The following is a 56,916-nucleotide window of genomic DNA, read 5'->3' as shown; positions in this document are numbered from 1 at the left end:
CGGCGGAAGCGGCGGAGCTCCGGCGAACACCGATTCGACGTTCAGCGCCTCCCCGACGCGCCGGGGCAGTTCCGCCCCGCGTACGAAGAAGTGGGCCCCGGGCAGGGTCCACAGCCGGAACCCCGCCGTCGTGCAGTGCTCCCAGGCGGCGACCTCGGCCGGGGAGACCAGCTGGTCGTCGGCTCCGGCGAAGGCCGCCACGGGGCAGGGCAGCGCAACCATCGGGGCGGACCGCAGACTGCGGGCGAGGCGCAGGTCGGCCCGCAGTGTGTCCAGGGTCAGGGCGAGCCAGCCGGGGCGCTCGAGCAGCTGCGCGGGCAAGCTGTCCTCGTCCCCGAGTCCCTTGAGGAGTTCCTCGTCCGGGGCGTCCGGGAGCAGGGCGCCGGGACCGTCGAGGACGGCGGACGGGAGCTGGGGCGCGGGGCTGGCGCCCGCCATCACCATCAGGGGAGGCCGGCGGCCGGTGCGCACGAGGTGCTCCGCGAACCGGTAGGCGACCATCGCGCCGAGGCTGTGCCCGTAGAAGGCGTAGGGTTCGGGCCCGTCGAGGAGTTCCCCGAGGTCGTCGGTCAGTTCCCGGACCAGCTGGTCGCCGTCGGTGATCCGGGCTTCCCGCAGCCGGGATTCCCGGCCGGGCAGCCGTACGGGCAGTACGCTCACGCCCGGTCCGACGGAGCGCCGCCATCCGGCGAAGCTCATGGCACCCGCACCCGCGTGGTGGAAGCAGAACAGCCGGATTCCGGCCGGACCGGCCGGCGGACGTACCGCGAGATAACGATGCACCCGGACTCCCCTTCCGTAGATGACCCCCGTGGTCAGGTGCGGGATCAGAGAGTCACCGCCCCACCTCGCCCGGGGCTCAACTTCAGCTGGAGCGCGGGTCGGCGAGCACCGGCAGCAGGGGTAGCACGCCACTGGATCCGCTGCGGGCGTCGAAGCCCGGGTCGTACAGCGCGGCGCTGACCGTGTAGGACTCCACCGTCTGCCAGCTGTGGAAGGACCATTCCCATCCGGTGCCCGGTGTGCCGTCGGGCCGGAGCATCCGTACGCGCTGATCACGCGGCCCGAAGCCGAATTCGGTGAACCGGAAGCGCAGCCCCTGGCCGATGGCCTTGCTGTAGGCCTCCTTCAGCGTCCACAGGCGCACCAGTTCCCGGTTGCGCTGGTCTTCGGGCACCTGCTCCAGGGCCTCCAGTTCGTACGGGGTGCACACCTGGCGCTCGGTGCCGAGGCCGAGCATCCGGCGGTCCTCGGACTCGGTGTCCACTCCGATCCGGCCGAACCGGCTCAGGCCCACCACCAGCAGTCCTTCGGTGTGGCTGAGGCTGATGTCCAGCTGGTCGATGCCGCGCAGGTGCGGGCGTCCGCCGATCTTGTAGGCGAGTTCGAGCTCGCTCGGCTTCGTGCCCAGCACCGCGCTCGCCGCGGACTTCAGCAGCAGCCGGGAGGCCACGAACCGGGAGCGGTTCTGCGCGTGGGTCATCTGCCGCATCCGCCGGTGGTCGGGGCCGAGGTCGGCGGCCAGGGCCGGGGAGTCGAGGTCGGCCGGCAGCCAGTCGTCCACGGCGGCGTACACGACGCAGGTGCCGCGCTCGGCCATCTCCCGGCGCACCGGCTGCCAGGAGTCCGCCGGTCCCCCGTGCCGCAGCGGGCGCATGACCGGGTTCACCTCGCCTCCCATCACGTCGCCGCGAGTCCGGCGAGGCGCTCCACGCGTCCGGCGAGCCGGCCGACGGTCGTGGCGCCGGACAGCACGTCGGACAGGGGCACGTCCCGCAGGGCGGGATAGCGCAGCTCCAGCCGGCACTTGAGTTCGATCACCATCACCGAATCCAGGCCCAGGTCGTCCTGGAGGTGCGGGTCGAGGACGGCCGGCCGCGCGGACGACGCTTGTCCCAGCACCCGTTCGATCTCTTCCCACACCGCTTGCTCCACTGCGGGATTGCTCATGTCGTCTCTCCGGAAGGTAGGGAGCAGGTCCGTTCAGCCGCCGATGGCGGTCGAGTAGAGGTCGTAGCTGCGGGCGTCGTCGAAGCGGTGCAGCACCTCGGCGAGCATCCGCTCCTCGCCGAGCGGCAGGATCCTGGCCGCGGCCTTGTCCAGCCGGCCGGCGATCCGGGTCAGCGCCATCGCCGCCCAGGCGGGGTCGGCGAGGAAACCGGAGCTGTCCCGGTGGTGGCGCCACACCCCGAGACAGGCGGCGCCCGCGACGATCAGCGCGTACCGGTCGGCCATGGCGTACGCCCGGGGGCTCACCGGGCGGCCCCTGGGGTGCGCGGCCAGCTCCGCGCAGGCCGCCAGGAGCGTGCGCAGCTGCTCGGTGAGCACGGCGGTGGCCGCCCCGAGTGCCTCGCCGAGCTCTCCGTCCACCGAGGCCGCGTACCGGGCGGACCAGCCGAGGGAGGCGAGCAGGGCGTCGCCCTCGGCGGCGGGTACGGGTCCCTCCTGGCGGTATCCGGGCAGGTCGGCGTCGAACGGCCGGAACAGCGCGGCGGGCGCCTCCTCGCCCGCGGCCGGGTCGAACTCCGCGAGCCGCAGCAGGTGGGCGACGATGACCGCCCGGCTGGAGGCGGTGCCCGCGCTGCCGAGGCCGATCATCGGCAGGTCCCGGGCCGTCTTCTGGAAGGTGCCGTAACTGCCGCTCTTCGCGTAGGACTCGGCGCCGAGCACGATGGAGAGGTCGTAGACGGCCTCGTTGAGCACGGTCGGCAGCAGGTACTTGGCGACGGCGCCGAGCAGCCGGCACTCGGCCGGCAGCAGGTGCACGGACCGGGTGGTGACGAGCGAGACGCAGTCGCTGATCAGCAGGTCGGTGAAGGCGTCGACCAGGGCGGTGCGGGTCCGGGCGGTGTGCAGGGAGGCGCGGCTGCGGGAGCGGTGCGAGCGCGCGAAGGCGGTCGTCGTGCGCAGTGCGGTGTCCGCGCAGCCCAGGGACATGGACAGCCCGGTGCTGCGGGTCAGCGGGAAGGCGCGTTCGGCGAGCTGTGCGCCGGAGCCCGGCCTGCCGATCAGCCGGCCGGGGTCCAGGCGGTGCCCGTCGAATTCGAGGCCCTGGACGACGCAGCCGCGGATGCCGACCGTCCTGCGGCGCGGCAGCAGCGCCAGGTTCACGCCGTCGGGGCTGTCGGGGCCCGGCACGAGGAAGGCGCTGAGTTCTCCCTGCGCCGCGCCCAGGGTGTGGGCGAAGAGCACGAGCGACTGGGCCGACGCCGCGCTGTTGAGGGCCTCCTTGCGGCCGGACAGCAGGTATCCCCCGCCGTCCGGCCGGGCGGTGAGCCGGTTGGCCAGGAAGTCGTTGCCCTGCGGCGGCTCGGGGTAGGCGCAGGCCATCCGGCCTCCGGCCAGCAGCAGTTCGGCGGTGTCCCGCCGCTGTTCCTGCGTGCCGTCGGCCCATACGACCACCGAGGCCATGTAGGACGTCAGCCCGTAGCCCAGGCCCAGGGCCGCGTCGCGCCGGAAGACCGCGCGCAGCACCCGGGACAGGACGTCCAGCCGGTCGAGCCGGCCCCCGAGCTCCTGCGGTACGAACTCCGCGTTGAGCCCGAACCGGTCGAGGAGCCGTTCCGCGGCCGGCAGCAGCCGGGCGCGGTCGTCGGCGGCGAGGAACTGCTCCGCTCCCAGGGGGTTGCCCGGATCCTCAAGATCCCCGAATGCGTGCTCGAGTTGCGCGATGCGTTCCTGAACGGCGGCCTCCGAGGAGTACGCCCTGTTCGCCACCGTCGTCATGGCTTCTCTCCGTCCTCACGTGCGGCCCACGGGACTGTGCTTAACCGGTGCGGCTCAAGAGACCCTCAAGGTCTCCCGGTCAGGCTGAAAGCCGTCGCCCGCACCGGTCGGCGCCGGCTCGGTCAAAGGGCTGGGCACCGCCGTCCTGCCGTGGAGGTACGGAAGGCGGTACTGATCGGCCGGCAGCCAGAGGGACCCGTAGGCCACCAGGCTGTTCCACACGGGCAGCAGCAGTCGCCGGACCACGATGTGGGCGAAGGTGTGAGCGGGGGTTCTCGAAGCGGACATCGTCGTGCCCTTCCTTTGCGAGCGGAAGCACCACGGTGGTCCGCACGGCTCGGCAGGGCCTCAAGCAATTCTCGTGTGCGCCCGCGCTCGAGCGTCACTCAAGCGGCCTGTGCTGACATGCACTGAGGTTCCGCACACAGGAGCAGGAGGGGACCGGCCGATGTCAGAGCGAGAGCGCGGCCGACAGGTGACGGTGGTCGAACGGCTGACCACGAGCCTCGATCCCGCCTCGTTCGAACGCGAGCTCGTCGCCTACGCCCGCCGGCGGGAGTCCGCCAAGGGCCTGGAGGCGCTGGTGACGGCCGCCTGCGCGGACCGCCCCGGCAGCTACGTGCACCTCGACCGGTGGAGCTCGCTGGACCGCCTCGTCCAGGCCGGGCACGAGGTCGGCGAGTCGATGGCGTTCTTACGGGGCCTCGGCCCCGAGACGGCCACCTCGTCGGAACTGATGGTCACCGTCGGGCGGATGACCGTACGGGGCAAGTTCGCGGACGCGGCGCACGTCGTGCTCGTCCACGCCGTCCTCGACGGCGAGCCGGAGCGCTTCGAGCTCGACTTCGGGTCCCTGGTGGGGCAGTGCGTGCCGGACGCCGGTTTCGGCGGGAGCGACCTGCTCCGCTCGGCCGTCGACCCCCGCCTCTACACGGGCCTGCTGTGGTGGCTGGACGCCGGCGCCTGTGCGCGCGTGCGCGGCGGCGTGGGCTATCCGGACCGGCTGGCGAAACTGTCGGCCTCGGCGCGGGTCCGCGAAGAGACGATCCGGCCGCTGCGGGTGGCCTGAGCACAACCGTCCCCGGCGCCGCGGTCCAGCCGCGCCCCGCCCCCGCTCTTTGCGGGCTCATCCCGGGCTCATCCCGGGCTCTTCCCGCACTCCGGCCGCACTCCGGCCGCGCTCTTGCGGCGCTCCTGCGGCCCTCCTGCCCCGCACCCGCCGCCGTACGAGTCCCCTGCGAGCACGGCAGCGCAGCATCGGAGCATGGATGACTCGACCGATGCGCAGGTCCGTTTCACCGTCCTGCGTGGGCAGCCCGATGCCGAGGAACTGGCGGCGCTGACGGCCGTCCTGTGCGCCTGCCTCGCGGCACCGGCCGAGGACGGGGCCGAGGAGGACGGGACCTCGTCGGCTCCCGCGCCCTGGGGCGGCCGGCGCCGCCCGCGGCCCCGGGTCGGCTGGACGAGTCACACCTGACCCCACGGCCCACCGGGCGACCGGATCACCGGCCAGCGGGTCCCAGCGACGGTCGAGCGTCCTCAGCGAGGGTCGAGTGTCCTTCGAGAGGGCGCACCTACGTTCCTGCTCCGGGCGGGAGCGAGGCACCCACGGCAAAGCGTGCCCGCTGCGCCCACAAGACATTGCCAGGGGGACCCGGAAGTGACCAGCGACTACCGCAGTTTTACCGAACTGATGATCGACAGAGCCCGGCTGACACCCGATCGTGAGGCGCTCCTGCTGCTGCCGGACAGCGACGAATCCGGCCGTCCCGCATCGGTGTCCTACCGCGCGCTCGACGCTTCGGCGCGCGAGCTCGCCGGCTGGCTCCAGGTGCGCGGCAGCGCCGGCGAGCGGGTGATGCTGCTGCACGACTCCCGCCACCAGTTCGCCGTGTCCTTCCTGGCCTGCCTGTACGCGGGCGCGATCGCCGTGCCGGTCCCGCCGTCCGGCGGCCGCAGCCACCACGAGGAGCGGGTCGCCGGAATCCTGAAGGAGTCGGGACCCTGCGCCGTCCTGACCGACGCCGCGCTCGCCCCCGCCATCTCCCGGATACTGGCCGGCCGGGGCCACGGGCAGATCCCGTGCCTGGCCGCCGACGCCGTGCCGCAGCACGCCGAGTGGAAGCTCCCGGAGCTGGACCGGGACAGCGTCGCCTACCTCCAGTACACCTCCGGGTCCACCGGCAGCCCGCGCGGGGTCGTCGTCACCCACGGCAACCTGCTCGCCAACCAGGAGGCGCTGGGCCGGATGCTCGGCGCCGGGCCGGGTGCCCGGATCGGCGGCTGGCTGCCGCTGCACCACGACATGGGCCTGGTCGGCCAGTTGCTGCACCCGCTGTGGCTGGGCGGCACCTCGGTGATGATCACCCCCGAGGCCTTCGTGAAGCGCCCCGTGCGCTGGCTGGAGGCCATCAGCCGGTACGGGATCGAGGTCAGCGGCGCACCCGACTTCGCGTACGGCCTGTGCGTGCGGCGGATCACCGACGAACAGCTCGAAGGCATCGACCTGTCCGGCTGGCGGATCGCCGTCTCGGGCGGGGAACCGGTCCTCGCGCAGACCCGCCGGGCCTTCACCGCCCGGTTCGCCGCCGCGGGCCTGCGCCCCGAGGCCATGAGATCCGCGTACGGCCTGGCCGAGGCGACCCTGCTGGTGGCCGGCGGACCCGCCGACGGCGAGCCCGTGACGGTGGACGCCGACGCGCTGGAGCAGCGCCGGATGAAGGCCCCGCGCCCCGGCAAGCCGGTCCGCACCCTGATGTCCAGCGGTACGCCCGACAGCGCGACCGAGGTGCTGATCGTGGACCCGGAGACGCTCGAACTGCTCCCGGACGGCGAGGTCGGCGAGATCTGGGTGTCCGGTCCGGCCGTCGGGCAGGGCTACTGGCGCGACCGCACGGCGACCACCGAGCGGTTCGGCGTCGCCGTGGACGGCATGGGCGGTCAGCTGCGGACGGGGGACCTCGGCGTCCTGCACGAGGGCGACCTCTACGTGACCGGCAGGCTGAAGGACATGATCGTGGTCGCCGGCCGCAACCTGTACCCCCAGGACCTCGAACACACCGTCCAGCGGATCAGCGCCCTGTTCGGCACGGGAACGGCCTTCTCCGTACCCGGCGAGCGCGAACGCGAACGCGTCGTACTGGTGCAGGAGCTGCGCACGCACAAGCGCTACGCGCTGGACCTCGAGGCGGTCGCCGAAGGCATACGGCGCTGCCTCGCCGAGGAGTACGACATCGCGGTGGGCGGGGTGCTGCTGGTACGGCCCGGCACGGTCCGGCGCACCACCAGCGGGAAGGTGGAGCGGACCGCGATGCGCCGGCTGTTCCTCACCGGCGGGATCAGACCCCTGTACCAGCACCTCGACAACGAACTGAGAGCACCGGCCGGGCCTTCGCGTTGAGCTGGTCAAGGGACACCGATCCGAGAGGGAGCTTGACTTGAACGCGGATGCACCGGGCGGTCCCGACGAGCGGGTTTTCGCGGCCTGGCTCGCCGAAACGATCGGCGGATACGTACGACGGGAGGTGCCCCAGGACGAACCGCTGACCGACTGGGGCCTCGACTCGATCGGCCTGCTCGGTCTGTACGGGGACATCGAGGAACGGTTCGGACCGCTGCTGGACCCCGCCGACATCTGGGCGTACCCCACGATCCGCGATCTGGCGCGCTTCCTGGCCATGCGGGAGGGCATGGGCCGGCGCGGCGGCCGGGTGCGCGCCGCGTTCGTCTTCACCGGGCAGGGCTCCCAGCATCCCCGGATGACGGCCAAGCTGTACGAGGAGCTCTCGGGCTACCGCCACCACCTCAGGGCCGCCGACGCCGCGATCCGCCCGTACCTCGGGATGTCCGTGACGGAGCTGATCCTCACCGGGGACCCCCGGGTGCACCAGACGGCGCTGACCCAGCCGGCCCTGTTCGCCGTCGGGTACGCGCTGGCGATGACCCTGCTGGAGGAGCAGGAGGTGCGTCCGGTCGCCGTGCTCGGGCACGGCATCGGGGAGATCGCGGCCGCCGTCGTGGGCGGGGCGCTGCCCCTGGAGGACGCGGCCCGGCTGGTCTGCTTCCGCGGGATGTACATGCAGTACCTGCCCACGGGCGGCGGGATGATGGCGACCTGCGCGGACCCGTTCGAGGCCGCGGAGGCCACGGCGTGCGAGCCGGGCGTGACGATCGGGGCGTTCAACGCGGCCCGCGCCACGGTCCTGTCGGGTGAGATGGAGGGGCTGGAACGGGTCCGGGAGCGGCTGGCGTCGATCGGCATCTCGAGCGCCTTCCTCCAGGTGACGCACGCCTTCCACTCTCCCCTGATGGAACCGGTCACCCCGCGCTTCGAGGCGGCGGCCCGCCATCTGGCGGGGTCGAAGCCCAAGGTCCCGTACTACTCGACGGTGTACGGGCGGCGGATCGAGGAGCCGCTGGACGCCGCGTATTGGACGGCCCAGATCACCTCGCCGGTGCGGTTCGCCGACGCGGCCCGGCAGATGCTCGCCCAGCAGAGCCCCAGCCATGTGGTGGAGATCGGCCCGAAGGCGGTGCTGTTGCCCTTCATCCGGCGGATGGCCGGCTCCCGGGGGCCCACGTGTCTGGCGCTGTGCCGCGGTCCCCAGACCAATGCGGTGGACATGGCCGGGGTCCTCTCCGCTCTCAACGCGGGACCGCTGGCCCTGGGATGAGCACCCGGGGCACCTCGGTCACCCCGCCCACCCAATTCACCCCGGTCGCCCAGTTCACCCCGATCACACCGCCCGCGCCGCCCGCGCCCGGACCGCTACGGGATCCATCCGGCCTCCTCCGCGATCCGGATGGCATCGATCCGGTTGCGGGCGTTGAGCTTGTCCACGATGGCCGTCAGGTAGTTCCGTACCGTGCCCTCGGTCAGGAACAGCTCCTCGGCGATCTCGCCGGCGTCCGCGCCGCGGGCGGCGAGCCGGAGCACCTGCGTCTCGCGGGGGGAGATCGGGTTGTCCAGTGCCTCCCAGGCGCTGAGCGCGAGATCGGGATCGATCACCCGCTGCCCGTTGGCCACGGCCCGTACGGCCTGGGCGAGCCGGGCCGGCGGAGAGTCCTTCAGCAGGAACCCCGAAACGCGGGCGGCCATCGCCCGGCGCAGGGTGCCGGGTCTCCCGAGGCTGGTGAGGATCAGCGTGCGACAGCCCGGCAGGCGTTCGTGCAGTTCGGCGGCGGCCGTCAGCCCGTCCGTGCCCGGCAGATCGATGTCGATGATCGCGACATCGGGCCGCTTTTCGAGTGCGGCGGGCACGATGAGATCACCCCGGTCGACGGATGCGACCACAGAGAAGTCGGGTTCCAGTTCGAGCAGGGCGATGAGAGCGCCGCGGACCATGTGGACATCTTCGGCGAGAAGAATATTCAGCGACAGCATTCGTTGTTCCTCCGTTCCCCATCTGCCGGTTCAGGCAGCCGGATTTCCCGACACCCGAACATCCGCCGTTATCCCGGCGCCCCTGTACCGCTGCGGTTCGACGAGCTCCGCCGGCTCGGGCGCGGCCGGCCTGAGCGGCGCCCTCGCCGTCAGGCGGAAGCGTCCCTTCGATTCGACGCCGGCGCTCAGCACCCCGCCGATCGCCGTGAGCCTGGCGTCGAGGTTCCCCAGCCCGCTGCCGCGATCGGCGGAGTCCGAGAGGCCTATGGCGTCCACCCCGTCGTTCTCCAGCACCAGTTCCACCGTCTCCCCCTCGACCGTCGCCCGGATGAGGCAGGACTGCACCTTGCTGTGCCGGAGGATGTTGGTCACGCCCTCGCGCAGGGCGGTCGCCAGCACGGTGTCCACGAGCGGGTGCAGCCGCCCGCAGTCGATGTCCACCTCTGCCCGGACGTCGGCCGCGGCCATGACGCTGACCACCGACTGCGCCTCGGATGCCAGGGACATGTCACGGTATCCACTGGCCACCATCCGTACGTCGGCCAGCGCCTGGCGCGACACCCCGAGGACGGAGGCGACCTCGTCGCGGGCCCGCTCGGGGTTGTTGACGACGAGCCGGGTGATCAGCTCGCACTTCAGGGAGATGGCCGAGAGGCTGTAGCCGAGGAGGTCGTGCAGGTCCCTGGCGAACCTCAGCCGCTCCTGGTTGACGGCCATCCTGGCCATCTCCGCGCGGGCCTCGTGGACTTCGTGGACCAGATCGGTCAGCCGGGTCAGTCCGTAGATGACCAGGCCGGTCAGGGCGGTGGAGATGCCCACGTAGGCCACGTCGAGCACGGTGCCGCCCTTGCCCACCGCCCACCACACCACGACGAGCGAGACGACCCCGAAGGCGGGCCAGGCGATCCGGGGCGGCGCGAGCAGCAGGACCGAGGCGCACAGCGGTCCCGCCACGCTGCCCCACGCCAGGTCCAGCCAGACCACGGGCAGGAAGGTGAGGACGAACTGCACCGCCAGGGCGGCGCATTTGCGGCCGGCGGACCACCGGCGGGCCCGGGCCGAGGTGAGGACCAGCTGCACGGCATAAAGGACCAGGACGGCCGCTTCACAGACGATGAGCTCGCGCGTCCGGCCGCGGAGCGCATATTCCGCATTGAGCGCGGTGATGATTCCGTATCCGGACAGGACCACGACCACGATGCCCTGCGCGAGACGCGGCGCCAAGACGTCGGAAAGGCGACCGCGTTTGTCCGGACTTAAACTTTCCGCTTGCTCCGTCCCTTGAGCTAGGTCGTTGTCCGCAGTCCGGAAACGGCCCGTCATATGCTCGCTCCTCAGTAGGGAAATCGGGAGGGTCTGAGATCGCACTATATGCCGAGCCTGCCAGGCAGAGGGCGGGTAACGGGACAGTCCTGATCTACAGGGGCAGCGGGACCGAGTTGAGTTCGCACAGTGCGGGAGCGGCGTCCCGCTGACCGAGACTCGGCGGTACGTCGAAGAGCCGTCCCGGCGCGAACCGGGCGTAAAACGGGCGCAGTCCGGGCACCAGGGTCTTCACCACCGGAATGCCCACGTCCGGCCGGGTCTGGTCGAGGACGAGCAGCTCCAGGCCGTGTGATTCCAGCAGCTTCCGGATGTACGTGACGTCGTCGAGGAGGTCGGCGCTGCGCCCGGCGTACGGCCAGGATCCGGGCGTCCGCGCGGACTGCGCCGGATCGGGGAACAGCTGCGGCTGACCGGGCAGAGCCGTACCGCGACCCCCGGGGGCCGGCAGCAGCTGCACCATCTCGGTGAGCGCCCTGCGCAGGGCCAGGCGCGGGTCGAAGTGCGCTCCGAATCCGAAGACGAACTCCTCGGCCGGGTCCGCGGTGTTCTGACAGAGGGCCACCACGACGGGGACGCCGAGGTCGGAGGTGAGGTCCAGGGCCCAGATCCGCCGGCCGGAGCGGGCCAGCGAGGCCCTCATCGACTCCAGCCAGGGCTCGTCGAAGGAGTCCAGGTCGAGGGCGGGCAGGCGCAGTTGGTTGTACCACCACAGGGCCACGGAGTCCCGCTCGACGAGTTCGAGTACGCCCTGGACCACGGCGTCCTCGATGCTGCCGCCCGCGGCGTTGCCGTTGGAGTCGGCCCACAGGCCGTCCCGGGGACCGCCGCCCGCGCCCGAGTCGAAGTAGAGGGTGGAGGTGGGCAGCAGCCGGTGGACCCCCGCGGTGAGGGACCAGACCGGCGTCCACTCGGTGGCCGCCGCGGGGTCGAAGGGTTCGCTCACCCGGTGGAAGGGCGACTGGCCGGCGTTCCATCTCTCCCGGTCGGCGTACTGTCTCTCGTCGAACAGCTGGTAGGAGTTGGGGTGGACGGCCGCGGCGCCCAGGCCCGTGAACGAGTCCCGGATGACCAGCTCGTCCCCCTGGCGGGAGCTGCTGTAACGTTCCGCCGCCTCGCACAGCGCGCTCGCCCGCGCCTCGGTGGCGGTCGCCCCCTTGCCCCCGCTGCGCGAGCGCAGGACCTGGTGGACCCCGGCCAGCGAGTGCCCGCGCAGCGCCAGGTTGGGACCGGAGTCGTAGGCGTGGAGTCCCTCGGGCACCCCCGGCACCGGGCGCAGGTGCGTCACGATGCCGGTGACCGGGCTGATCAGCCGGCGGTTCTCGATGAGGATCCCCTCGGCGGAGACCGCCCGGTCGTTGCTGCCGGAACCCTCCGCCTTCGGACGGGACACCGGAACGACCGGCCGTGCGGTCCGCGCGGCGACGAGCGAGGGGTCCCCGCAGTCGGGGCACTGCGGGCGGCGCAGCACCGTGTGGTGGGTGGTGCTCAGGCTGAGGCTGTCCAGGACGCAGACCGAGCGCTGCTCGGGGTAGCGCAGTCCCGCCAGCCACTTCGACATCTCCAGCACGGCGCTCTGGAGCCCCAGCGACCGTACGGCGGAGAGGCTCGGGGCGGGCCGCGGAGCGGGTCCGTCCAGGCCCAGGGCCCGCTGTACGGGCACCTCGCTGCGGCGGTGTTCGGCCAGCCGGTGCGCGAGGCAGGTCCAGCAGGGCCCGGCCGAGTCCGCGGTGAAGAACGGGCCGGTCCACGGGTCGGCGGCGAAGGGTCTGGCCAGCAGCCAGGACCGGCCCTGGCCGCGCAGTCGCGCGGCCAGGGACCGCAGCCCCGGATCCAGGTAGTCCGAGCACACCACCAGCGCCAGGGGGACCCGGGAGTCCTCGTCCACCGCGTTGAGCCCGGAGGCGTAGCAGGCGGCGCGGGCCGCGCCGGCGTCGACCGCGCCGACCGGGATCACCGCGACCGGCGCCCTGCCGACTTCGGCCGTCGCCTCGTACCCGTCGAGACCGGCCCGGTCCCAGTAGGCCTGGGCGAGGGCGCTGTCCTCGCCGGCCGCTTCGGCGCAGGGGCGGTACCCGACCAGATTGGCCCGCGCGAGGCTGCGCAGTGCGCGTCCCGCCTCGGCGACGGGCATGGTCAGCGAGGCGTCCCGCAGCAGTTGGGGCAGCGTGCGGCTGCCGTCGAGCAGCGGGACGAGGCTTTCGATCCCGCCGCCCCGCAGGACGGTCACGCCCTGGTCGGACAGGACGAAGGCGGCTTCGCCCGGGACCGCCTCGGCTCTGACGTGGCGCTTGAAGGCGACGAAGGGGCCCGCCGGAGGTTCCTGTATGGAGGTCACGCGACCACCTGTACGTCCGCCATCTGGCCCGCGCTGCAGATGCACGGGTGTACGCAGATGTCCGCCGGAGCGTACGCGTCGGTGCTCAGATCATCGATGGAGAGGGTGGCGCCCGCCGCCCAGTCCCATGCCTGCGCTTCGAGTCCGAATTCCAGCAGGACCCCGGCCGGATCCCTGTCGAAGCGCTGCCCGAGCTTCGGTTCGAGGCCGGTCCTGGCGGCGAGTTCCGCTAAGCGAAAGAGTTCCTGGGCCACGTTCATGACTTCCCCCTGTGACGAACGGTGCTGCTTGGCGTCTGTCTGGGTCGAGAGTCTGGGGTGGCGCCTCATGGGACCGGCAGTGCGACGTTCACCAGCCCCCTATGACTTTTTCATGATTCGCCTCGTGTGTGCCTCACTGGGCCGCGGCCGTCCCCCGGTGCGAGTCTGCTGTACCTGACTCCAAAGGGTCGTCGCAGGGTTTGGCCGACGGCCGTGGCTCGACAAGGGGGAGCACACGCATGGAGATCAAAGTACTCGGGTCACTCGCCGTCCACGAGCGCGGTGTCTCGGTGGTTCCGAGCGCGGCGAAGCCCAGGCAGCTCCTGGCGCTTCTCGGCCTGCACGCCGAGCGCGTGGTCACCGTACCGACGCTGATGGAAGAGATCTGGGGCGAGGACATCCCCCGCAGCGCGTCCACCACACTGCAGACGTACATCCTGCAGCTGCGCCGGAAGATCGGTGCGGCACTGGACGGGGATCCGCTGCTCGACGCCAAGGACGTCCTGGTCACGCAGTTCGGCGGCTACCTGCTCCAGGTGCAGCCGGGCCAGGTGGACGCCCACGAGTTCGAACGGCTCGCCGACTGCGGCCGGGCCGGCTACGACGCCGGCGACTACCGGGCCGCGTCCGATCTGCTCGGCCGCGCGCTCGCGCTGTGGCAGGGCCCGGCGCTGGTCGACGTACGGGCGGGGTCGGTGCTCGAACTGGAGGTGCTGCGGCTGAACGAGGAGCGCACCGCCGCCCTCGAACGGCGCATCGAGGCCGACATCCGGCTCGGCCGGCACGCCGAAGTGATCCCGGAACTGCGGGTGCTGGCCGCCCGTCATCCGCTCCACGAGGGCTTCTGCGGACAGCTGATGCGCGCCCTGCACCGGGCGGGCGGAAGCTGGCGCGCCCTCGAGGCCTACCAGCGGCTGCGGGGGTCGCTGGTGCGCGAGCTGGGGCTCGAACCGTCCGCTCCGCTCCAACTGCTGCACCAGGCCGTCCTGTCCGGTGACCTGGACCGGGTCGACCCGGTGGGCGCCGCCCAGCCCCGCGTGCTCCAGTACGTCGCGGCGGCCGATTAGCGGCCGCCGGTCGAGCGTGGCTCGCGGCCGGTCGAGCCAGGCTCCAGGGGACGTGCCGACGTCTTTGAGGGGTCGTTCCTAGCTTGGGGCGATGACGACCTTCGACGAACTGCTGACCACGCTCGCTCCCTCGCCGAGCCTGCACCGGTCCACCGCAGAACTCAACCGGCTGAAGGACGAGGTGAGCCGCGGTCCGGACCCCGAAGCGACGAAGCGGCAGCACGCCAAGGGCAAGCTGACCGCCTACGAACGACTCGACCTCCTCTTCGACGAGGGAACGTTCACGGAGATCGAGCCGCTCCGCCGGCACCGGGCCACCGGTTTCGGCCTGCAGCACCGCAGACCGCACGGCGACGGCGTCGTGATCGGCTGGGGCCAGGTCCACGGCAACACGGTGTTCGCGTACGCGCACGACTTCCGGGTCTTCGGCGGCGCGCTCGGCGAGGCGCACGCCGAGAAGATCCACAAGGTGATGGACCTGGCCGAGAAGGCCGGCGCCCCGCTGGTCTCCCTCAACGACGGCGCCGGCGCCCGCATCCAGGAGGGGGTCTGCGCCCTCGCCGGATACGGCGGCATCTTCCGCCGCAACACCCGCGCCTCGGGGGTGATCCCGCAGATCAGCGTCATGCTCGGACCGTGCGCGGGCGGGGCGGCGTACTCCCCGGCGCTCACGGACTTCGTGTTCATGGTGCGCGAGACCTCGCAGATGTTCATCACCGGGCCGGACGTGGTCCGCGCGGTGACCGGTGAGCAGATCACGCAGAACGGCCTGGGCGGCGCCGACGTGCACGCCTCCGTCTCCGGCGTCGCCGGATTCGCGTACGACACCGAGGAGGAATGCCTCGAGGACGTGCGCTACCTGCTCTCGATGCTCCCGCAGAACAACCGCGAGCTGCCGCCGGTCGTCCGCGGCGACGACCCCGCCGACCGCCGCACCGACGGCCTGGCCGACGTGGTGCCCGCCGACCCGGGCCAGGCGTACGACATGCGCAAGGTGATCGGGGAGATCGTCGACGACGGCGAGTTCTTCGAGGTGCACGAGGCCTGGGCGCAGAACATCGTGTGCGCCTACGCCCGGCTCGACGGCCACGTCGTGGGCATCGTCGCCAACCAGCCGGCCGCCCTGGCCGGCGTTCTGGACATCCACGGTTCGGAGAAGGCCGCCCGGTTCGTCCAGACCTGCGACGCCTTCAACGTCCCGCTGCTCACCCTGGTGGACGTGCCCGGCTTCCTGCCGGGCGTCGACCAGGAGCACAACGGGATCATCCGGCACGGAGCCAAGCTGCTGTACGCGTACTGCAACGCGACCGTCCCGCGGATCTCCCTGGTCGTCCGCAAGGCCTACGGCGGGGCGTACATCGTCATGGACTCGCGGTCCATCGGCGCGGACCTCGCCTTCGCCTGGCCCATCAACGAGATCGCGGTGATGGGCGCCGAGGGCGCGGCGAACGTGGTCTTCCGCAAGGAGATCGTCGCCTCCGACGACCCGGAGGCGACACGGGAACAACTCGTCAAGCAGTACAAGGCCGAACTGATGCATCCGTACTACGCCGCCGAGCGCGGGCTCGTGGACGACGTCATCGATCCGGGGGAGACGCGGCAGGTACTGATCCGCTCGCTGGCGATGCTGCGGGCCAAGCAGGCCTCGCTGCCGGAGCGCAAGCACGGCAACCAGCCGGTGTGAGCGCGCGGTGCGCGCCGCCGCGGTCCCCCGGGAGGGGGAACCGCGGCACGCGTCACCGGGCGGGCAGGTGCCGGGGGATCAGTTGCCCGGGCGCCGCCGCGGCGCCACGGCGATGCCCAGGAACTCGGTCCTGGTGCCCTCCAGCATCTGCAGGGCCCAGTTGAGCCACTTGATGCCCTCGCAGTAGATCGCCACGGGGCGGCGCTGGGTCTGGTAGGTGTCCATCAGCGTGCCGTCCAGCTCCTTCTGGAAGTGGAACGGAGGCATGGCGGTGAAGTGCTGCCCCATCATGAACACGAACCGGACCAGCCAGTACGGGTCGTCCCTCAGGTAGGCGCAGTCCGGGTCGTCGAGCCCGAGCGCGGCCGTCATCACGGGCGCGAAGTAGTCCTCCATGCCCTCGGGAGCCGCGTGGTCGACCGTGCCCCCGGTGAGGACCACGTCCCGTACCCGGTAGGCCCGCTGGTACGGGTTGTCCGCCAGGAACGCGATGTCGACGCGGGGGGTCCTGCCCGCCGCCACGTCCACGCGCATCGTGAACTGCTCGAAGTGGATCTCGTCGTAGTGGCCGATGGAGTTGTGCCACGGCTTGTTGTCGTACATCGCGTCGTCGCGCGTGTCCTCGCCGTCGCTCTTGTAGCCGATCGCCCGCGGGTCGAGGAACTTGATCCCCAGCGAGTCGGGGGTGATGGCCGCCAGTGCCGCGTCGATCTCCTCCCGCGGCGCCCCGGCTTCGATCACCCGCTGGGCGTGCAGCAGCGGCTCGCTGTCGGTGATCTTGATGTTCTCGGTGTTCGTGTCGCCCATGACGAGCGAGTGGAAGGCCGGCTCCAGCATCTCCAGGAACTCGGGGGCGGCCCGGAAACGCTCCAGCAGAGCCGAGTGGTTGAGGTAGGAGACGCCGTTGACGACGATGCGCTCGGAGTCGAGGAGAGGCGCGCCGAAGGTCTGCGGCGCCGTGCGGCGGCACAGGTCCAGCCGGTCCTCGATCTTCCTGAAGTAGGAGGTCTCCAGCGTCTCGCCCGGGGCCGGGACCCGGCCCACGCTGTGCACGTTCTCGTTCAGCACGCGGATGACCTGCTCGTAGAGCCGGGCGACCACCGCCGGCGGCGGTACGTGCTTCTCCACGAAGCGGCTCACCTCTTCGCCCTCCACGTAGCTCATCTCGTAGATGACCTCGCGGTAGCCGGTACGGCCCTGCGCGCGCAGGTGGGACGGGACGGGGATCTCCCGCTCCAGGGTGGCGAAGGCCTCGGGGAAGTGGTCGCGCACCGGCGCGGGCAGCGCGTGCAGGAACTCGGCCTGCTTCTTGGCCTTCGCGAACGGCGGCAGCATCACGCCGTGCCCGTCCGGGTTCCACCGCGCGGTCGTCAGGGACTCGCTCAGTATCTTCCGCACTCTGACGCGCTCCTCGCCCTCCTTGCGGACGAAGACGGTCATGGACTCGCTGCCGCCCTTGCCGAAGTTGACGATCGTCTCGCCGGGTTCGACGTAGGCGCAGACCGTGCTGGAGAGCACCTTGCGGCTCCGGGCGTTCTCCAGGACGCGCTCGTTCTCGACGGTCATCGCGAGGACGCAGGCGTACTCGAAGCGGTCCAGGGCGGGGCTGATCCGCTTCCTCCAGGCCTCGGCCGGCTCATCGACGCGGATGACGTGCCCGTGGTAGGGGCCGAGGTCGAGGGCGGTGGCCTCCAGGTCCGAACCGAGGGAGATGACCTGGCAGTTGCCGTTGAGGTGGATCCGGCGCACCTCGGTGTTCAGGGTGCTGCCCCGGAGCACCGAGCGGGTCGCGTCCTGAAGGTCCTTCTTGGACTGCACGGGCACGCCCTCGGGCGATATCACCGAGATCGCGGCGTCGGTGAGGCCGCCGAGCACCAGCTCCACGGCGTCGTCGCGCAGCCGCGCCGCGGCCAGCGCGACCACCTCGGTCAGTGAGATGGCGCCGGAGACGGCCAGGGTGACGAGCCAGCCGAGCGCGTCGCTGCCCTCCAGGTAGTGGTCGCTCTGCGCGAACAGCGCGGGCCGGTTGCGGACGAGGGCCTGGAAGAGCAGGTACGGGTAGACGATGCGGTGGTCCACGCGGCCGGCGCGCCCGCCGCCGCGCAGGGCCTTCAGCATCTGGTCGTACGCCTGGAGGGCGGCGGGCTCGGTGTCGAGGAGGAGCTGGGTCCTGCGGGCGAGTTCCTCCTCGTCGAGGTCGGCCAGTGCGTCGAAGTGGAAGACGACCACCTCGGGGCGGTCGGTGTCCAGCGTCCGCGTCGTGGCACGGCCCTCGCGGTCGATGACGCGGAGTTCGGCGTAGGCCTTGCCGACGAGCTCGGGATCCTCGCTGGTGAAACGCTTCTTCAGGCGCGCCTTGGTGACCAGCTCGCCCCGGTCCAGGGCGATGTGATCCCGGTGCTCGCGGGTGTGCTGGAAGACCTCGAGCAACGCGTAGAACGAGGCCGCGCCTTCCCGGGCGGGGCACAGCATCTCCGCGGTGATGACGCGTCCGAGGGTGCGGGAGAAGTGATCGTCCCAGAACTCGGATCCGGCGGCGAGGCGGAACAGCTCACGCAGGGAGTCGTAGTGCCCGGTGTGCAGCTCCTCCCCCGAGGCGTACAGCTTCTCCAGGTCGGTCATCAGGCCGTCGACCACGCCGAGCGCGTGCAGGAACCGGTCGGTGTCCTCGGGGGTTCCCGTGTAGGCCAGGACGGGGGCGTCGGTGTGGTTGTCCTTCAGCAGGCGGGCGGACTTGTTGCCGAGGCCCAGCTCCAGGACCATGTCCGCGTCGAGGCTGTCGATGGTCTCGCAGGTGTCCCGGGACGCCATGACCCGGTCGGTCATGGCCAGGATCCCCTCGCGGATGCCGGCCGCCGTGGTGAGCAGCGACGTGTCGTGGTTCGAGACGACCGGGACGCGGGGCTCGGCGAACCGGACCAGCTGGACGTCGATGAACTTCTCCAGTGCCCGGCGGGCGGGCAGCATCCGCGCGGAGTGGGCCAGGAAGAAGGTCGGGTCCTTCAGCTCTTCGGTCTCCAGGCCCGGCGCGGCGGCGACGAACCGGTCGAAGTAGGTCTTGACGCCGGTGCGCACGTACAGGTTCGCCTGGGTCGGCGAGTAGGCCTTGTGCACTTCGACGTCCGTGACCGGGAACGCGTCCCGCAGCGCGGCCAGGACCGTCGCGAGGGCGTCGGGGCTCTGCGCCCGCAGGGCGACCACGTGGGAGGGCTCCGCCACCAGGGGTGCCCGCAGGACGGATTCGGGCAGGTAGCAGGCCATGTTCCGGGCGTACGCCTCGTCGGTGCGCTCGCCGCCCGCCGCCAGCAGCATCAGCGGGGTGAACGCCTTGGCGATCTTCACGCCGTCGAAGACGGACAGGGAGCCGCTGGCCACCGCGGCCGTCAGGACGCCGAAGCTCTCGCCCGTGTAGGCGACGAAGTCGAGCGGCGTCCCGTTCTTCTCGGCGCGGTCGCGCAGGTACGCGTCCAGGACCAGGCTGTGCACCAGCAGGGCCGCCCCGATGAAGCCCTGACGCTCCATCTGTCCCTCGGGAAGGTTCTCGGACGCCGCGAGCAGCAGATCGGGCCGGGTGGGGAAGCCGAGGGCACGGGCGGCTTCCTGGTAGATGCCCGTGATCTCGGGGATGCCGGAGTCGAGGAGGGACCGGCCGAGGTCCCGGTAGGAGGCCCGGCTCCCCAGGCCGGGGAAGAAGCCGGCCACGCGTACGCGGTCCTTGGTGCTGAGGATGTCCTCGACGAGGGCGGGCCGGTACGGGGTGGTCGGGAACGGCTGGACGGGGGAGCTGGAGCTGGACACGTGAATCGTCGCCTTCTCGCGTTGATTGCATTCCCACGGAACGGGATTCGGGCAATGCGTCCGACGCTTTCCATCGGATGACAGGAAGAAGTCTGTCCAACGGCCAGGCTTGATTCAATGCATTCAGATTCAGGCTTGTTTACGTCTTTACAGGACGAGCAAGAGAGTTATCAAGGAACGTCAAGAGATGTCAGAGCCCTGTCAAAGATGCAGGTCAGAGACTTTTCAATGGACACAGGTCCGTCATTTTGGCGAAACAAAAAAAGGACCGTGCGAGCCCGAAGGCCGCGCGGTCCTGATGTATCGATCGGACGGTTCTGGACGGTTCCCGGTCCGACCGAATTCCTCTTGACGTCTCATTCTGTCTTTTCGTCGACAACCCATCCGACAGGAAGAAGAACCCCGTATTCGGCGGCAATGGCCGGGACGCCGGGCACGAGGGCCGGGCACCGGTGAAGTCAACGCATCGTAGTATCGCCATACTTCGATGCATCTTGTCAAGCCGGGTCCACGCCCGCCCCCGACCGCCGACGGTGACGCATCGCTTAGCCTCGATACATCAAGACCGTCCTGCGCCCACCCGAGAAGGCTCGATGACGACACACGACACGCCCGCGACAGGGGACCTCACGACCCTGATCGAACCCCTCAAGGCGCTCGCCAACCCCGTGCGGCTCCAGGTGCTGCAGTGGCTGCGCACGCCCGAGGACCACTTCCCCGTCAACGAGGTCGGCGTCTGCGTCAGCCACATCCAGGCCAAGACCGGTCTGGCACAGTCCACCGTCTCCGCCTACATGGCCGTACTCGAACGCGCGGGCCTCGTCCGCTCCGCACGCGTCGGCAAGTGGACCCACTACCGGCGCGACGAGGAGCGCATCGCCCGGCTCATCGAGCAGCTCGGCCGCGACATCGGGGACATCGGTGGGGACATGGGTGGGGACATGGGTCTGACGGGATCCGCCCGGCCCTGACCGAGCCCGCCGCCCGGCCGGCCCGCGCGTCCCGCGGGTGGGCACCGGGGCCCGGCGGCGGCACGGGCGGGTCCATCCGCGGTCCGGGCGGGTGCGGGTTCACCCGTGGCCCATGCGGTAGCCGACGCCCCGGATGGTGATGACCCACGAGCCGGCGCCGAGCTTGGCGCGCAGGCTGCTCACGTGCGTGTCTATGGTGCGGCTGGAGTCCGCCCAGCTGGTTTCCCACACCCTGTCCATCAGCTCCTTGCGGGAGATGACGTTCTCGGGCTCCGAGGCCAGGATGTGCAGCAGCTCGAACTCCTTGGCCGTCAGGTTCACCGGCCCGCCGTGCAGGCGGACTTCCCGGGACCTGCCGTCGATGTGGAGCGGGCCCATGGAGATGTTCCGGGTGGACTCGGACCGGGCGTGGGTCCGCCGCATCACCGCTTCGATGCGCGCCGCCATCTCGCGCACTCCGCACGAGGCGAGCACGCAGTCGTCCGCCCCGGCCTGGAGGGCGAGGACCCGGTCCAGCTCGGTGTCACGCGTGGTCACGGCGATGACGGGCTTGTCCCCCGCTTCCCGGATCGATCTGCAGACCTCCAGGCCGTCGATGTCCGGAAGGTCGAGGTCGAGCACGACCAAGTCCGCTTGCCGGTACGCACGCAACGCCTCGTCCCCGGTCCCCACGCTGGTCGCGGAGTAGCCCTGTCTTTGCAGGTACCGGACCCTCTCCTCGGCCGTGGCGGCGTCGCCCTCGACCACCAGCACACGAATCTTGAGCACCTCGGCGACCTTGCTGAGATACGGTAGGTGTTCCCCCGAAACCATGCCTCCCCCTCCGTACGAAGATAAACAATAGTATGTTTTTTGTTTTTTGTTAAGCCCGGGCTGGGAGCCGCCCCCCTGGCGGGGGCCCGCACGTCGCGCCCCTGGGGACGCGACGCCCCCGCAGGCGCCTCCCCCACTCCCCGCGCCCCCTCCGGCGGTCGTCGCGCGGTGCGTCCTGCGCACCCGCACGTCCCTCAGTATGGCTAAATAATAATGAGTGCATTTTTTTTTAAACTACAACCCACCCACAGTGGGCGATGACCCGTCCACTCGACGACCGGCCGCCCCGTGCTGCCACGGAAGGAGCGCAGGGATGCAAGAGAGGGCCGCCCGGACGCGGCGGACGCTGGTGTCCGCCGCCGCATGCGAGTTCGACCGCTGCGGGTACACGGGAGCGTCCCTGGTCCGCATCTCGCGGGCCGCGGGGATCTCGATGGGGGCCCTGACCTTCCACTTCCCCAACAAGGAGGAGCTCGCGGAGGTGGTCCGGGCCCAGGGGCACGAGATCACCGTGGCCGTCGTGGAACGGCTGCGGGTACGGGAGGAGGCACCGGTTCCGTCGGTCGTCGCGCTGACCCTCGCGCTCGCCGGACTGCTGGAGCAGGAGGCCTGTGTGCGCGCCGCGGCGCGGCTGACCAGGGAGCGGCCCGGGTGCGGGCCCGACTGGACATCGGCCTGGGTGCCGACGGTCCACGAACGCCTGCGGCGCCTGGGCGCGCAGGGGGACGGCTTCCGGGCGGCGGGCGGCAGGGAGTTCCAGGTGGACCCCGGCGCCGACCGGTGGGCGCTGGCCGCCCTGGCCACCCATCTCATCGCCGGCGTGGAGGCCGACGTACGGCGGCGGGCCGGCGGTGAGGAAGAGCCCGACGGGCGGACCGCCGCGCAGCTCGCCCGGATCTGGGACCTCGTCCTGAGCGGACAGGCGGACGCGACCTCGGACACTGGCACCGCCGCGGACGCCGGCACCGCCGCGGATCCGACCGCGGACAGGACCCCGGACGCCGACACCGACGGCCGCGACCGGCCGAGCGGCTCGTCCGCGCCGTAATACCGGGACGGGGGTGGTGGCCGCGGCCCGGGGGCGGGTCGGCCCGCCCCGGCGCCGCGGTCGGTTCGTTCAGGTCGTTCCCGGTCAGACCGCGCTGCAGCCGCCGTCCACGGGGACCGCGCCGCCGGTGATGAACGAGGCCTGGTCGCTGAGCAGCCAGGCGGCCGCGCGGGCCACCTCCACCGGTTCGGCGAGGCGCCGCTGCACGGCCCTGGCCGTCGAGACCTCTTCCAGGTGCGGGAGCTCGCGGATGGCGCCTTCCATCAGCTCGGTGCGGGTGGCGCCCACCATCAGGGCGTTGATCCTGATGCCGCGCTGCCCGTATTCGGCCGCCGAGGCCCGGGTCAGGCCGAGCACGGCGTGCTTGGCCGCCACGTACGGGGCGAGCGCCCCGGTGGCGAACTGGCCCGCGGTGCTGGAGGTGTTCACGATCGCCCCGCCCCTCTCCTGCCGGAGCATCACCGGGAGCTGCTGCTTCATGCAGTTCCAGACGCCGCGCACGTTGACGTCCATGATCCGGTCGTAGACGGCGTCGTCCGTCTCGTGCAGGTCGGTTCCCATCGTTCCCCACCCGGCGTTGTTGAACGCCCCGTCCAGTCCCCCGAAGGCCTCGACGGCGCGGGCGACGGCGCGTTCGGCGTCGGCCGGGACCGTCACGTCCCCGGCCACCGCCTCGGCCCGGCCGCCCCCGGCCCGTATCGCGTCGACGAGTTCGTCCAGCAGGTCCTTGCGGCGGGCCATCAGCACCACCGCCGCGCCTTCGGCGGCGAACAGCCGCGCGGCCGCCGCCCCGATGCCGCTGGAAGCCCCCGTGATCATGACGGTCCTGCCGTGGAGCATCCCCGTTGCGTGTTCCATCGTGCTCTCTCCCCGTACGTTTCCGCGTCCCCCACGGGAGCGGGTTTCCAAAGTCCTCAGGTGGCGGGCCCCCGCCCCGGTGTCAGACCGTCATGCCGTGCGGCCGCGGGCCTCGTCGAGCTCGATGCGCTTGACGGCGCTCGGCACGGCGACGGCCTGGAGCAGGAACTCCCAGATCTCCTGGACGCGCCGGGGCAGGTCCGCGTGGGCGCTCTCGACGAAGGAGTGCATCTGGGCGCCGGTACAGGCGTTGACCACCACCCGGGCGAGCGCGTCGACATCGGTCCCGGCCTTCAGCTCCCGCATGGACCGCGCGGTCCGCATGTCCTCCACGATGATCTCGGTCCACTGCCGGTGGGAGTTTTCCTCGGCCGCGGTGAACTGCTCCTGCTCCCACACCAGTCGCGCCCCCGCCCGCAGGGCCGCGCTCTCGGGGAGCTGGCACGCCCAGGTGAGCGTCACGTCCACGGCGTGCTGGAGCCCCCGCGACGCGTGCGGCGGCACCACGAGCTCGGGCTGCCCGGCCACGATGTGGCGGGCCAGCTCCCCCTTGTTGCGGAAGTGGAAGTACACCGCCCCCAAGGTCACGCCCGCCCGGTCGGCGATCTTCATCACACTGGTGCCCGCGAAGCCCTGCTCCGCGAACTCCTCGGACGCGGCCTCGATCAGCGCCGCGCGGGTCCGCTCAGCCCGTTCCTGTTTCACTGCCCGCACGGCCACGTGCCCACCCGCTCTTCATCAGATTGGACTTCACCAAAAGAAAAACATTCTCTATTTTATGCATGTCGGGTGGATCGTGGACCCCGCACGTCACCGCACCACCCGTTCTGCAAGCATTCCAGGGGGAACGTCACCATGACAGCAGGTACCAGGAACATCAGCCAACCCAGTACGGCCACTTCCCGCGCACCGCTAGAGGGCCCGGCTCTCGAATCCCTGGTCGGCAAGTCCAGGCCGAGCGAGGCGCTGGTCACCGACTGGAGCCCGGTCTCGGACACCGTCCAGCGGGTCACCGTCCGGTGGCCGCGCGACCACTCCTTCTACACGGCGAACGGGCGCTACAGCCCCCTGCTGTTCACCGAGAGCCTGCGCCAGGCGCTGGCGCTGCTGACCCGCAGCGTGCACGGCATACCCCTCACGCACCGGACCGGCTGGGAACACTTCTCCTCCCGCGTCGACCCCGACGCGCTCGCCATCACCCCCGATCCCGCGCTCGAAGCGGTGACCCTGCTGATCAGCCACCTCTCCGTGAAGCGCCGGCGCCTCGGCTCCGTCCACCTCACCTCCGAGGTCGAGGCCCTGCGCGGCGGGCGGCGGATCGGCGCCGCCGAGCTCCGCTACAGCGCCCATCCGCCCGCCGTCTACGACCGGCTGCGCGGCACCTACGCGAAGGCGGCCCAGGCCTTCGCCCGCGCGCTGCCCCTCACCCCGCCGGTGCCGGCCACCCTGGTGGGACGCGGACACGAGCGCGACGTGGTCCTCTCGCCGACGGCTTCGGACCGCGAGTGGCTGCTGCGCGTCGACGTCGACCACCCGGTCCTGTTCGACCACCCGCACGACCACATACCGGGGATGGTGCTGCTGGAGGCCGCGGTCCAGGCCGCGCACGCCTGCTCGGATCGGCCGGTGGCGGCCGTCGCCTTCGAGACCGAGTTTCACCGGTACGTCGAGTTCGACCGCCGCTGCACGGTCACGGCGGAGCCCGCCGCGCCCGACGGCGCGGGACGCGCGCGGGTACGGGTCGGCGCGACCCAGGAGGGCCGCCCGGTCTTCTCCGCGCTGGTGACCACGGCGCCGCTGCACGGCTGACGGCCGGGGCCGGTGCCGGGGCCCCGCGTCCCCCCGGGATGACGCAGGGCCCCGTACCGGCCGCGCGCGCCTCACTCCGCGCGCGGCCGGGCGGGCCGCCCGAACCAGCGGGTCAGGGCGAGCCGCAGTTCCTCGGCGTCCGCGGCCTCGCCCAGCGCGGACCAGACCGCGTAGCCGTCGGGGCGCAGCAGCAGGGCTCCGGTCCCCCAGGCGTCGCTCGCGGCGGTGGCCGTCACCACGTCCACGCGGTCGGCCCAGGGCGCGGCCAGGGTGCGCAGCCCGAGGTGGCCGGCCAGGTCCAGGAGCAGCGGGCGGCCGCCGTGCAGGAGTTCGGCCAGGGTGGTGGGGCCGTCGGGGGTCTTCAGCGGCAGGCTGGGCACGAGCCGGCCGGCCAGCGGGTCCGTGCGGCGGGCGCCCACCCCGTAGGTCACGGCGGTGCCCGTGATCATGGCGCTGAGGTGGGCGTTGACCTCGTCGAAGTGCATGAGCTCCGAGAAGAGTTCGCGCAGCGCGTCGGTGCGCGGATCGGGGTCCATCAGGGCGACCTGGGCCCGTACGTTGTGCAGGACGGCGGCCGCGATGGGGTGGCGTTCGCTCTGGTAGGTGTCGAGCAGTCCGGCGGGCGCCCAGCCCCGGATCTCGGCGGCGAGCTTCCAGCCGAGGTTGATCGCGTCCTGCAGGCCCAGGTTCACGCCCTGGCCGCCGGCCGGGAAGTGCACGTGGGCGGCGTCGCCCGCGAGGAAGACGCGGCCCTTGCGGTACAGCTCCGCCTGGAGCGAGGCGTCGCTGAACCGGGAGATCCAGGCGGGGCTGTCCATCGGGACGGGCCGGCCCGCGATGCGCTCGACCTCGCCGCGGAGCTCGTCGATGGTGACGGGCGCGTGCCGGTCCTGGTGCGGGCCCCTGAAGTCGTAGGTGCACACGCGGCTCAGCCCGTACGGGTTGGTCCACAGCAGCGTCCAGCCGCGCGGGGTGCGCTGCCAGCCGCCGGGGGCCCCCGCCGGGTCGAGCAGCCGTACCTCGCCCATGAGCGCCGCGACGGTCGGCCCGGCTCCCAGGAAGCGGATGCCGCTCAGTTTGCGCACGGCGCTGCGCGCGCCGTCGGCGCCGACGACCCAGCGGGCGGTGAGGGTGCGTTCGGCGCCCCGCGGCGAGCGGACGCGCAGGCTCACGTGGTCGGCGTGCTCCTCCAGGCCGACGAGTTCGGCGCCGGGTACCACCTGCGCGCCGAGCCGGGCGGCGTCCCGCGCGAAGACCTCCTGCGCCCAGGCCTGCGGGCTGCCCACGATCACCGGGCCCTCCTCGACGACCTGTGACAGGTCGAGGTCGAAGAGGGCGCCGAAGTGGAAGCCGACCGGGCCCCGGACGGCGCGCGACGCCACGTGGCGGCCCGGCTGTACGGCGTCCAGCAGTCCGCGGCGGTCCAGCGTCTGCGCGGTGCGGGCGTGCAGGGTGCTCGCCTTGGAGATGCCGTTCGGCTCCGCCAGCTGTTCCAGCACGGTCACGCCGATGCCGAGCAGGGCCAGTTCGCGGGCGAGCAGGGTGCCGACCGGCCCGCCGCCGACCACGGCCACCTCCGTGTCGACGCCGGCTGTCGCGGTGTCCTGTCCGGCATCCATGGGTGCCTCCCTCATCGGCGCTGCTTTCAAGGAGGTAACACCGCCGGGGGCGGGGGAGTTGCCGCACCGGCGGGCGGCCGCGGGCCCCGCGGCGGCTTGGCTCGATCCTTCAGCGGCCCTTGCGAGAGTGCAGCCATGAGACAGAGCTGTCGCGAACGAAGGGGCGTGTCATGACGAGCATGCCGCTGACCGGGAAGGCACTGCGCATGGCGCGGTTGTCCCGCCGAGGTGACGGCCGGTATCTGTTCATCCCGCTCGATCACTCTGTTTCCGACGGGCCGATCGTCAGAGCAGCGGGATTCGCCGACCTCGTCGCGGACATCGCGGGAGGCGGCGCGGACGCCGTCGTCGTGCACAAGGGCAGGGCCCGGATGATCCCTCCGGCCCTGCTGACCGACACAGGGCTCGTGGTGCACCTCAGCGCCAGCACCAACCACGGCCCGGACGTCAACGCGAAGGTCCTCGTCGGAGACGTCGAGGAGTGCGTACGACTGGGCGCGGACGCCGTCAGCGTCCACGTCAACATCGGTTCGGACACCGAGGCCGAGCAGCTGAGCGACCTCGGGACCGTGGCGGCAGCCTGCGAACGCTGGGGCATGCCGCTGGTGGCCATGATCTATCCACGCGGGCCCCGGGTGACCGACCCCACCCGTCCCGATCTCATAGCGCACGTGGTGGGCATCGCCGCCGATCTCGGCGTCGACATCGTCAAGACGGTCCTCGCGGCCCCGCCGGAGCGGATGGCGGAGGTGGTCGAGAGTTCCCCTCTGCCGATCATCGTCGCCGGCGGCGGCGGGTCCGAGGAGAGCCTCACCGCGTTCGCCGTGTCGGCGATGGCCAACGGCTGTGCCGGTCTGGCCGTCGGCCGTCGCGTGTTCAACAGCCCTTCCCCGAAGCAAGCGGTCCAGAAGCTGGCCGCGATCATCCACGGCCATGGGCTCGCGGGCGAGCCCGAGCCTCATCCCGAACTGGCAGGTGCCTTGTGAAATTCGCCTGGATCGACCTCCGCTCCGTCCCCGCCGCCCACCGCGAGGCGGTCATCGACGCGGCCGTCCACGCCCGGGTCGACGGCATCGTCGGCAGCGACCCCGAGGTGCTGGCCACGCTGCCCACCACGGTCAAGCGCATCCTGATCGGCGCCGAACGCCCCGAGAACCAGGGCCTCGACGACCTGATCGTGCTACGCGAGGTGACCGGAAACGACCAGCTCAACGAGTTGCGCTCCCGCCACCAGGCGGGCGAGAAGGACATCGCCGGGCTGGTGAACGTCACCGACGACCCGACCCTGACGCTGGCCTGTGACACGGCGATCGCGCTGCCGTACACGGTGGTCCAGTTCAAGGACCCGACGAAGATCCCGCTGGAGATCGTGATCGCCGCGGCGGACCGCGCCCCGGGCCAGCTGATCTGCCAGGCCGACAACCTGGAAGAGGCCAAGGTCATCATCGACGTCCTGGAGAAGGGCTCGGAGGGCGTCCTGCTCTCCCCGCGCAACTCCAACGACGTCTTCGAGCTCGTCGAGGCCCTGCGGGTCAAGACGCCCGACCTGAACCTGACCACGCTGACGGTCGACTCGATCGAGCACCTGGGTCTGGGCGACCGGGTCTGCATCGACACCACCTCGCACTTCGAGAAGGACGAGGGGATGCTCATCGGCAGCTACGCGCACGGGTACATCCTGTGCGTCAGCGAGACGCACCCGCTGCCCTACATGCCGACCCGTCCGTTCCGCATCAACGCGGGCGCCCTGCACAGCTACGTCTTCGGGCAGGACAACCGGACGAACTACCTGAGCGAGCTGAAGGCCGGCAGCCCGGTCCTCGCCGTGGGCGCCGACGGCCGTACCCGCCGCATCGTCGTCGGCCGGATCAAGCTCGAGTCGCGTCCGCTGCTGAGCATCAAGGCCACGTCCCCCGAGGGCGTCGAGGTCAACCTCATCGTGCAGGACGACTGGCACGTCCGGGTCCTCGGCCCCGGCGCGAGCGTCCTGAACGTGACGGAGCTCAAGCAGGGCGACAAGGTGCTCGGCCACGTCGCCACCGACAAGCGCCACGTCGGCTGGCCCGTGGGCGAGTTCTGCGTCGAGAAGTAAGCCCGCATACGCCGGCCCCCGGAGAGACGATGAGCGACGATGGCTGGTGGGGCGCCGAACTCCTCGCCGCCGCTGCCCCAGGAGCGGACTGGGCGCGGGCGGACGACGCGGTGTCCTTCGCGACCCTTCGCGTCCGGACCGCACGGCTGGCCCGGACCCTGACCTTCCACGGGATCCGCCCGGGGGCCTCCGTGGCCCTGCACGGATCGCCGAGCTTCACCCACCTGTGGGCGGTCTTCGCCCTGTGGTCGATCGGCGCGCAGGTGATCCTGCTGGAGCCTTCCCTGGGTCGTGCGGAGCGGGAGGCGCTGCTGGAACTGAGCGATCCCCAGTACGTGGTGACCCTGGGCGCGCTGCGCCGCGAGGAGGACGTGTTCGTCCCCGAGTGCGAGGTCCTGGTGCGGCCGAGGCCGGGCGGCCGGGCACCGCGCACGGACCACTGCCTGGTCCAGTTCTCCTCCGGCACCACGGGCCGCCCCAAGGCGGCGGGCCGCACCGCCGACTCGCTGCTGACCGAGGTGCACCGGCTCGGCCGGCTGCCGCTGATGCCCCGGGCCGGCGAGCGGGTGGCCGTACTGGAGCCGGTGGCCCACTCGTTCGCGCTGATCGGCGGGGTGCTCCACGCCCTGGCGGCCGGGGCGTGCGTGGTGTTCCCGGCCTCCGGGGACCCGGGCGCGCTCGTCGCCGCGGCGCGGCGCAGCGAAGTCGTCCTGGGCCGCCCGGACCACTTCGCGCTGCTCGCCGGCGCCCCCGCCGGGGTGCGCCTGCCGCGGCTGCGCCTCGCCGTGTCCGGCGGGGACGCGCTGGCCGGCGAGACGGCCGGGGCCTTCGCCCGGCGCTACGGCGTCCTCGTCGGCCAGGCCTACGGCACGACGGAGACGGGCATCGTGGCCACGGACCTCGCGGGCACGCACGGTCCCGGGACGCTCGGCGTGCCGGTGCCCGGCGTGCGCACCCGGATCGCGGGCGGAGTCCTCCAGGTACGGGCCGCGCGCTCCCCCTATCCCTACGAGGCCTCGCCGCTCGACGGCGGCTGGCTCTCCACCCACGACCTGGTCGCCCGCGATCCGGCGACGGGCGCGCTGCGGCTGCGCGGGCGGGCCGGGCGGACCGCCTCGGGCGCCGACCTCCTGGACATCGAGGCGGTGCTGCGGGCCCACCGGCACGTCACCGACGCGGTGGTGCTGGGCGGCCCGGATCCCGTCGAGGCCCACGTCGCCGGCACCGAGGAGCTGCGTCCGGCCGAACTGTCCGACTGGTGCCGCCGGTTCCTCGGCGAGCACTCCGCGCCCCGGCGCTTCCACGTGGTGCCCGAGCTGGCCCGCTCCGCCAGCGGCAAGGTGCTGCGCGACCGGGCCCGGCTGCACGCCCGGGGCTGGGCGCCCCCGCCGGGCCCCACGGGAAGGAGGCGGTGATGCGCGTGCTGACCGTTCCCCCGGCGGTACGGCCCGACGCGGCGGCCGCCGGCGGCGTTATTTCCGGCGCTGCCATCTCAGGCGCCGGGACCTCAGGCGCCGGGACCTCAGGCGCCGGGACCTCAGGCGCCACGACCTCCGGCGCCGCGACGTCCGGCGGCGCCGCGACGTCCGCGTACGAGACCGACGAGGAGCGCTGGCGGGCGGTGCGGGACGGGGACGGGGCGGCGGACGGGAAGTTCTACTACGTCGTGCGGACGACCGGCATCTACAGCCGGCCGTCGTGCGTGGCGCGCCTCGCGCGCCGGGAGAACGTCGAGTTCCACTCCTCGCTGGAGGAGGTCCGCGCCCTGGGCTACCGCCCGTGCCGGCGCTGCCATCCGGACGAGCCCGAGCTGAACCGCTACTACGCCGACACCGTCGCCCGCGCCTGTCTGCTGATGGACGGGGCGCTGACGCCCCCCAACCTGGACGCCGTGGCCCGGTCGGCCGGCTACAGCCGCTTCCACTTCCACCGCATGTTCAAGTCCCTGACGGGCGTGACCCCGTACGCCTACTGGACGGCCGTGCGCGCCCGGCGGGTCCGCGCCGAGCTCATCGGCGCCCGGACCGTCTCCGACGCCATCTACCAGGCCGGTTTCAATTCCAACGGGCAGTTCTACGCCGCCTCCTCGGCGATCCTCGGCATGACCCCGCAGGAGTTCCGCGCGGGCGGCGCCGGGGTGCGCATCCGGTCGGCGGTGGGCACCACGTCGCTGGGCCCGGTGCTGGTCGCCGCCACCGCCAAGGGCGTGTGCGCCGTGCTCTCGGACGCCGGGGGCGGCCCGGACGCCGCGCGGCTGCGCGCCCGCCTGACGGCCCTCTTCCCGCACGCCTGCCACGACGAGGACGACCCGGCCCTCGGGGAACTCGTCGCACAGGCCCTGTCCCGCGCCGAACTCCCCGACTCGGGCCGCGAGTTGCTACCCCCCACCGCCCTGCGGACATGCCTGCGGGAACGAATCCGCCAGGAACTCACCCCGCTACCCACCCCCCACCCCACGGCAAAACCCGACCCACTCCCCACCCTCCGGGCGGGCTGAGCTCCGTACCCGTCGAGGCCCGTCGCCCGTCATCGGGACGGCGGGGCTCGACGGACTCGACGGACTCGACGGAAACCCGAGCAATTCGGGTCGCCCCCGTGCGGGAGAGGGGCAGGTCGTCAGGCGCGGCAGCGCAGCATTTCCAGCGGGGGGTTGGCGTAGAGGTCCGCCCAGTGGTCCGCGCCGAACGTGCGTACGCCGGCCTCGGACACCTCCACCGGGACCCAGGTCAGCTCACTGAAACCGGCCGCCTTCAGGCAGTCCTCGTAGACCTCGCGGCGCGGGCGGTTGGCGACGAAGGAGACGGGCGGGTCGAGCAGCGCCGTGGTCCGGACCTGCGGTCCGGTCTCGACCTCGTCGCCGGTGAGCTCGCTGCGGAAGCCGTACCTCTCCGGGGACGGCCCGTCGAATCGGAAGTCGGGCGACTGGTTGAGCAGGAACAGCTCGGCACCGGGCTTCAGGCTCCGGTGGATGTTGCGGCACATCAGCTCGGTGGTGGCGATGTCCGGCGCGTAGTTGAGCAGCTGGACCGCCAGGCCCACGTCGAAGGGCTGCTCGAAGGTCCGCAGCGCGGACACGTCGCCGACCTCGTAGCGCACGCCCAGCGGATCGTGCTCCTCCAGCTTCTGTGCCACGGCGACCATCTCGCCGGAGATGTCGATGCCGAGCACGTCCGTGGCGCCGCGCCGCTTGAACTCACGGCTGTAGAAGCCGGTGCCGGAGGCCAGGTCGAGGACCGACTTGCCGCGCACGTCCCCGACCAGGGCGAGGAAACCGGGCACCACCGCGTACTGCTCCAGAGGCAGGGCCTTGAACCCCTCGTACGCCTCACCGATCTCGTCGTACTGCTGCTGCGCACTCATCGTGCCGTCCTCCCCGTGTGTTTCACCATGTCATCGGCGCCGGCCGCCGGCGATCGGGGCGGCCCCGGCCTCTGGCTGGCAGTCTCTCCCAACCTGGCAGGCCATCAGGCTTGGCGGAAACCACGAAAATGACGACACCGCCCCGGCCTCCCACACAGGCGGGCCTGCGGTTTCGACCGGGGGAGGGAGGGGCTGGGCCTAGCCCGCCACGGGGATGACGAAGCCCCGGGTGGGGCCCTGCGCACGGGCGACGGCGGCGAGGGTGTCGGTGGTGATGTCGCGACGGCTGTCGGGGTCGGCTTCGTCGTACACCGCCCAGGTGCCCGCGGGGTTCTCCGGATCCTGCGGCGCGACGACCCCCCGGATGCCGAACCGTCGTAGCGTGATGTCCAACTGCCGGGCTTCTTCCGCGTCCATCGCCCTCACCTCTCCGTCGTGCGTGGCTGGGAGCCTAAGTGCCGTCGCCACCGTGCGTCGCACAGTTCCCCGGGTTGATCGGCCCGCAGCCGCCGGGTACCGGAGTGTGCGAGCAGTTCGCGGCGACGGATATGAGGGCCTTGCTCGGGCCCGTCCACAGTCCGGCGTCGGGCGTGTACCCGGCCCGCTCGATCAGCGCGATCGTGCGGGTCATGACGTCGGGGTCGTGGCGGGACGGGTCGGGCCGCTCGGGGAAGTGGTGGACGAACCGGCCGAGCCGCCGGCAGAGCCTGGCGTACAGATGGGTGTGGAGGATGAGGGCGTGCCAGCCCTCGTCGACCTCACGGGTCGGGGCGATGCTCACCGTGGGGAACCGGGCTGCCGCGGCGGTGAATTTGAGGGCCTCGACGACGATCCGGGAAGCCGTGGAGACGTCCATGCCCGGGTTGTTGTCGAGGACGGTCTGGAGCACCCCGTTGAACTCGGCGTCGCCGAGCAGCGCGCGCGGGTTCGCGGCCGTGCCTGCGGTCGAGGGCTTCGGGTCTCCGGGCCGGGTGATGCACGGCGGTGGGGGCGTGGGACTGGACATGTGTCTCCCCGGTCGTTTGCAGGAGGTGCGGGTCAGTGGATGCCGACGAGGATGGCGGTGAGGAGGCCGAGCACGATCAGTGCGTAGAGGAGCTGGCGGGCGGGCTCGTTCACCGGGCGCCGGCCCGGCGCTGCTGCTCGTCGAGTGTCGACGCCATCGCCCGGATGATGCGGGCGAGGCCGCGGGCGTGGTTCCAGTTCGCGTGATCGCCGTGGCCCAGCGGGCCCGCGTCGAGGAAGTACGTCCACTCGGCCAGGGCGGCTCCCGCGCGCTCGGTCCGTAGACCCGCCGGGATCCGCGACACCGCGGCGTACAGCTCCTGGCCGGCGGTGATGAGGTCGTCGACCAGGTGCGCCACGCCCCGGGCATCGGGCCGTTGGTCGTAGGGGGCCAGCGCCCTCCGTACGAGCTCCTCGATCATTTGGGCCTGGGGCATCATGCCGTTGCTCCCTACCGTCGTCAGCGGGTGGTGAGAGACACCATGGACCCATGGAAGTCCCATTACGAGGACTTTCAAGCGGTCTTTCCGAGCCCTCGAATAGGGCTTTGGGGCTCGACCCTGGTGAACTCTGGCAGTCAAGAGGGCTTCCTGAGACAGTAGGTCAGGAAACCTAGTCACTAGGGGAGTTGGAATGATCCGACCCACCGGCAACGCGCGGTTCAGGGCGGCCCGCCAGGCCGCCGGCTACCGGACTCAGCAGGAGCTTGTCGACGCCCTCGCAGGGCGCGGGATCCACATCGGCCTGCGCCAGGCTCGCCGTTACGAGGCAGAGAACCCACCCCTGCCTCAGCCCGACGTGCGGCAAGCCCTTGTCGACCTGCTCGGCCGCCCGCTCGACGAACTCGGCTTCAATGTGCCATCCGGCACCGGGCCCCAGGCGGCGGCAAGCCTCATCGCGCCCGCGAACCGCGGCCCTCTCCGCACCCCCAGCGGACCGCAGCCAGCCACCGCCGGGGCCGACTTCCTCGCCGTGACCCGCGCGCACCGTCGGCTCTACTGGACCGTGACCCCCGCAATACTGCACCCCGCCGTCGCAGCGCACGCCACTCTCGGGAACCAGCTCCTCGAGGCAACCACAGGCCGTACGCGCCAGACCCTTGCCGCTGCCCTCGCTGAGAGCTGGCTGCTCGCGGGCCGCATCGAGTTCTTCGACCTCCGTGAACCCGACCGTGCCGGCGACACCTGGGTACGCGCTCTTCAAGCCGCCGGGGAAGCCGACGATGCCCTGCTCGGCGCCGCGGTCCTTGCCCATATGGCGTTCATCCCCGGATGGGCAGGCCAGCACCCGGCCGCGAAAGAGCGCATGATCGCAGCCCGAACCTACGCCCGACGCGGACAGGCCGGCGGCCACTTCGTGGCCTGGCTCGACGCCGTCGAGGCGGAGTGCGCCACCCGCTGCGGAGACGCGCGAGCAGCCCTCAACCTGATCGCTCACGGGGAGACAGTCGTCGAGGGCACCGACAGCCAGCCCACGCCCGAGTGGATGGACTGGTTCAGCCCGATCCGGCTCGCCGCCTTCAAGGGCAACGTGCAGCTGACTGCCGGGCACCTGCCGCAAGCCCGCGAGACGCTCCTTCACGTGCTGGCCGAGCTACCGGGCGATGCCGACAAACAGCGCACGGTCATCCTCGGTGACCTTGGTGCGGTGGAGGCCGCCGCCGGCCGCCCGGAGGACGCGGCCCGGTACGCCCTGCGCGCGCTGGAGCTGCTGGAAACCCATTGGTACGCCACAGGGTTGGAGCGGGTCCGTGAGGTGCGGCGTGCACTCGGCCCGTGGGAGCACGAGCAGTACGTCCGCGACCTCGACGACCGGCTCTACGGCTGGGGGGCCGTCGTTAGCGCGCTCGCTTGTTGAACTCGGCGATGCGGGGGGAGAGCTCGGCGAGGCTCTCGATGCGGAAGGTCGGCAGTTCGCGGGCCTCGACAGTGTCCCACTGGATGGTGGCCCACGGGCCCCGGCGGACGAGCGCGGTACGCATCCCGGCTTGCTTGCCGGGGCGGAGGTCGTTGTCGACGCGGTCGCCGACGTAGAGGATCTCCGACGGTTCGGCGGGGACGACCGCGGCGACGCGCTCGAAGAACTCGGGGTCCGGCTTCGAGGCACCCCAATCGTCCGAGGTGCCGATCAGGTCCACGTCCTTCGCGAACAGCTCGCGCAGAAGCCCGCCTGCGCGCACGGTCTGGTTCCCGGCGATCCCGAGCCACAGTCCGTCCGCACGGAGCTGCGCGAGGGCGGGCCGAGCGTCCGGGTAGAGGTCGTCCTCGCCGAACCACTCGGGCTTGCCGGCCGCGGCCCGCGCCTCCCGTTCGGCGGCCAGGTCGAACCCGGGCTTGAAGGGCTCGAAAACCTCGCGGTAGTCGCGTCCTTGGGCGATCACGGCGCCGAACATGGCCGCGAACGTGTGCCGGGGCACTCCGAGCCAGTCGGCCCACGTGCCGTACTCCCGGGTCTCGTCCACGAGGCACTCACCGACATCGAACACCACAGCGCGAATCGTCATGTGGAGAGCCTAGCCACGGCCCCGGACGCACGGGACGCCCCTCCCGCCCGTGCGGGAGGGGCGTACTTGCCCGTCAGCTCCAGATGTTCTTGCGGTGCTCCCGCAGCTCCTTGAAGGAGTCGAGGTCCGGGACGGTCCAGCCGTCGAGGTCGTACTCCTCCAGGGCCTTCTCGGCGAAGCCGCGGTAGCCGTCGAGCTGGCCGCTGGCGGCCTGCGCGTGGAAGATGTCGGTGCGGACCTGCTCGTGGTTGCCCGAGTAGTTGCGCTCGTACAGCTCGTGGCGGCCGCCGAACTCGGAGCCGACCGCGTCCCACAGCATCTTCATCAGCTTGACCCGGCTGACCGAGTCGTAGCCGTTGGAGCCGCGGACGTACTTGTCGAGGTAGGGGCGGATCTCCGGGTTGGAGAAGTCCTCGGCGCTGGAGTTGACGTAGATCAGGCCGCTGGCCACGTCCTGCTGGATGATCTCCTTGATCCGCGGGTAGCCGATGGTCATGAACCAGCGGTAGGCCATGCCGTAGTCGAGGCGCGGCAGCAGCGCGCCGTCCTTCCACTCCTGCGGGTTGCGGGCCGCCGCGTCGCTGAGCGCCCAGAACATGTTCCGCCAGGCCAGGACCTCGCCGACGCGGGCCTGGATGCCGCGGAAGTCCTTGCTGCCGGTCATGTCGACGGCCTTGAGCAGCAGGCCCGCGATGAAGTCGATCTTCACGGCGAGGCGGATGGCCCCGTGGAAGGTGAGCCGCTCCAGGAAGCCCGACTGCGGGGCGAAGCCGTTGACCTTGTCGACGTCTCCGTAGAGGAAGACGTTCTCCCAGGGGATGAGCACCTTGTCCAGCACGAAGATGGTGTCGTTCTCGTCGAGCCTGCTGGAGAGCGGGTAGTCGAAGGGACTGCCCATGACGGCGGCGGCCGCCGCGTAGGAGGGGCGGCAGATCAGCTTCAGGCCGGGCGAGCCCATCGGGATGGTCGCGACGAGCGCGAACTTCTTGTCGCGCAGCGGCAGGCCGTAGTGCGAGATGAAGTTGTAGTTGGTGATGGCCGAGCCGGTGGCGACGACCTTCGCCCCGGAGACGACGAGACCCGCGTCGGTCTCCTTCTCCACGTGCACGAAGACGTCCTGGACCTCCTCGGTCGGCAGGTGGCGGTCGACCGGCGGGTGGATGATCGCGTGGTTCCAGAAGAGGACCTTCTCCTGGGACTCCTTGTACCAGCGGCGGGCGTTGTCCTCGAAGGGGGCGTAGTAGTCGCTGTTGGCGCCCAGGGTGCCGAGGAACGCGGCCTTGTAGTCGGGGCTGCGGCCCATCCAGCCGTAGGTCATCCTGGCCCACTCGGCTATCGCCTCGCGGTCCTCCACCATGTCCTGCACGCTGCGCGGGGTACGGAAGAACTTGTGGGTGTAGCCGTTGCTGCCGGTGTCAGTGCGGGTGGTGAGCACGTCCTTCTTGGCCGGGTCGTGCAGCGCGTTGTAGAGCCGCGCGGTCATCAGCGCCGAGTTGCGGAAGGCGGGGTGGGCGGTGACGTCCTTGACGCGCTCGCCGTAGAGGTAGATCTCGCGGTCGTCGCGCAGGCTCTCCAGGTATTCATCGCCGGTCATGGGGCGGGTCACGGGGGCCTCGGCGGCCTCGGGGCCGCTCGGCTGCGCGTCGCCGTTCGGGAGCGTCATGTCCTATTTCCTTGTCCGGTCGATGAACCTGTGAGTGGTGGGTGGCCTGCGAAGGCCGCCGCCCAGCCGTGGGCGGGCCCGTCGAGCGAGCCGGTCCAGGCGGCGCCTTCGGAGGGCCGGCGGAATTCGCCGAGCACCCCGGAGTGGAAGACGAGGGGTTCTCCGCCGGGCGCGTCGAAGGCGACGACCTCGCCGACGTGCAGGACGTGGTCCCCGCCGTCGTACGAGGCCCAGGGAACGCAGGAGAAGTGGGCGACGGCGCCCTCGATGCGCGGCGCCGCCAGGTCGTCGCCCCAGCTGAGGTCCGGCGCCTCGGCCAGGTCGCCCCGGCCGGCGAACAGCCAGGCGAGGTCGCGCTGGTGGGCGGCGAGGACGTTGATGCCGAAGGGGGCGCCGACGAGCCGCTCGCAGGTGCGGCTGCGGCGGTCCAGCGACACCAGGACCAGCGGCGGATCGAGCGAGACCGAGGTGAAGGCGGAGACGGTGGCGCCGTAGACGGCGTCGTCCCGCGCGGTGGTGACCACGGTGACGCCCGAGGCGAACTGGCCCAGGCAGTTCCTCAGCGCGCGCTGCGCAAGGCTCACGGAGTCCTCCTGGACGGGAAACGAGCGCAAGAACCGGGAAATCGCATTCCGCTGCATTTGAAAGGATCGGGTTATGAACAATGGCGCAGTACTGCCGCCACGCGGGCATTGTTCCAGGAGGCGCTGAAGAATCAGTACAGGGAAATACGGGCCGTTCGGAGCGCTTGACGGATGACGAGTTCCCGCTCTAGCTTTCTGCTGTTTCCTGCGCGTTGCCGCAGGTCGTCAGGGAGCGTGGCCGAAGCCGCACTGGCGCGTGACCGCACTGACGTGTTCCGGAAATCTCTGCCCGAATCCGCTGCCGCCCGTACAGACCTAGGGGTCCCCAAATGCGAATCCAAGTAGATGTCAACGAGGCTCTGCAGGACTATGTGGCCAGCATTTCCCTGCGTGAGCCCGACGTACTGCGTGACCTCCGGGTGAAGACCTCGGAGCTGCCCCTGTCGCTCATGCAGATCTCACCCGAGCAGGGCCAGTTCATTTCCCTGCTGGTGAAGGCGATCGGCGCGAAGAAGGCCCTGGAGGTCGGTGTCTTCACCGGCTACAGCCTGCTCGCCACGGCGCTGGCGCTGCCCGAGGGCGGCAGCGTGACCGCGCTGGACATCAGCGAGGAGTGGACCGCCATCGCCCGGGACTTCGCCGAGCGGGCGGGGGTCTCGGACAAGGTCGACCTGCGCATCGGTGACGCCCGCGCCTCCCTCGACGCGCTGCTCCTGGAGGAGGGCGCGGCCGGCTCCTTCGACTTCGTCTTCATCGACGCCGACAAGGAGAACTACTGGGCCTACTACGAGGCCGCGCTGACGCTGCTGCGCCCCGGCGGCCTGGTCGTGGTGGACAACGTGCTGTGGCACGGCGCCGTGCTCGACGAGACGAAGCAGGACTCGGAGACGACGGCCCTGCGGGAGTTCAACGCGAAGGTGCGCGACGACAAGCGGGTGGAGCTGAGCGTCCTGCCGTTCGCCGACGGCCTCACCTTCGCCCTCAAGCGCTGACCCCGGCGCTGACCCCGGCGCTGACCCCGGCGCCGGCCCGAGCACCGGCCCGAGCGCCGACACGTTCACCGGCCCGAGCGCCGACCCGGGCGCCGGCCCCCCGCACCTGTCCACAGACCCCCGACGTCCGAGTTCTCGAGAAGGTATGACCATGTCGCAGTACCCAGCCGGGATGCACAGAAGACGCTTCCTCATCGGAGCGACCGCCGCGGGCGGAGCCACCGCACTCGGTCTGGAGGGGACGGCCGTCGCGGCGGACCCCGCAGCCGGCGCCACCGCCGTCGCGACGACGTCCACCACGGTCGGACCGGTCTCGGTGACCTCCGCCGACCAGCAGTACCCGGACCTGGTCCGCGCGCTCAACGCCCGTTACGTGGCCGGCCCCGAGTCGGTGAAGGTCATCGACTCGCCCTCGCAGGTGGCACCGATCATCACCGAGGCGCTCCGGAACAACAAGCGCGTGACGATACGCAGCGGCGGGCACTGCCTCGAGGACTTCGTCTACAACTCCTCCACGCAGATCGTGCTCGACCTGTCGAACATGAACGGCGTGTACTACGAGCCCGCGAAGAACGCCATCTGCGTGGAGGCCGGGGCGACCCTGCTGGACGTGTACTCCAAGCTGTACGCGGCCTGGGGCGTGACCATACCCGGCGGCATCTGCTACTCGGTCGGCATGGGCGGGCACGTTTCCGGCGGCGGCTGGGGCATGCTCGTGCGCCGCAACGGCCTGGTCGTCGACCACCTGTACGCCGTCGAGGTGGTCACGGTCGCGTCCGACGGCACGGTCAAGACGGTCCACGCCACCCGGGAGGCCGCCGATCCGCACCGCGAACTGTGGTGGGCCCACACGGGCGGCGGCGGCGGCAACTTCGGCGTGGTGACCCGCTACTACTTCCGCTCGCCGGGCGCCACCGGCACCGACCCGCGCGGGCTGCTGCCGAAGCCTCCGGCCGAGGTGCTGTTCAGCGCGGTGTCGTGGGCGTGGAGCGACCTGACGAAGGAAGAGTTCGTCCGCCTGACGCAGAACTACGCGTCCTGGCACGTCGCCAACATCGGGCCGGACAGCCCGAACCGGTTCGTGACCAGCTTCCTGCTGCTCAACCACCGGTCGAACGGCCAGATCGGCATGGTCACCCAGGTCGACGCGGCGGCCCCGAACGCGCAGCAGCTGCTGAACGACTACCTGACGTACATGAACCAGGGCATCGACACCCCGCAGGGCGCCCTGACCGAGGCCATGGGCGACGTGGCTCCCATGCCGCAGTTCGCCCAGCCGCGCCGGATGCCGTGGCTCCAGGCCACGCGCTTCGCCGGAACGACGAATTCGCAGCTCAACGACCCGACGCTGCGGGCCGAGTACAAGTCGGCCTACATGAAGGCGAACTTCCCGCTCGCCCAGGCCGAGGCGCTGTACAAGCACCTCACCCGGACCGACATCGACAACCCGAAGATCAACATCCAGCTGACCCCGTACGGCGGCAAGGCCAACGCGGTCGCCGAGGGCGACACGGCGGCCGTGCACCGGGAGGCGGCCTTCAAGATGCTGTGGTCGGTGCTGTGGAACGAGGCGTCCGACGACGCCAAGTACATCGCGTGGACCCGGGAGAGCTACGAGGAGACGTACGCCGACACCGGCGGCGTGCCCGTGCCCAACGCCGTCACGGACGGGTGCTACGTCAACTACCCGGACTCGGACCTGAACGACCCGGCGCGCAACCGGTCCACGGTGCCGTGGAGCACCCTCTACTACAAGGGGAACTACCCGCGGCTCCAGCAGGCGAAGAAGAAGTACGACCCCAAGAACTTCTTCCGCCACACCCAGTCCGTGCAGCTGCCCAGCGCCTGACCGCGCGCGGGCGCGCCGCGCCCCACCGCGCCGCGCCCCTCCCCACGGGCCGGTTCCGGATCCTCCGGACCCGGCCCGCCGCGCGTGGCGCCGTACGGGTTGTGGCGCCGCAAGGTCCCCGGCGCCGTACGGGCCGCAGGCGCCGTACGGGCCGTACCTCCCTCCCGAGAACGAGCGCAACTCTCTGGGCGCCAGGGCGCCTCCCCGATCTCTAGCGTTGCCGCGTCAAGGCACGTGAACGGCGGAGGGGTTGGGCGATGGTGCAGGACAGGGGCGGTATGGGGCGGCGCAACTTCCTTGCGGGAGGTGCCGCGGCGGGTGGAGCCGCACTGCTCACGGGCACGGGGCTGGTGTCGCCGGCGGCCGCGGCCACGGCCGAGGAATCGGGCGCGCTGACGGAGCCCATCACGGCGGTCACGCCGGCGGACAAGCGGTACAAGGACCTCGTCCGGGGCTGGAACCAGCGCTGGGTGGCCTCGCCCGAGGCGGTCTATCTCGCCGAGACGACCGCGCAGGTCCAGGAGGTCGTGCAGAAGGCGGTGACGGCCGGCAAGCGGCTCACCGTCCGCGGCGGCGGCCACTGCTGGGAGGACTGGGTCTTCAACGCTGACGTCCGCGTCATCCTCGACATGACCAAGATGAACAAGGTCTACTTCGACCCCGCGAAGAACGCCATCGCGGTCGAGGCCGGGGCCCAGCTGCTGAACGTGTACGAGCGGATGTACCGGACCTGGGGCGTGGCCATCCCGGCCGGCATGTGCTTCCAGGTCGGCGCGGGCGGCCACATCAGCGGTGGCGGCTGGGGAATGCTCTGCCGCAAGCTCGGCCTGGTCGTCGACCACCTGTACGCCGTGGAGGTCGTGGCCGTCGACGCCAACGGCATCGCCCGGACCCACGTCGCGACGCGCGAGGCGACCGACCCGCACCGCGACCTGTGGTGGGCGCACACCGGTGGCGGCGGCGGCAACTTCGGCGTCATCACCCGCTTCTGGTTCCGCTCCCCCGGCGCCACCGGCACCAACCCGGCCGGCCTGCTGCCGCAGCCGCCGGCCGAGGTGCTGGTCAGCGCCGTCTCCTGGCCGTGGGCCGAGATGACCAAGGACCGGTTCGCGCGGCTGGTCAAGAACTACGGCGACTGGCACGCCCGCAACCTCAAGCCGGGCGGGGTGTACGACAACCTCGTCACCATGCTGGCGCTGAACCACAAGTCCAACGGGTACATAGGCCTGATCACCCAGCTCGACGCGACCATCCCCGACGCGGAGGGGGTGCTGAACCGGTTCCTCGGGGAGATGACCGCGGGACTGGACATCGCCCACCAGCCGCTGACCACCGCGATGGGCGAGCTGTCCGCCATGCCGGAGCTCGCCAAGCCGCGGCGGATGCCGTGGCTGCAGGCCGCCCGGTACCTCGGGACGACCAATCCCACGCTGAACGACCCCAGCCTGAAGGGCGACTTCAAGTCCTCGTACTACCGCACGGCCATGCCGGACGCGCACGTGGACGCCTTCTACAGGCACCTCACCCGTGACGACCTCGTCAACCCCACCGCCTCGGTGCTGCTCAGCTCCTTCGGCGGGCAGGTCAACGCGGTCGCCCCCGGGGACACGGCCGCCCCGCACCGCGAGGCCGCGTACAAGGCGGCCTGGATGATCTGGTGGACCGACCCGGCGGACGAGGCCAAGTCCCTCCAGTGGATCCGCGAGTTCTTCCACGGCGCCTACGCGGACACCGGCGGCGTCCCGGTCCCCAACGCGGTGACCGACGGCTGCTACGTCAACTACCCGGACATCGACCTGCACGACCCGGCGTACAACACCTCGGGCGTGCCGTGGTCCACGCTCTACTACAAGGACAACTACCCGCGCCTCCAGCAGGTGAAGAAGAAGTACGACCCGCGCAACGTCTTCCGGCACAGCCAGTCCATCCAGCTGCCGACGTCGTGACCCGGGGGGCACCGCGGCGCGGTGGCTGGCCGGCGGTGGTGTCGGTGGCACTGGGGTCCTTCACCCTGGTGCTCTCCGAACTGCTGCCGGTCGGCGCGCTGACCGACATCGGCGGAGATCTGGACGTCTCCACCGGGACGACCGGGCTCCTCGTCGTGGTGCCCGGCCTCGCGGCGGCCGTGTCCGCGCCGGTCCTGACGGTGGCCTCGCGGGGCTTCGACCGCCGGCCGGTGCTGTGGGGGCTCGCCGCCCTCACGGCCCTGGCCGACCTCGTCTGCGCCCTGTCCCGCGACCTCGGGACGATGCTGGCCGGCCGGCTGCTGCTCGGCCTCGCGCTCGGCGGCTTCTGGGCCGTCGGGGCCGCGATCGCGCCCCGGCTGGTGGGCCCGGAGTCCTTCCACCGGGCCTCCTCGCTGGTCACCGCCGGCATCTCGGTGGGGACGGTGGCGAGCCTGCCGCTCGCCGCGCTGGCCGCCCGCGGCGCGGGCTGGTGGACGGCGTTCTGGGGGGCCGCCCTGCTCGGGCTGGCCGCCCTGGCGGCGCAGATCCGCTACCTGCCGCCGCTGCCCGCCGACTCGGCGGTCGGCTGGCGGGACCTGGCGGCGGTGCCGCGGATCCCGGCCGCCCGGGCCGGGCTGCTGGCGACCGTCTTCGTCTTCCTGGGCCACTTCGCCTCGTACACCTACATCGCGCCCTACCTGGAGCGGCACGCCCGCTACGGCGCCGGGGCCGCGGCCGCGCTGCTGCTCGGGTACGGCCTCGCCGGGATCGCCGGCAACTTCCTGGCCGCCGCCGCGCTCGCCCGCTCCGTACGGGCCACCGTCGCCGCCAGCGCGGCCGCCCTCGCCGCCGTGGCGGCCCTGCTCCCCGTGGCCGCGGACTCCGCGGTGCTGGTGGCGTTCCTCGTGCTCGTCTGGGGCGCCGCCTTCGGCGCCCTGCCGCTGAGCTTGCAGACCACGATGGCCAAGGCCGTGCCCGAGGCGCCGGAGCGTGGCCTCGCCGTCTTCGTGACCGTGGTCCAGGTGTCGCTGGCGGCCGGCTCGTTGCTGGGCGGCGTGGTGGTCGACGGGTACGGGATCTCCGCGAGCCTGGGCCTCGGGGCGGCGCTGGCGGCCTGCGCCGTCGCGGTGGTCGTGGTGGTCGCGGCGGCTCCCGTACGCCGCTCCCACCGAAGTCCGGAGCAAAAATCGGTGGTGTGAGCAGGGGCTCCGCCGGACCAGCCTGGGGGACAACACGGCTCACCGGATGGCCGGTCGAGCGTTCCCCTCTGGAGGAGACATGGCTGTCCACCCGGGCGAGGTCTACTACAACCCGCGGTGCAAGGAGAAGATCGTCATCCGGACTCCCGCCGCGCACACCGGCGGCGAGCGCGCGGTGATGGACCTCTACGTGGAGCCGGGCGGCTTCGCCGCCGGCTACCACGTGCATCCGTTCAGCGAGGAGATCTTCACCCTGGTGCGCGGCAGCCTGCGGGTCCACCTGGGCGGGCGCGACATCATCCTCGACGAGGTCGGGCAGACCGTCACGGTGCCGGCCGGCACCGTGCACCGCTGGTTCGGCAACACCGAGGAGGAGACCTCCTTCGCGGTGGTGGAACTGGTCAACCGGGCCGACCGCTTCGAGCAGCTGATCCTGCGCCAGCTCTTCGGCCTCGCCCAGGACGGCAAGACCGACGCCGAGGGCCGCCCGGGCCTGCTCCAGCACGCGGTGACGATGCGCGAGTTCTCCGACGTGCTGCGCTTCACGGACCGCCCCTGGCCCGTACAGCGCCTGGTGAACGGCGCCCTGGCGCCGCTGGCCCGGCTGCTCGGCTACCAGGCCTGCAATCCCGACTACATGAACCGGCGCCCGCTCGAGGTGGCGCAGCCGGAGGAGCTGCCGGACGTCGTCGCCGCGCGGCTCGGCGCGGTCGGCGGACGCCGCTGACTGACCCCGCACGCGAAGGACCCCGGTGGCCTGAGGCCACCGGGGTCCTTCATGTGTCGAGCGACCGGGTCGGAAGACCGGATCCGAGGATCAGAAGGTCTTGACGAAACCGGCGTCGACGGCGAAGTCGGCGCCCGTGGTGCTCGCCGAACGCGGGGAGGCCAGCAGCAGGATCGCGTCCGCGACCTCCTGCGGGGCGATGAGGCGGCCGGTGACCTGGCCCATCATCTGGGGGGCGATGGTGTCCATGATGCTCTGGCGGTCGGCGCCCGCCATGCCGGCGAGCACGTCGGCCGCGCCGCCCTCCTCGGTCCACCAGGCGGTGAGCACGGCGCCCGGGGAGACCGTGTTGACGCGGACGCCCTGGCTGCCGAACTCCTCCGACAGCGCCTTGGTGAGGTTCGACAGACCGGCCTTGGCAGCGCCGTACTCGACGTTGACGGAGGCGGGCTGACGGGCCATGCCGGTGGAGACGTTGATGATGGAGCCGCCCCCGCGCTCGATCATCTTGGGGATCGCGGCGCGGATCGCGCGGACCGCCGAGAACAGGTTGAACTCGAAGATCGACTGCCACTGGCCGTCGTTGCTGTCGAAGAAGCCCGTACGGGGCATGGTGACGCCGGGCGGCGGGCCACCCGCGTTGTTCACCAGGATGTCCAGGCCACCGAAGTGCTCGACGGCGCGGGCGATGACCTGCGCGGGAGCCTCCGGGTCCGTCAGGTCGGCCGAGACGTGCAGCAGGTCCGGGCCCGCGAGCTGCTCGAGCTCGGGGGAGTTCTTGCGGGAAACGGCCACGACCCGCGCGCCCTCTTCGAGCAGCGAGCGGGTGACGGCCAGGCCGATGCCCTTGGAGGCACCGGTGACCACTGCGACGCGGCCGGAAAGCTGAAGATCCATGGTTTTCCTTCTCTTGTTCGGGCCCTCACCCGGGAGGCGGGGGAGAGCTCGTCCGTGCGCTCTCACTGCTTTGAACACCGGGGGTTTCCATCGGGTTGCACGGGCCGCGAAGTGCAACCGGGGAACAGGGGGCGGGGTTTTGACCCACACACCCTCCCCCCGCTTCCCAGGAGTCCCCCATGCCCCCGACCGAGCAGCTCGGCCCGCGCACGTCGGTGGTGGTCCTGCTTTCCTTCGCCCCGTTGCTGGCGAACGCCGACGCCGGACTCGTCGTCCTGGCCCTGCCCGACATCCAGCACGGTCTCGGCATGACCCTGGCCGGCGCCCACTGGGTGACCAACCTGTACGTCCTGCTGATCGGCGGGCTCCAGCTGCTGGGCGGCCGGCTCTGCGACCGGGCCGGGTCGCGGCGGCTCCTGCTCCTCTCGCTGGCCGGCTTCGCGGTCGCCTCCGCGTTCTGCGCCGCCGCGCCCAACGGGCCGGTGCTGCTGCTGGCCCGGGCCGGGCAGGCGGTCGCCGCCGCCGTGATGGTGCCGGCGGCCATGTGCATCCTGCTCACCTCCGTCGCGGACGGGCCCGAGCGGCGCCGGGCGCTCGCACTGTGGGCGGCGTCGGGGGGGATCGGTTCGGTCGCGGGAGTGCTGGGCGGCGGACTGGCGGTCAGCCAGCTCGGCTGGCGCTGGGCCTTCCTGCTCAACGTGCCCGTCGCGCTGGCCGCGCTGGTCGCCGCCCGCCGGCTCTGTCCCGCCGACCAGGCGACCCGGGCCCGCGGCTCCGCCCCCGACGTGCAGGGCGCCCTGTTCCTCGTGGGCTCACTACTGGCCCTGGTGTACGCGCTGGTGGGCACCTCCGAGCGGGGGCTGGGCCCGGTGACCTGGGCGGTGTTCGCCGTTTCGGGACTGCTGGCGGCGCTGTTCCTGCGCAGGCAGGCGCGGGCCGCCGAGCCGCTGCTGCCGGCCGTGCTGCTGCGCAACCGCTCGCTGGGCGCGGGCGCCCTCGGCATCGTGTTCGTCGCGGCGGCCACCGGCCCCGTGGTGTTCCTCGGCAGCGTGTACCTGCAGGAGGTGCACGGCTACGCCGCCTGGGCGGCGGGCTGCGCCCTGCTTCCGGTGGTGGGCGGGGTGATCGTGGTCGGGCGGATCTGCAGCCGGCTGCTGGGCCGGCTCGGTCCGCGTGTCCCCTGTCTGACCGGCTGCGCCCTGAGCGGGTCGGGGCTGCTGCTGCTGACCCAGGTCTCGCCCTCCTCCTCGTACGCGACGGGGCTGCTGCCGGGCCTCGCGCTGGTCGGCGCGGGCCTGCCGTTCCTGTGGATGGCCTGTGAGATAGCCGCCGTGTCCGGGGTGAGCCGGTGCGCGGTGGGGGCGGCCGCCGGGGTGGTGCAGTGTGCCGGCCAGATAGGCGCCGCCGTCGGGCTGGCGCTCGCGGTGAGCGCGTACGGCGCGGCCGGCCACGGGAGCGGCGGCCCCGCGGATCCGGCCCTGCTGACCACGGGCCTGTCGCGGGCGTTCTGGGTCTGCGCCGCCCTGATGGCGTGCGCCGCGCTCACGGCCCGGTTCGGCCTGCGTCCCGTACGGCGGGAGGCCGTCGCCGAATCCGCCGGCTACGCGCCCAGCAGCACCGGCGTGGCCCCGGACCAGTCGGCCGTCCCGGTGCGCGGCTGACCCACGGGGCGGCGCGGAAGCCGGTCCACGGCGTCCAGCGACAGCCGCAGTTCGCCCTCGGTGGGCGGTTCCAGCCGGGGGTGGCCGGCCAGGATGTCGGTGATGAGCCGGTGGATGTCCCGGCCCGGGGAGGTTCCGAGCTCCTCGCGCAGGGTGCGGCGCAGCCGGTGGAACGCGGCGAGCGCGTCGGCCTGCCGGCCCGACCGGTAGAGGGCCAGCATCAGCTGGCCGGTGAGCTGCTCGTTGGCGGGGTCCTGGTGGACGAGCGCGCAGAGCTCGGCGAGCAGCTGGTGGTGGCGGCCCAGCCGCAGTTCGGCGCGCACCCGCTGGACTATGGTCTCCAGCCGGTCCCGTTCCATGGCCGCGAGCGCGGCCCGCAGCAGCGGGCCGGCGGGCGCGTCCACGGGGCCCTGGCCGCTCCACAGGGCGTGGGCCGTGCGGATCTGGCGGGCGCCGGCCTCCAGGTTGCCGGCGTCGAGTGCGGCGCGGCCGGCGCGGACCTGGCGCTCGTAGGCGTGCAGGTCGAGCTCACCGTCCTGGACGTGCAGGACGTAGCCCTGGTCACGGGTGACGAGCCGGCAGGCGGTGGCGGTCGCGGGGCCGGTGCCCTGCAGGAGCCGGCGCAGCTGCATGACGTAGGTGTGCACGGCCGCGACCGCGCTGGGCGGGGGGCTGTACTCCCAGAGTTCTTCGACGAACTGGGCCATCGACACCACGTGGTTGGCGTTCATCAGGAGGAGTGCGAGCATCTGGCGGTGCTTGGGCGCACTGGGTGTTCTGTCCTCCCCGTTTTCAGTGACGCACATGGGCCCGAGTACAGAGAATTGCATTACCCCTCCACGGATATTCACCCGGCCAGGAACCCCTCGACCGTAGCGATAATCCGCCACCGCGCGATGAACTCGGGAACCACTTTGGCAACTTCGGGACCACCCGCGGGGACCGGCAAATTCTACAGAACGGAATTACTGGTTCTGTCTCCTTGCCGGAAGTGAAGGAAAAGAGAACGCGTGGTCAATGCCCGGTGACGCGGTCCAGGAGCGCCCGCGGATCGCGGGGCGGCCGGTTGCCGCGCCAGGCCACGTGCTGGTCGGGCCGTACGAGGACCAGGTCCCGCTCGTAGAGCTCGCGGGCGGCGGGGTCCTGGACCCGGAGCACGGTGAGCGGGATCCCGCTCGCGGCGGCCGCCGCCTCGAATCCGGAGGTGTCCTGGTGCAGGGCGCACAGGCTCAGCAGGGTGAACCCGGTGCCGAACCGGTCGTAGAGGGAGTCTCCCTCGCCCCGGCCGTCGCCCAACCACAGGTGCGGGGCGCGGCCTCCGGGGACCCCGGAGGGGGTGTAGGAGGTGAAGTCGTCGGGCGGCGGCGCGTCCCCGGCGGCGTCGACGATCGGTGACGCGTCGTAACGGGCGCCCAGTTGCACGCCGGTGGTGGCCAGGGTGAGGAGTCCGTACTCGGCGAGCCGCGTGCCGGTCTTCTCCCGGGCGGCCGCCCCCTCGGCGGTGTCCGCCTCAAGGGTCGGCGGCCGCTCGATGGCCCCGAGGCCCACGTTCAGCTCGCGGGCGGCGGCCGTGTTGCGCAGGGCCACGGGCCGGCGTTCCGCCTCGTAGGAGGGGAGCAGTCCGGGGCCCGCCCAGCCCTGCACGGCGGCGGCCAGCTTCCAGGCGAGGTTGGCGGCGTCGTCGACGCCGGTGTTCATGCCGAAGCCGCCGTTGGGCGTGAACAGGTGCGCGGCGTCGCCGGCCAGCCAGGTGCGGCCCGCGCCGAACCGCTCGGCCACCAGGGCCGCTCCGGGGGTCCAGGCGCGGCGGCTGAGGACCTCCACCTCCAGCGGAACCCCGGCGGCCCGGCGGACCAGGGCCGCCACTGCCTCGTCGTCCGTGTCGTCGGGGTCGGCGGAGCTGGTCAGCAGGAAGAACTCGTCGGCGCCGTCGAGGGCGATCAGGTTGAGGGCCAGTTCGCTGTTGACGACCCAGTTGCTCCAGGCGGCCCGCTCCCGCAGGAAGCGCTCGCGCAGACCCGGGACGCGCAGGTGCGCGGCCGTGGCCCGGCGCCCCAGCACGTCCTGGTCGAGGGTCCCCTCGCCGGTGTAGGCGATGCCCAGCGAGCGCCGGACGAGGCTGTGGCCGCCGTCGCAGCCGACCGCGAACTCGGCCCGCCAGCTGCGGGGTTCCCCGTCCCGGCCCTGCTCGGTGAGGGTGACGTGGCCGGGCTCCTCGGTGATTCCGGTGACCTGGTGCCCGTAGCGCAGGGTGATGTTCGGCCGGCTCCCGGCCCGCTCCCACAGCAGCCGCTCCACGTACATCTGGTTGGCCCGGTGCATGGGTTCGGGGAGCTGCTCGGTCCGCTCCGAGGCCGCCACGCCGGCGCGTACGGCGTCGGCGCCGGGCCAGGGCAGGGAGGCCAGGAGGTGGCCGCTGTAGCGGGTGAAGAAGGAGATGCCGGCGCTGTGGCCGCCGGGCAGCCCCAGTTCCCGTACCCGGGGGGCGAGCCCGAGGCGGCGGTAGTGCTCCATCGTGCGGGCCCCGTGCGTGCTGCCGCGGGGTTCGGCCGGCACCGACTCCTCGGTGTTGAAGACCACCGACTCCACTCCGTGGCGGTCGAGGAAGAGCGCGAGGAGCAGTCCCACGGGACCGCCTCCCACGATGGCGACCGGTGTACGCGTGGGGCGGTCCATCGAACTGGCCTCCAGCCTGAGAACTCCAAAAGGTGCGCGGGCATCCTCCGACACGCTTCTGAAGGATTGCTGGAAGGCCTGATAGGGAATTACGCGGATTTTCTCTCCAGAGGATCTTTAGATGCCACCTGGACACTCGTTGACGGACCGGGCCCGACTTCCCGAAGCCCTCAGCGGAGTGTGAGGTATTCCATGTTCCTATTCGGCACGCACCGATCGGTGGCGCAACGCCTGCGCCTCACCGCCGACCGGGGACTGGGCGCGGGAAATTTCTTCTGGCACGCCTGGGAGATATCCCGTGACCGGGACCGTCCGCTGCTGTTCCACCCGGACCCGACCCTGCCGGGTTGGGAGGACCGGGAGTGGCGCGGACTGTCCCTGAACGACATCCGGCTCACCGTGATCCGGTACGCGCACTGGTACCGCGAGCAGGGCGTGACCCCCTCGTCCCACGTCGGCCTGTACACCCGCCACGGGCTCTTCGGCCTGCTGCACCACATCGCCGTCACCAGCCTGGGCGCGGCGGCCGTCCACTGCAATCCGCGCATGGAGCCCCGGACCGCGTCCGAGTACTTCCTGCGCACCGGCGCCACGCTCGTCGTCGGCGACGGCGATCTGCTCAAGGACCTCACCTCGGCCTGGCAGACCTCGGGCGCGACCGCCCCGGAACTGCACGACATCCACGCCCTCGACGCGGACGCCGTGCGACCGCCCGCGCCGATGGCCGACTACCCGCACCGGCACACCGCCGACGACCTCGTGATGATCTCCCACTCCTCGGGGACGACGGGCCGGCCCAAGGCCCCGGTCTTCCACCACCAGTCGTTCTTCATCGGCAAGCGCGAACGGCTGTGGACCTTCCCCTCGTTGCGCAGCGACCGGCTGCTCACGGCGCTGCCGCACAGCCACTCGGCCGGCATCAGCTACCTGTCCATGGCTCTGCTGCTCGGCATCCCCACCCTCATCCTGGACGGCGCCGACGGCGACCGGGTGACCCGGGCGGTCAACGGGTTCAAGCCCACCATCGTGCTGGGGTTCCCCCTCACGCTCGCCGAGATCGATCCCTCCGCCGTCCGCCCGGAGGCCGCGCGGCGCGTGCGCACCTGGAACGGCATGGGCGACGCCTCCCACGAGCGCCACATCCGCCCCCTCGTGGCCCTCGGCGGACCCGGCACCGGCTCCGTCTACCTCGACGGCCTCGGCTCCTCGGAGATGGGCATGGTCCTCTTCAAGGCCGCCCACACCGCCGCGAGCTCGCACTACGGACGGTTCATCGGCGTGCCCGCCAAGGTGGTCCGCAAAGCCGCGGTGCTCGGCCCGGACGGGCGCGAACTGCCCGACGGGCAGGCCGGCATGCTCGGCGTCCGCACCCCGAGCGTCACCCCCGGCTACTGGGACGATCCGGCGCTGAACAAGGAATCGCTGCTCAGCGGCTACTTCCTGACCGGTGACATCGTCCGCAAGGACACCGAGGGCAACTGGTACCACCTGGACCGCACCCCCGACGTCATCAAGGCGGCGGCCGGGGACGTGTACAGCCTGCCCCTCGAAGAGGTGGTTCTGAACTCCACCCGGGCCCTGGACACCGCGGTGGTCGCGGTGGCCGACCCGCAGCTGCCGGGCTCGTACTGCCCGGCGGCGGTCGTCTACTACGCCGACGGGGTCGACCGCAGCGCCCGCGACCTGCTCTCCGTCTGTAACGCGGCCCTGGAGGCGGCCGGTCTGGCGCGGCTCCACGCGCTGGTCCTCGTCTCCGCGCGCGAGGACCTCCCGGTCGGGGTGACCGGCAAGGTCCTCAAGCGCGTGCTGCGCGAGCGCCACCACGACGTGCTGAGCCGGCCGGCCACCGAGACCGTCGCCAAGTCCGCGGACACGTCGCCGGACCGGGCCGACCACACCGACCAGTCCGCCGCCTGATCCCTCGTGAGCCCGCTGACCGACAAAGGACCGCTCATGCCCGACCAGAAAGCAGTGCGCCGGGTCGTCGACATCATCACCGGGACGTGGCAGTCACAGGCCCTCTACGCGGCGGTCGCCTTCGGCCTCGCCGACCACGTCGCGGCCGGGTACGTCACGGACGAGGCGCTCGCCGCCCGTACGCAGGCCAACCCGGACGGCATCCGCCGGCTGATGCGGCTGCTGACCGCGATGGACGTCTTCGAGTACACCGGCGAGAACAACGCCGATCCGGCGGGGAACTACCTGCTGACCCCGGCCGGGGAGCTGCTGTGCGCGGACTCCCCCCGGTCCATGCGGGACATGGTCCGCATCTACGGCGAGGAGTTCCACCGGGCCTGGGGCGCGGTGGAACCGGCGGTGCGCACCGGTACCTCCGGATTCCAGCACGCCTTCGGCAAGACCCTGCACGAGTACCTGCGCGATCCCGGGGCGGGCGCGAAGTTCCAGCGGGCGATGAACGCGGGGAACGTCTTCTTCCCCGACGTGCTGGAGGCGTTCGACTTCACCGGCCGCCGCACGGTGGTCGACGTGGCCGGCGGCAGCGGCATGCTGCTGGGCACGGTGCTGCGGGCCCATCCGGAGCTGCGCGGCATCCTCTTCGACCAGCCGCACATGGTGCCCGTCGCGCGGGCCCACCTCGACGAGGCCGTCGGCCCGGACCGCTACGAGGCGAGGGCGGGCGACGTCTTCGAGGGCGTGCCCGGCGGTGCGGACGTCTACCTGCTCTCCCGCGTCCTCCAGGACTGGGACGACGACCGGTGTACGACCCTGCTGTCGCACATCCGCGCCGCCCTGCCCGAGTCGGGCCGGCTGCTGATCCTCGAACGGGTCATCCCCGACCACGGGGAGACCCTGCTGCCGCTCCTGTACGACCTGCACCTGCTCATGGCCGCGGGCGGCCGCGAGCGCGACCTCGCCGGATACCGCTCCGTCCTCGCCTCGGCGGGGCTGCGGCTGGAGTCCGTACACGAACTCTCCCTCGAGACCAGCCTGCTGGTCGCGGCCGTCGCGTGAGTACGCGCGCACCCGCCCCTTCCACCCGAATCGGAGTAGCCGGATGAGCCGCGGGGAACTCACGGTCTGCATTGTCGGCGCCGGGCCGCGCGGCCTGTCGGTGCTGGAGCGCATCTGCGCCCACGAGCGCAAGTCCCCGTCCGGCTCCGCGCTGACCGTGCACGTGGTCGACCCCTACCGGGCCGGCCCGGGCAAGGTCTGGCGCACCGCGCAGTCGCGGCAGCTGCTCATGAACACGGTGGCCTCGCAGGTGACCGTGTACACCGACGACAGCGTGGAGATGAAGGGACCGGTCGAGGACGGGCCGAGCCTGTACGAGTGGTCCTCGGCGCTCGCCCGCTCCGGCAGCGGCGCCACTGCGGGCGATGCCGGGGCCGGAGCCGGAAGTCACGCATCCGACGCCTCCGAAGCCTCAGACGGTTCCGACGCCTCCGACGGCGAGTTACTGGCCGAGGCGCGCCGCCTCGGTCCCGACTCCTACCCCAGCCGCGCCCTCTACGGCCGCTACCTGGAGGAGACCTTCGACCGCGTGGTCGAGGGCGCGCCGGGGCACGTCACCATCCACGTCCACCGGACCCTGGCCGTCTCCCTGGACGACGCGGCTCCCGACGGCGCCTTCCCCGGCGCCGCCCCCGGGGCCGCCGCCCGTCGCGCGGCCGACCGGCCGCAGACCCTGCGGCTGGCCGACGGGACCGTGCTCACCGGGCTCGACGCGGTGGTGCTCGCCCTGGGCCACGTACCGGCCAAACCCACGGCGGACGAGGCCCGGACCTCCGAGGAGGCGCGCTCCGGCGGGCTGACGCACGTCCTGCCCGCCAATCCGGCCGACGCCGAACTCCCGGACCTGGCCCCCGGCGAGCCCGTGCTGCTGCGCGGCCTGGGCCTCAACTTCTTCGACCACATGGCCCTGCTCACCGTCGGCCGCGGCGGCCGCTTCGAACGGGCCGGGGACGCGCTGCGCTACGTCCCGTCGGGGCACGAGCCGACGCTGTACGCGGGCTCCCGGCGCGGGATCCCGTACCACGCGCGCGGGGAGAACGAGAAGGGCGCGCACGGGCGTTACCTGCCCCGGCTGCTCACCCCCGCCCTGATCGCGGAGCTGGCCGACCGGGCCGTGGACGGCGAGCGGGTGCACTTCGGCACCGACGTGTGGCCGCTGATCGCCAAGGAGGTGGAGAGCGTCTACTACGGCACGCTGCTGACCGCCGCCGGGCGCGACGGGGAGCGCGCGGGCCTCGTCGACCGCTACCTCGCCGTGTCGGCGGGCGAGGAGGAGCAGAAGCTGCTGGAGGAGTACGGCATCGCGGCCGCCGACCACTGGAACTGGGAGGACATCTCCCTGCCCTACGGGCGGCGGGTGTTCGCCCACCGCGGCGAGTTCCACGACTGGCTGCTGGACCACCTCGCCGCGGACGTGCGCGAGGCCCGCGCCGGCAACGTCAGCGGACCGCTCAAGTCGGCCCTGGACGTCCTGCGCGACCTGCGCAACGAGATCCGCCTGGTGGTGGACCACGGCCGGCTGGAGGGCAACTCCTACCGGGACGAACTGCAGGGCTGGTACACCCCGCTCAACGCCTTCCTCTCGATCGGCCCGCCGGCCTCGCGCATCGAGGAGCTCATCGCCCTCGTCGAGGCCGGGACCGTGCGGCTCGTCGGTCCGGGCATGCGGGTGCGGGTGGCCGCCGACGGTGCGGGGGCCCCGGCCTTCGAGGCCACCTCCGACCGGGTGGGCGGGGCGCCCGTGCACGCCCGGGTCCTGGTCGAGGCGCGGCTCCCGGAGCCGGACGTGCGGCGCACCGGGGATCCGCTGCTGGCACACCTGCTGGCGACCGGTCAGATCAGCCCGTACCGCATCGCGGGCACCTGCGGTTCGCACTACGAGACGGGCGGGGTGTCCGTCACCGAGCGCCCCTACCGGGTGCTCGGCGCCGACGGGCGCGCCCATCCCCGCCGGTTCGCCTACGGGATCCCCACGGAGGCCGTGCACTGGGTGACGGCCGCGGGCATCAGGCCCGGGGTCAACTCGGTGACCCTGGGCGACTCCGACGCGATCGCCCTGGCCGTACTGGAACTGCTCCCGGCCGACGGCCGGGACCTCGACCCCGGCGTCGACGGCCTGGACCTCGGCGGCCTGGACCTCGACGGCGCCGACCTCGACGGCGCCCCTCGCAACGGTGCCGGTTTCTCGGAGGTTTCGCTATGACGGCCGTACCCGCCGCGGGAGCGGACAGCGGGCTGCTCTCCCCCGTCCGCGCCGGCACCCCCGTGGAGGCCGCCGTCACCGACGCGGCGTGGCTCCAGGCCATGCTCGACGCGGAGGCCGCGCTGGCCCGCGCTCAGGCGAAGCTGGGCACGCTCCCCGCGTCCGCGGCGAAGGCGATCTCGGCGGCCGCCGATGCCGGTTCCTTCGACGTACGGGCCCTGGCGCTCGCCTCCCGCGAGACGGCGAACCCCGTGGTGGGGCTCGTACGGGAACTCGGGCTGCGGGTGGCGCGGATCGACCCGGCGGCCGCCGAGTACGTGCACCGCGGTTCCACCAGCCAGGACATCTTCGACACCGGGGCCATGCTGGTGTCCCTGCGGGCCCTGCGCCTGATCCGGGCCGACCTGCGCCGGACGGCCGAGGCCCTGGCCGCACTGGCCGCGCGGCACCGGGACACCGCGATGGCCGGCCGCACGCTGGCGCTGCACGCGGTGCCCACCACCTTCGGGCTCAAGGCCGCCGGCTGGCGCGAGCTGGTCCTGCGGGCGGACGACCGGCTGGCCGCGCTGGAGGACACCCTGCCCGTCTCGCTCGGCGGGGCCGCCGGAACGCTGGCCGGGTACGTGGAGTACGCCTCCCTGGAACAGCCGGCACCGGGCGACCGCGAAGCCGCCGACGACACCGACACCGGCACCAGCACCAGCACGGAAAGCGGCACCGCCGCCGGCACCTACGCCGAGCGCCTCGTCGACGCCTTCGCCGAGGAGACCGGGCTGGCCCGCCCCGGGCTGCCGTGGCACGCCCTGCGCTTCCCCCTCGCCGACCTCGCGGCCGCCCTCGCCTTCACCACCGGCGCCCTCGGCAAGATCGCGGTCGATGTGCAGTCGCTGGCCCGTACGGAGGTCGGGGAGGTCGGCGAACCGGCCGCGGCCGGCCGTGGCGGTTCCTCCGCCATGCCCCACAAGCGCAACCCGGTGCTCGCCACCCTGATCCGCTCCGCCGCCCTCCAGGTCCCGGCCCTCGCGGGCGCGCTGACGCAGTGCCTGGTCACCGAGGACGAACGCTCCGCCGGGGTCTGGCACGCCGAATGGTCCCTGCTGCGCGAGTGCCTGCGGCTGGCCGGCGGCGCCGCGCACACCGCCGTGGAACTCGCCGGGGGGCTGGTCGTCAAACCGGACCGGATGCGCGACAACCTCCGGCTCACCGGCGGCCAGGTCGTCTCGGAGCGGGTCGCGGTGGTGCTCTCACCGCTGCTCGGCCGGGCCCGCGCCAGACAACTGCTCACCGAAGCCTCCTTGGCCGCCGACCGCGACGGCAGCTCACTGCACTCCGTGCTCGCCGCCCTCCCGGAGGTCCGGGAACACCTCGGCGCCGCGGAGCTGGCCGCGCTGTTCGATCCGGCCGGATACACCGGCGCCGCCGGGCTCCTCGTCGACCGGGCCCTCGGCCCGGATGCCCATCCGCACCCCCGCACCCTCACCCAGGAGTGACATGTCCCGCCGTCTGTTCACCTCGGAGTCCGTGACCGAAGGTCACCCCGACAAGATCGCCGACCAGATCAGCGACACCATCCTCGACGCTCTCATCGCCTCGGACCCGACCTCGCGCGTGGCCGTGGAGACCCTGATCACCACCGGTCTCGTGCACGTCGCGGGAGAGGTGACGACGAAGGCGTACGCGCCGATCGCGCAGTTGGTCCGCGAGAAGATCCTGGAGATCGGCTACGACTCCTCCCTCAAGGGTTTCGACGGCGCCTCGTGCGGTGTGTCGGTGTCGATCGGCGCGCAGTCCCCCGACATCGCGCAGGGCGTGGACACCGCGTACGAGAAGCGGGTCGAGGGCGATGAGGACGAGCTCGACAAGCAGGGCGCCGGCGACCAGGGCCTGAT

The 56,916-nt window shown here is 71.9% G+C and carries 49 protein-coding genes (1 of these 49 only partly in view); 25 read left to right on the top strand and 24 right to left on the bottom strand.

The genetic code is table 11. From position 1 onward, the window contains the following. From J7E97_RS14685 to J7E97_RS14665, 5 genes are all read right to left on the bottom strand, one after another. On the bottom strand, positions 1-783 hold the 5' portion of the coding sequence (locus tag J7E97_RS14685) for an alpha/beta fold hydrolase (protein WP_308346506.1). The gene continues 12 nt to the left of window position 1, outside the view; 783 of the gene's 795 nt are visible here — the first part of the coding sequence; it begins with the start codon at positions 781-783; the stop codon falls past the left edge of the window. An 82-nt stretch (positions 784-865) separates the two neighbouring features. Further along, positions 866-1,669 (bottom strand): 4'-phosphopantetheinyl transferase superfamily protein, encoded by an 804-nt coding sequence (locus J7E97_RS14680; RefSeq protein WP_308346505.1) that lies wholly within the window; start codon positions 1,667-1,669, stop codon positions 866-868. 11 nt (positions 1,670-1,680) lie between these two features. Next, positions 1,681-1,950 (bottom strand): acyl carrier protein, encoded by a 270-nt coding sequence (locus J7E97_RS14675; RefSeq protein WP_215027014.1) that lies wholly within the window; start codon positions 1,948-1,950, stop codon positions 1,681-1,683. A gap of 33 nt (positions 1,951-1,983) precedes the next feature. Next, the gene (locus J7E97_RS14670; RefSeq protein ID WP_215027011.1) at positions 1,984-3,726 is read right to left on the bottom strand and encodes an acyl-CoA dehydrogenase; all 1,743 of its coding nucleotides are present in this window, start codon (positions 3,724-3,726) and stop codon (positions 1,984-1,986) included. A gap of 54 nt (positions 3,727-3,780) precedes the next feature. Next, complete coding sequence (locus J7E97_RS14665; protein ID WP_215027008.1) at positions 3,781-4,014, bottom strand: hypothetical protein; 234 nt, start codon at positions 4,012-4,014, stop codon at positions 3,781-3,783. Positions 4,015-4,174: 160 nt separating this feature from the next. Between J7E97_RS14665 and J7E97_RS14660 the strand changes: the two genes are divergently transcribed. The 4 genes from J7E97_RS14660 (at position 4,175) to J7E97_RS14645 (ending at position 8,399) form a co-directional block, all read left to right on the top strand. Continuing rightward, entirely contained in the window at positions 4,175-4,795 is a 621-nt protein-coding gene (locus tag J7E97_RS14660; protein ID WP_215027006.1) for a hypothetical protein, read from the top strand. 195 nt (positions 4,796-4,990) lie between these two features. Then, on the top strand, positions 4,991-5,203 hold the full coding sequence (locus tag J7E97_RS14655) for an acyl-CoA carboxylase subunit epsilon (protein ID WP_215027003.1): 213 nt from the start codon (positions 4,991-4,993) through the stop codon (positions 5,201-5,203). Between the two features lie 216 nt (positions 5,204-5,419). Continuing rightward, positions 5,420-7,126: a fatty acyl-AMP ligase gene (locus J7E97_RS14650; RefSeq protein WP_215027000.1), complete on the top strand. Its 1,707-nt coding sequence runs from the start codon at positions 5,420-5,422 to the stop codon at positions 7,124-7,126. Positions 7,127-7,163: 37 nt separating this feature from the next. After that, positions 7,164-8,399, top strand: a complete 1,236-nt coding sequence (locus tag J7E97_RS14645; RefSeq protein ID WP_215026997.1) for an acyltransferase domain-containing protein — start codon at positions 7,164-7,166, stop codon at positions 8,397-8,399. A 95-nt stretch (positions 8,400-8,494) separates the two neighbouring features. On the opposite strand, the gene J7E97_RS14640 is transcribed toward J7E97_RS14645, so the two are convergent. The 4 genes from J7E97_RS14640 to J7E97_RS14625 all read right to left on the bottom strand — a co-directional run bounded on the left by J7E97_RS14640 (position 8,495) and on the right by J7E97_RS14625 (position 13,030). Beyond that, entirely contained in the window at positions 8,495-9,109 is a 615-nt protein-coding gene (locus tag J7E97_RS14640; protein WP_215026994.1) for a DNA-binding response regulator, read from the bottom strand. A gap of 30 nt (positions 9,110-9,139) precedes the next feature. Then, entirely contained in the window at positions 9,140-10,333 is a 1,194-nt protein-coding gene (locus J7E97_RS14635; RefSeq protein WP_215026991.1) for a sensor histidine kinase, read from the bottom strand. Between the two features lie 193 nt (positions 10,334-10,526). Then, on the bottom strand, positions 10,527-12,770 hold the full coding sequence (locus J7E97_RS14630; protein ID WP_215026988.1) for a TOMM precursor leader peptide-binding protein: 2,244 nt from the start codon (positions 12,768-12,770) through the stop codon (positions 10,527-10,529). Continuing rightward, the gene (locus J7E97_RS14625; RefSeq protein WP_215026985.1) at positions 12,767-13,030 is read right to left on the bottom strand and encodes a hypothetical protein; all 264 of its coding nucleotides are present in this window, start codon (positions 13,028-13,030) and stop codon (positions 12,767-12,769) included. The genes J7E97_RS14630 and J7E97_RS14625 overlap by 4 nt, the downstream gene beginning before the upstream one ends. A 239-nt stretch (positions 13,031-13,269) precedes the next feature. Between J7E97_RS14625 and J7E97_RS14620 the strand changes: the two genes are divergently transcribed. Together J7E97_RS14620 and J7E97_RS14615 are read left to right on the top strand one after the other, a co-directional pair. Then, complete coding sequence (locus J7E97_RS14620; protein ID WP_215026982.1) at positions 13,270-14,097, top strand: AfsR/SARP family transcriptional regulator; 828 nt, start codon at positions 13,270-13,272, stop codon at positions 14,095-14,097. 91 nt (positions 14,098-14,188) lie between these two features. Then, positions 14,189-15,781 (top strand): acyl-CoA carboxylase subunit beta, encoded by a 1,593-nt coding sequence (locus J7E97_RS14615; RefSeq protein WP_215026979.1) that lies wholly within the window; start codon positions 14,189-14,191, stop codon positions 15,779-15,781. A gap of 78 nt (positions 15,782-15,859) precedes the next feature. On the opposite strand, the gene J7E97_RS14610 is transcribed toward J7E97_RS14615, so the two are convergent. After that, positions 15,860-19,579, bottom strand: a complete 3,720-nt coding sequence (locus J7E97_RS14610; protein WP_308346504.1) for an ACP S-malonyltransferase — start codon at positions 19,577-19,579, stop codon at positions 15,860-15,862. Positions 19,580-20,172: 593 nt separating this feature from the next. Here J7E97_RS14610 and J7E97_RS14605 point away from each other — a divergent pair. Next, a complete protein-coding gene (locus tag J7E97_RS14605) occupies positions 20,173-20,550 on the top strand; it encodes a helix-turn-helix transcriptional regulator (RefSeq protein ID WP_215026976.1) in 378 nt (125 codons plus the stop codon). A 99-nt stretch (positions 20,551-20,649) separates the two neighbouring features. Here J7E97_RS14605 and J7E97_RS14600 read toward each other — a convergent pair whose 3' ends face one another. After that, positions 20,650-21,318, bottom strand: a complete 669-nt coding sequence (locus J7E97_RS14600; RefSeq protein WP_308346503.1) for a response regulator transcription factor — start codon at positions 21,316-21,318, stop codon at positions 20,650-20,652. 358 nt (positions 21,319-21,676) lie between these two features. On the opposite strand from J7E97_RS14600, the gene J7E97_RS14595 reads away from it, so the two are divergent. Beyond that, positions 21,677-22,411, top strand: a complete 735-nt coding sequence (locus J7E97_RS14595; protein WP_215026971.1) for a TetR/AcrR family transcriptional regulator — start codon at positions 21,677-21,679, stop codon at positions 22,409-22,411. A gap of 84 nt (positions 22,412-22,495) precedes the next feature. Here the strand turns inward: J7E97_RS14595 and J7E97_RS14590 are convergent, their stop codons facing one another. Further along, the gene (locus J7E97_RS14590) at positions 22,496-23,269 is read right to left on the bottom strand and encodes a glucose 1-dehydrogenase (RefSeq protein ID WP_285428194.1); all 774 of its coding nucleotides are present in this window, start codon (positions 23,267-23,269) and stop codon (positions 22,496-22,498) included. Between the two features lie 90 nt (positions 23,270-23,359). After that, positions 23,360-23,974, bottom strand: coding sequence for a ScbR family autoregulator-binding transcription factor (locus tag J7E97_RS14585; protein WP_308346502.1), 615 nt, complete (start codon positions 23,972-23,974; stop codon positions 23,360-23,362). 150 nt (positions 23,975-24,124) lie between these two features. Between J7E97_RS14585 and J7E97_RS14580 the strand changes: the two genes are divergently transcribed. Beyond that, positions 24,125-25,078, top strand: a complete 954-nt coding sequence (locus tag J7E97_RS14580; protein WP_215026966.1) for a ScbA/BarX family gamma-butyrolactone biosynthesis protein — start codon at positions 24,125-24,127, stop codon at positions 25,076-25,078. 71 nt (positions 25,079-25,149) lie between these two features. Here J7E97_RS14580 and J7E97_RS14575 read toward each other — a convergent pair whose 3' ends face one another. Beyond that, the gene (locus J7E97_RS14575; RefSeq protein ID WP_215026963.1) at positions 25,150-26,697 is read right to left on the bottom strand and encodes an FAD-dependent monooxygenase; all 1,548 of its coding nucleotides are present in this window, start codon (positions 26,695-26,697) and stop codon (positions 25,150-25,152) included. A 179-nt stretch (positions 26,698-26,876) separates the two neighbouring features. On the opposite strand from J7E97_RS14575, the gene J7E97_RS14570 reads away from it, so the two are divergent. From J7E97_RS14570 to J7E97_RS14555, 4 genes are read left to right on the top strand one after another with little or no spacing between them, the layout of a single operon-like run. Continuing rightward, positions 26,877-27,683: a 2-amino-3,7-dideoxy-D-threo-hept-6-ulosonate synthase gene (locus tag J7E97_RS14570; RefSeq protein WP_215027037.1), complete on the top strand. Its 807-nt coding sequence runs from the start codon at positions 26,877-26,879 to the stop codon at positions 27,681-27,683. Further along, positions 27,680-28,789, top strand: coding sequence for a 3-dehydroquinate synthase II (locus tag J7E97_RS14565; RefSeq protein WP_215026960.1), 1,110 nt, complete (start codon positions 27,680-27,682; stop codon positions 28,787-28,789). Before J7E97_RS14570 ends, J7E97_RS14565 begins: the two co-directional genes overlap by 4 nt. Before the next feature lie 29 nt (positions 28,790-28,818). Further along, positions 28,819-30,204: a class I adenylate-forming enzyme family protein gene (locus J7E97_RS14560; RefSeq protein WP_215026957.1), complete on the top strand. Its 1,386-nt coding sequence runs from the start codon at positions 28,819-28,821 to the stop codon at positions 30,202-30,204. Next, positions 30,204-31,286, top strand: coding sequence for a bifunctional transcriptional activator/DNA repair enzyme AdaA (locus J7E97_RS14555; protein ID WP_215026954.1), 1,083 nt, complete (start codon positions 30,204-30,206; stop codon positions 31,284-31,286). The genes J7E97_RS14560 and J7E97_RS14555 overlap by 1 nt, the downstream gene beginning before the upstream one ends. Positions 31,287-31,405: 119 nt before the next feature. Here the strand turns inward: J7E97_RS14555 and J7E97_RS14550 are convergent, their stop codons facing one another. The 4 genes from J7E97_RS14550 to J7E97_RS14535 all read right to left on the bottom strand — a co-directional run bounded on the left by J7E97_RS14550 (position 31,406) and on the right by J7E97_RS14535 (position 33,594). Next, positions 31,406-32,149, bottom strand: coding sequence for a class I SAM-dependent methyltransferase (locus J7E97_RS14550; protein ID WP_215026951.1), 744 nt, complete (start codon positions 32,147-32,149; stop codon positions 31,406-31,408). Positions 32,150-32,347: 198 nt separating this feature from the next. Next, positions 32,348-32,566, bottom strand: a complete 219-nt coding sequence (locus tag J7E97_RS14545) for a hypothetical protein (RefSeq protein ID WP_215026948.1) — start codon at positions 32,564-32,566, stop codon at positions 32,348-32,350. Positions 32,567-32,600: 34 nt separating this feature from the next. Further along, positions 32,601-33,155 carry a hypothetical protein gene (locus J7E97_RS14540; protein ID WP_251054523.1) on the bottom strand — a complete coding sequence of 185 codons (555 nt, stop codon included), beginning with the start codon at positions 33,153-33,155 and terminating at the stop codon, positions 32,601-32,603. A 109-nt stretch (positions 33,156-33,264) separates the two neighbouring features. Then, positions 33,265-33,594 carry a DUF6415 family natural product biosynthesis protein gene (locus J7E97_RS14535; RefSeq protein ID WP_215026944.1) on the bottom strand — a complete coding sequence of 110 codons (330 nt, stop codon included), beginning with the start codon at positions 33,592-33,594 and terminating at the stop codon, positions 33,265-33,267. 193 nt (positions 33,595-33,787) lie between these two features. On the opposite strand from J7E97_RS14535, the gene J7E97_RS14530 reads away from it, so the two are divergent. Beyond that, on the top strand, positions 33,788-35,011 hold the full coding sequence (locus tag J7E97_RS14530; RefSeq protein WP_215026941.1) for a transcriptional regulator: 1,224 nt from the start codon (positions 33,788-33,790) through the stop codon (positions 35,009-35,011). Here the strand turns inward: J7E97_RS14530 and J7E97_RS14525 are convergent. From J7E97_RS14525 to J7E97_RS14515, 3 genes are all read right to left on the bottom strand, one after another. Beyond that, positions 34,992-35,657: an HAD family hydrolase gene (locus J7E97_RS14525; RefSeq protein WP_215026938.1), complete on the bottom strand. Its 666-nt coding sequence runs from the start codon at positions 35,655-35,657 to the stop codon at positions 34,992-34,994. The genes J7E97_RS14530 and J7E97_RS14525 overlap by 20 nt on opposite strands. Before the next feature lie 73 nt (positions 35,658-35,730). Next, positions 35,731-37,320, bottom strand: a complete 1,590-nt coding sequence (locus J7E97_RS14520) for a 4-hydroxyphenylacetate 3-hydroxylase family protein (RefSeq protein ID WP_215026935.1) — start codon at positions 37,318-37,320, stop codon at positions 35,731-35,733. Next, positions 37,317-37,904, bottom strand: coding sequence for a flavin reductase family protein (locus tag J7E97_RS14515; RefSeq protein WP_215026932.1), 588 nt, complete (start codon positions 37,902-37,904; stop codon positions 37,317-37,319). Before J7E97_RS14515 ends, J7E97_RS14520 begins: the two co-directional genes overlap by 4 nt. Before the next feature lie 329 nt (positions 37,905-38,233). On the opposite strand from J7E97_RS14515, the gene J7E97_RS14510 reads away from it, so the two are divergent. The 5 genes from J7E97_RS14510 (at position 38,234) to J7E97_RS14490 (ending at position 44,617) form a co-directional block, all read left to right on the top strand. Continuing rightward, positions 38,234-38,896 carry a class I SAM-dependent methyltransferase gene (locus J7E97_RS14510; RefSeq protein WP_215026929.1) on the top strand — a complete coding sequence of 221 codons (663 nt, stop codon included), beginning with the start codon at positions 38,234-38,236 and terminating at the stop codon, positions 38,894-38,896. 172 nt (positions 38,897-39,068) lie between these two features. After that, on the top strand, positions 39,069-40,745 hold the full coding sequence (locus J7E97_RS14505) for an FAD-binding oxidoreductase (protein ID WP_215026926.1): 1,677 nt from the start codon (positions 39,069-39,071) through the stop codon (positions 40,743-40,745). Positions 40,746-41,002: 257 nt separating this feature from the next. Next, on the top strand, positions 41,003-42,691 hold the full coding sequence (locus J7E97_RS14500; protein WP_251054520.1) for an FAD-binding oxidoreductase: 1,689 nt from the start codon (positions 41,003-41,005) through the stop codon (positions 42,689-42,691). A 44-nt stretch (positions 42,692-42,735) separates the two neighbouring features. Beyond that, positions 42,736-43,890: an MFS transporter gene (locus J7E97_RS14495; RefSeq protein WP_215026923.1), complete on the top strand. Its 1,155-nt coding sequence runs from the start codon at positions 42,736-42,738 to the stop codon at positions 43,888-43,890. Positions 43,891-43,969: 79 nt separating this feature from the next. Further along, positions 43,970-44,617, top strand: coding sequence for a cupin domain-containing protein (locus J7E97_RS14490; RefSeq protein WP_215026920.1), 648 nt, complete (start codon positions 43,970-43,972; stop codon positions 44,615-44,617). 90 nt (positions 44,618-44,707) lie between these two features. On the opposite strand, the gene J7E97_RS14485 is transcribed toward J7E97_RS14490, so the two are convergent. Then, positions 44,708-45,514, bottom strand: a complete 807-nt coding sequence (locus J7E97_RS14485) for an SDR family NAD(P)-dependent oxidoreductase (protein WP_215026917.1) — start codon at positions 45,512-45,514, stop codon at positions 44,708-44,710. Between the two features lie 179 nt (positions 45,515-45,693). On the opposite strand from J7E97_RS14485, the gene J7E97_RS14480 reads away from it, so the two are divergent. Next, a complete protein-coding gene (locus J7E97_RS14480; protein ID WP_215026915.1) occupies positions 45,694-47,175 on the top strand; it encodes an MFS transporter in 1,482 nt (493 codons plus the stop codon). Here the strand turns inward: J7E97_RS14480 and J7E97_RS14475 are convergent. Both J7E97_RS14475 and J7E97_RS14470 read right to left on the bottom strand, forming a co-directional pair. Further along, positions 47,115-47,981 (bottom strand): AfsR/SARP family transcriptional regulator, encoded by an 867-nt coding sequence (locus tag J7E97_RS14475; protein ID WP_251054518.1) that lies wholly within the window; start codon positions 47,979-47,981, stop codon positions 47,115-47,117. The two genes, J7E97_RS14480 and J7E97_RS14475, sit on opposite strands and share 61 nt — an antisense overlap. 208 nt (positions 47,982-48,189) lie before the next feature. Continuing rightward, positions 48,190-49,851 carry an FAD-dependent monooxygenase gene (locus J7E97_RS14470; protein WP_215026911.1) on the bottom strand — a complete coding sequence of 554 codons (1,662 nt, stop codon included), beginning with the start codon at positions 49,849-49,851 and terminating at the stop codon, positions 48,190-48,192. 219 nt (positions 49,852-50,070) lie between these two features. Here J7E97_RS14470 and J7E97_RS14465 point away from each other — a divergent pair, with 219 nt between their 5' ends. The 5 genes from J7E97_RS14465 to J7E97_RS14445 form a co-directional block, all read left to right on the top strand. Beyond that, the gene (locus J7E97_RS14465; protein WP_308346501.1) at positions 50,071-51,768 is read left to right on the top strand and encodes a class I adenylate-forming enzyme family protein; all 1,698 of its coding nucleotides are present in this window, start codon (positions 50,071-50,073) and stop codon (positions 51,766-51,768) included. 36 nt (positions 51,769-51,804) lie between these two features. Next, positions 51,805-52,824 carry a methyltransferase gene (locus J7E97_RS14460; RefSeq protein ID WP_215026907.1) on the top strand — a complete coding sequence of 340 codons (1,020 nt, stop codon included), beginning with the start codon at positions 51,805-51,807 and terminating at the stop codon, positions 52,822-52,824. 43 nt (positions 52,825-52,867) lie between these two features. Then, positions 52,868-55,027, top strand: a complete 2,160-nt coding sequence (locus J7E97_RS14455) for an FAD/NAD(P)-binding domain-containing protein (RefSeq protein WP_215026905.1) — start codon at positions 52,868-52,870, stop codon at positions 55,025-55,027. After that, on the top strand, positions 55,024-56,517 hold the full coding sequence (locus J7E97_RS14450; RefSeq protein WP_215026902.1) for a lyase family protein: 1,494 nt from the start codon (positions 55,024-55,026) through the stop codon (positions 56,515-56,517). The genes J7E97_RS14455 and J7E97_RS14450 overlap by 4 nt, the downstream gene beginning before the upstream one ends. A gap of 1 nt (position 56,518) precedes the next feature. Beyond that, positions 56,519-56,916 (top strand): S-adenosylmethionine synthetase N-terminal domain-containing protein (locus J7E97_RS14445; protein WP_285428188.1); only part of this gene is annotated, 398 nt, incomplete at its 3' end.

The sequence above is a fragment of the Streptomyces sp. ISL-66 genome, assembly GCF_018614135.1.
Classification (GTDB): domain Bacteria; phylum Actinomycetota; class Actinomycetes; order Streptomycetales; family Streptomycetaceae; genus Streptomyces.
This window is presented reverse-complemented; position numbering and strand designations above follow the sequence as displayed.

Bases quoted from the DNA above. Each gene is read 5' to 3' on its own strand.
- J7E97_RS14540 (WP_251054523.1), bottom strand. From the start codon at position 33,155: ATGTCCAGTCCCACGCCCCCACCGCCGTGCATCACCCGGCCCGGAGAC.
- J7E97_RS14535 (WP_215026944.1), bottom strand. From the start codon at position 33,594: ATGATGCCCCAGGCCCAAATGATCGAGGAGCTCGTACGGAGGGCGCTG.
- J7E97_RS14505 (WP_215026926.1), top strand. From the start codon at position 39,069: ATGCACAGAAGACGCTTCCTCATCGGAGCGACCGCCGCGGGCGGAGCC.
- J7E97_RS14500 (WP_251054520.1), top strand. From the start codon at position 41,003: ATGGTGCAGGACAGGGGCGGTATGGGGCGGCGCAACTTCCTTGCGGGA.
- J7E97_RS14520 (WP_215026935.1), bottom strand. From the start codon at position 37,320: ATGACGCTCCCGAACGGCGACGCGCAGCCGAGCGGCCCCGAGGCCGCC.
- J7E97_RS14650 (WP_215027000.1), top strand. From the start codon at position 5,420: ATGATCGACAGAGCCCGGCTGACACCCGATCGTGAGGCGCTCCTGCTG.
- J7E97_RS14640 (WP_215026994.1), bottom strand. From the start codon at position 9,109: ATGCTGTCGCTGAATATTCTTCTCGCCGAAGATGTCCACATGGTCCGC.
- J7E97_RS14580 (WP_215026966.1), top strand. From the start codon at position 24,125: ATGACAGCAGGTACCAGGAACATCAGCCAACCCAGTACGGCCACTTCC.
- J7E97_RS14575 (WP_215026963.1), bottom strand. From the start codon at position 26,697: ATGGATGCCGGACAGGACACCGCGACAGCCGGCGTCGACACGGAGGTG.
- J7E97_RS14545 (WP_215026948.1), bottom strand. From the start codon at position 32,566: ATGGACGCGGAAGAAGCCCGGCAGTTGGACATCACGCTACGACGGTTC.
- J7E97_RS14620 (WP_215026982.1), top strand. From the start codon at position 13,270: ATGGAGATCAAAGTACTCGGGTCACTCGCCGTCCACGAGCGCGGTGTC.
- J7E97_RS14655 (WP_215027003.1), top strand. From the start codon at position 4,991: ATGGATGACTCGACCGATGCGCAGGTCCGTTTCACCGTCCTGCGTGGG.
- J7E97_RS14530 (WP_215026941.1), top strand. From the start codon at position 33,788: ATGATCCGACCCACCGGCAACGCGCGGTTCAGGGCGGCCCGCCAGGCC.
- J7E97_RS14525 (WP_215026938.1), bottom strand. From the start codon at position 35,657: ATGACGATTCGCGCTGTGGTGTTCGATGTCGGTGAGTGCCTCGTGGAC.
- J7E97_RS14455 (WP_215026905.1), top strand. From the start codon at position 52,868: ATGAGCCGCGGGGAACTCACGGTCTGCATTGTCGGCGCCGGGCCGCGC.
- J7E97_RS14550 (WP_215026951.1), bottom strand. From the start codon at position 32,149: ATGAGTGCGCAGCAGCAGTACGACGAGATCGGTGAGGCGTACGAGGGG.
- J7E97_RS14485 (WP_215026917.1), bottom strand. From the start codon at position 45,514: ATGGATCTTCAGCTTTCCGGCCGCGTCGCAGTGGTCACCGGTGCCTCC.
- J7E97_RS14615 (WP_215026979.1), top strand. From the start codon at position 14,189: ATGACGACCTTCGACGAACTGCTGACCACGCTCGCTCCCTCGCCGAGC.
- J7E97_RS14490 (WP_215026920.1), top strand. From the start codon at position 43,970: ATGGCTGTCCACCCGGGCGAGGTCTACTACAACCCGCGGTGCAAGGAG.
- J7E97_RS14475 (WP_251054518.1), bottom strand. From the start codon at position 47,981: ATGTGCGTCACTGAAAACGGGGAGGACAGAACACCCAGTGCGCCCAAG.
- J7E97_RS14660 (WP_215027006.1), top strand. From the start codon at position 4,175: ATGTCAGAGCGAGAGCGCGGCCGACAGGTGACGGTGGTCGAACGGCTG.
- J7E97_RS14590 (WP_285428194.1), bottom strand. From the start codon at position 23,269: ATGGAACACGCAACGGGGATGCTCCACGGCAGGACCGTCATGATCACG.
- J7E97_RS14555 (WP_215026954.1), top strand. From the start codon at position 30,204: ATGCGCGTGCTGACCGTTCCCCCGGCGGTACGGCCCGACGCGGCGGCC.
- J7E97_RS14625 (WP_215026985.1), bottom strand. From the start codon at position 13,030: ATGAACGTGGCCCAGGAACTCTTTCGCTTAGCGGAACTCGCCGCCAGG.
- J7E97_RS14460 (WP_215026907.1), top strand. From the start codon at position 51,805: ATGCCCGACCAGAAAGCAGTGCGCCGGGTCGTCGACATCATCACCGGG.
- J7E97_RS14670 (WP_215027011.1), bottom strand. From the start codon at position 3,726: ATGACGACGGTGGCGAACAGGGCGTACTCCTCGGAGGCCGCCGTTCAG.
- J7E97_RS14570 (WP_215027037.1), top strand. From the start codon at position 26,877: ATGCCGCTGACCGGGAAGGCACTGCGCATGGCGCGGTTGTCCCGCCGA.
- J7E97_RS14605 (WP_215026976.1), top strand. From the start codon at position 20,173: ATGACGACACACGACACGCCCGCGACAGGGGACCTCACGACCCTGATC.
- J7E97_RS14675 (WP_215027014.1), bottom strand. From the start codon at position 1,950: ATGAGCAATCCCGCAGTGGAGCAAGCGGTGTGGGAAGAGATCGAACGG.
- J7E97_RS14665 (WP_215027008.1), bottom strand. From the start codon at position 4,014: ATGTCCGCTTCGAGAACCCCCGCTCACACCTTCGCCCACATCGTGGTC.
- J7E97_RS14560 (WP_215026957.1), top strand. From the start codon at position 28,819: ATGAGCGACGATGGCTGGTGGGGCGCCGAACTCCTCGCCGCCGCTGCC.
- J7E97_RS14595 (WP_215026971.1), top strand. From the start codon at position 21,677: ATGCAAGAGAGGGCCGCCCGGACGCGGCGGACGCTGGTGTCCGCCGCC.
- J7E97_RS14510 (WP_215026929.1), top strand. From the start codon at position 38,234: ATGCGAATCCAAGTAGATGTCAACGAGGCTCTGCAGGACTATGTGGCC.
- J7E97_RS14480 (WP_215026915.1), top strand. From the start codon at position 45,694: ATGCCCCCGACCGAGCAGCTCGGCCCGCGCACGTCGGTGGTGGTCCTG.
- J7E97_RS14470 (WP_215026911.1), bottom strand. From the start codon at position 49,851: ATGGACCGCCCCACGCGTACACCGGTCGCCATCGTGGGAGGCGGTCCC.
- J7E97_RS14450 (WP_215026902.1), top strand. From the start codon at position 55,024: ATGACGGCCGTACCCGCCGCGGGAGCGGACAGCGGGCTGCTCTCCCCC.